The sequence below is a fragment of the Nonomuraea sp. NPDC050404 genome, from assembly GCF_040655495.1.
Classification (GTDB): Bacteria; Actinomycetota; Actinomycetes; order Streptosporangiales; family Streptosporangiaceae; genus Nonomuraea.
Window position 1 is genome coordinate 1 of sequence record NZ_JBFAKB010000048.1, and the last position, 57,050, is coordinate 57,050.

Annotated in this window: 50 protein-coding genes and 1 riboswitch (1 of these 51 running past the window's edge); of the genes, 26 read left to right on the forward strand and 24 right to left on the reverse strand. The window is 69.6% G+C overall.

The window, feature by feature from the left end; translation table 11 throughout:
* Nucleotides 1–331: 331 nt before the first annotated feature.
* Complete coding sequence (locus AB0I81_RS60405; RefSeq protein WP_360678828.1) at nt 332–766, forward strand: class I SAM-dependent methyltransferase; 435 nt, start codon at nt 332–334, stop codon at nt 764–766.
* Nucleotides 767–1,118: 352 nt separating this feature from the next.
* On the forward strand, nt 1,119–2,060 hold the full coding sequence (locus AB0I81_RS60410) for an NAD-dependent epimerase/dehydratase family protein (protein WP_360678830.1): 942 nt from the start codon (nt 1,119–1,121) through the stop codon (nt 2,058–2,060).
* Nucleotides 2,061–2,402: 342 nt separating this feature from the next.
* Here AB0I81_RS60410 and AB0I81_RS60415 read toward each other — a convergent pair whose 3' ends face one another.
* Nucleotides 2,403–2,690: a PhzF family phenazine biosynthesis protein gene (locus AB0I81_RS60415; protein ID WP_360678986.1), complete on the reverse strand. Its 288-nt coding sequence runs from the start codon at nt 2,688–2,690 to the stop codon at nt 2,403–2,405.
* A gap of 195 nt (nt 2,691–2,885) precedes the next feature.
* Between AB0I81_RS60415 and sepF the strand changes: the two genes are divergently transcribed.
* A complete protein-coding gene (gene sepF, locus AB0I81_RS60420; protein WP_360678833.1) occupies nt 2,886–3,269 on the forward strand; it encodes a cell division protein SepF in 384 nt (127 codons plus the stop codon).
* A gap of 202 nt (nt 3,270–3,471) precedes the next feature.
* On the opposite strand, the gene AB0I81_RS60425 is transcribed toward sepF, so the two are convergent.
* The 5 genes from AB0I81_RS60425 to AB0I81_RS60445 all read right to left on the reverse strand — a co-directional run bounded on the left by AB0I81_RS60425 (nt 3,472) and on the right by AB0I81_RS60445 (nt 11,028).
* The gene (locus tag AB0I81_RS60425) at nt 3,472–4,764 is read right to left on the reverse strand and encodes a hypothetical protein (RefSeq protein WP_360678836.1); all 1,293 of its coding nucleotides are present in this window, start codon (nt 4,762–4,764) and stop codon (nt 3,472–3,474) included.
* A gap of 162 nt (nt 4,765–4,926) precedes the next feature.
* Nucleotides 4,927–6,654 (reverse strand): arginine--tRNA ligase, encoded by a 1,728-nt coding sequence (gene argS / locus AB0I81_RS60430; RefSeq protein ID WP_360678839.1) that lies wholly within the window; start codon nt 6,652–6,654, stop codon nt 4,927–4,929.
* Complete coding sequence (locus AB0I81_RS60435) at nt 6,651–9,062, reverse strand: HAD-IC family P-type ATPase (protein WP_360678842.1); 2,412 nt, start codon at nt 9,060–9,062, stop codon at nt 6,651–6,653. Before AB0I81_RS60435 ends, argS begins: the two co-directional genes overlap by 4 nt.
* Before the next feature lie 94 nt (nt 9,063–9,156).
* Complete coding sequence (gene plsX / locus AB0I81_RS60440; protein WP_360678845.1) at nt 9,157–10,176, reverse strand: phosphate acyltransferase PlsX; 1,020 nt, start codon at nt 10,174–10,176, stop codon at nt 9,157–9,159.
* A 285-nt stretch (nt 10,177–10,461) separates the two neighbouring features.
* A complete protein-coding gene (locus AB0I81_RS60445) occupies nt 10,462–11,028 on the reverse strand; it encodes a DUF1707 domain-containing protein (RefSeq protein WP_360678847.1) in 567 nt (188 codons plus the stop codon).
* 177 nt (nt 11,029–11,205) lie between these two features.
* Here AB0I81_RS60445 and AB0I81_RS60450 point away from each other — a divergent pair, with 177 nt between their 5' ends.
* A complete protein-coding gene (locus AB0I81_RS60450) occupies nt 11,206–12,522 on the forward strand; it encodes a lysine 2,3-aminomutase (protein ID WP_360678850.1) in 1,317 nt (438 codons plus the stop codon).
* Between the two features lie 402 nt (nt 12,523–12,924).
* Nucleotides 12,925–13,974: a hypothetical protein gene (locus tag AB0I81_RS60455; protein WP_360678852.1), complete on the forward strand. Its 1,050-nt coding sequence runs from the start codon at nt 12,925–12,927 to the stop codon at nt 13,972–13,974.
* A gap of 779 nt (nt 13,975–14,753) precedes the next feature.
* Here AB0I81_RS60455 and AB0I81_RS60460 read toward each other — a convergent pair.
* From AB0I81_RS60460 to AB0I81_RS60470, 3 genes are all read right to left on the reverse strand, one after another.
* Nucleotides 14,754–14,909: a hypothetical protein gene (locus tag AB0I81_RS60460; RefSeq protein WP_360678855.1), complete on the reverse strand. Its 156-nt coding sequence runs from the start codon at nt 14,907–14,909 to the stop codon at nt 14,754–14,756.
* Nucleotides 14,910–15,236: 327 nt separating this feature from the next.
* The gene (locus AB0I81_RS60465; protein WP_360678857.1) at nt 15,237–16,103 is read right to left on the reverse strand and encodes an ABC transporter ATP-binding protein; all 867 of its coding nucleotides are present in this window, start codon (nt 16,101–16,103) and stop codon (nt 15,237–15,239) included.
* Complete coding sequence (locus AB0I81_RS60470) at nt 16,096–17,031, reverse strand: ABC transporter permease (protein WP_360678860.1); 936 nt, start codon at nt 17,029–17,031, stop codon at nt 16,096–16,098. Before AB0I81_RS60470 ends, AB0I81_RS60465 begins: the two co-directional genes overlap by 8 nt.
* Before the next feature lie 471 nt (nt 17,032–17,502).
* Here AB0I81_RS60470 and AB0I81_RS60475 point away from each other — a divergent pair, with 471 nt between their 5' ends.
* The 5 genes from AB0I81_RS60475 (at nt 17,503) to AB0I81_RS60495 (ending at nt 23,229) form a co-directional block, all read left to right on the forward strand.
* Nucleotides 17,503–19,140, forward strand: coding sequence for an ABC transporter substrate-binding protein (locus AB0I81_RS60475; protein WP_360678862.1), 1,638 nt, complete (start codon nt 17,503–17,505; stop codon nt 19,138–19,140).
* 126 nt (nt 19,141–19,266) lie between these two features.
* Nucleotides 19,267–20,211 (forward strand): ABC transporter permease, encoded by a 945-nt coding sequence (locus AB0I81_RS60480; protein ID WP_360678865.1) that lies wholly within the window; start codon nt 19,267–19,269, stop codon nt 20,209–20,211.
* Entirely contained in the window at nt 20,204–21,178 is a 975-nt protein-coding gene (locus AB0I81_RS60485) for an ABC transporter permease (RefSeq protein ID WP_360678867.1), read from the forward strand. Before AB0I81_RS60480 ends, AB0I81_RS60485 begins: the two co-directional genes overlap by 8 nt.
* A 13-nt stretch (nt 21,179–21,191) precedes the next feature.
* Nucleotides 21,192–22,229 carry an ABC transporter ATP-binding protein gene (locus AB0I81_RS60490; protein WP_360678870.1) on the forward strand — a complete coding sequence of 346 codons (1,038 nt, stop codon included), beginning with the start codon at nt 21,192–21,194 and terminating at the stop codon, nt 22,227–22,229.
* Entirely contained in the window at nt 22,213–23,229 is a 1,017-nt protein-coding gene (locus tag AB0I81_RS60495; RefSeq protein WP_360678873.1) for a dipeptide ABC transporter ATP-binding protein, read from the forward strand. The genes AB0I81_RS60490 and AB0I81_RS60495 overlap by 17 nt, the downstream gene beginning before the upstream one ends.
* 120 nt (nt 23,230–23,349) lie before the next feature.
* Here the strand turns inward: AB0I81_RS60495 and AB0I81_RS60500 are convergent, their stop codons facing one another.
* The 5 genes from AB0I81_RS60500 to AB0I81_RS60520 form a co-directional block, all read right to left on the reverse strand.
* Nucleotides 23,350–24,570 carry a lipid-transfer protein gene (locus AB0I81_RS60500; protein WP_360678876.1) on the reverse strand — a complete coding sequence of 407 codons (1,221 nt, stop codon included), beginning with the start codon at nt 24,568–24,570 and terminating at the stop codon, nt 23,350–23,352.
* A 95-nt stretch (nt 24,571–24,665) separates the two neighbouring features.
* On the reverse strand, nt 24,666–25,070 hold the full coding sequence (locus tag AB0I81_RS60505; RefSeq protein WP_360678879.1) for an OB-fold domain-containing protein: 405 nt from the start codon (nt 25,068–25,070) through the stop codon (nt 24,666–24,668).
* Between the two features lie 25 nt (nt 25,071–25,095).
* Nucleotides 25,096–26,235: a S8 family serine peptidase gene (locus tag AB0I81_RS60510; protein ID WP_360678882.1), complete on the reverse strand. Its 1,140-nt coding sequence runs from the start codon at nt 26,233–26,235 to the stop codon at nt 25,096–25,098.
* A gap of 158 nt (nt 26,236–26,393) precedes the next feature.
* Entirely contained in the window at nt 26,394–26,933 is a 540-nt protein-coding gene (locus AB0I81_RS60515) for a hypothetical protein (RefSeq protein WP_360678884.1), read from the reverse strand.
* A gap of 155 nt (nt 26,934–27,088) precedes the next feature.
* Complete coding sequence (locus tag AB0I81_RS60520; protein WP_360678887.1) at nt 27,089–27,895, reverse strand: SAM-dependent chlorinase/fluorinase; 807 nt, start codon at nt 27,893–27,895, stop codon at nt 27,089–27,091.
* A gap of 117 nt (nt 27,896–28,012) precedes the next feature.
* On the opposite strand from AB0I81_RS60520, the gene AB0I81_RS60525 reads away from it, so the two are divergent.
* The 3 genes from AB0I81_RS60525 to AB0I81_RS60535 all read left to right on the forward strand — a co-directional run bounded on the left by AB0I81_RS60525 (nt 28,013) and on the right by AB0I81_RS60535 (nt 29,888).
* Nucleotides 28,013–28,312 (forward strand): DUF3263 domain-containing protein, encoded by a 300-nt coding sequence (locus tag AB0I81_RS60525; RefSeq protein WP_360678890.1) that lies wholly within the window; start codon nt 28,013–28,015, stop codon nt 28,310–28,312.
* Nucleotides 28,313–28,352: 40 nt separating this feature from the next.
* Nucleotides 28,353–29,123, forward strand: a complete 771-nt coding sequence (gene otsB / locus AB0I81_RS60530) for a trehalose-phosphatase (protein WP_360678892.1) — start codon at nt 28,353–28,355, stop codon at nt 29,121–29,123.
* A 150-nt stretch (nt 29,124–29,273) separates the two neighbouring features.
* Entirely contained in the window at nt 29,274–29,888 is a 615-nt protein-coding gene (locus tag AB0I81_RS60535; protein WP_360678895.1) for a hypothetical protein, read from the forward strand.
* Nucleotides 29,889–29,903: 15 nt separating this feature from the next.
* Here the strand turns inward: AB0I81_RS60535 and AB0I81_RS60540 are convergent, their stop codons facing one another.
* Nucleotides 29,904–31,328, reverse strand: a complete 1,425-nt coding sequence (locus AB0I81_RS60540) for a trehalose-6-phosphate synthase (RefSeq protein ID WP_360678898.1) — start codon at nt 31,326–31,328, stop codon at nt 29,904–29,906.
* Nucleotides 31,329–31,359: 31 nt separating this feature from the next.
* Between AB0I81_RS60540 and AB0I81_RS60545 the strand changes: the two genes are divergently transcribed.
* From AB0I81_RS60545 to AB0I81_RS60570, 6 genes are all read left to right on the forward strand, one after another.
* Nucleotides 31,360–31,914, forward strand: a complete 555-nt coding sequence (locus AB0I81_RS60545) for an RNA polymerase sigma factor (protein WP_360678901.1) — start codon at nt 31,360–31,362, stop codon at nt 31,912–31,914.
* 79 nt (nt 31,915–31,993) lie between these two features.
* A riboswitch (SAM riboswitch) is annotated at nt 31,994–32,136 on the forward strand.
* A gap of 13 nt (nt 32,137–32,149) precedes the next feature.
* Nucleotides 32,150–33,385, forward strand: coding sequence for a threonine synthase (gene thrC, locus AB0I81_RS60550; RefSeq protein ID WP_360678903.1), 1,236 nt, complete (start codon nt 32,150–32,152; stop codon nt 33,383–33,385).
* A 24-nt stretch (nt 33,386–33,409) separates the two neighbouring features.
* Nucleotides 33,410–33,685, forward strand: coding sequence for a MoaD/ThiS family protein (locus AB0I81_RS60555; RefSeq protein ID WP_360678906.1), 276 nt, complete (start codon nt 33,410–33,412; stop codon nt 33,683–33,685).
* A 243-nt stretch (nt 33,686–33,928) separates the two neighbouring features.
* Nucleotides 33,929–34,129 (forward strand): cold-shock protein, encoded by a 201-nt coding sequence (locus AB0I81_RS60560; RefSeq protein ID WP_068927743.1) that lies wholly within the window; start codon nt 33,929–33,931, stop codon nt 34,127–34,129.
* A gap of 370 nt (nt 34,130–34,499) precedes the next feature.
* Complete coding sequence (gene groL, locus AB0I81_RS60565) at nt 34,500–36,131, forward strand: chaperonin GroEL (protein ID WP_360678908.1); 1,632 nt, start codon at nt 34,500–34,502, stop codon at nt 36,129–36,131.
* A 147-nt stretch (nt 36,132–36,278) separates the two neighbouring features.
* Nucleotides 36,279–36,506: a hypothetical protein gene (locus AB0I81_RS60570; RefSeq protein WP_360678911.1), complete on the forward strand. Its 228-nt coding sequence runs from the start codon at nt 36,279–36,281 to the stop codon at nt 36,504–36,506.
* Between the two features lie 69 nt (nt 36,507–36,575).
* Here the strand turns inward: AB0I81_RS60570 and AB0I81_RS60575 are convergent, their stop codons facing one another.
* Both AB0I81_RS60575 and AB0I81_RS60580 read right to left on the reverse strand, forming a co-directional pair.
* Nucleotides 36,576–37,106, reverse strand: a complete 531-nt coding sequence (locus tag AB0I81_RS60575) for a YbhB/YbcL family Raf kinase inhibitor-like protein (RefSeq protein WP_360678913.1) — start codon at nt 37,104–37,106, stop codon at nt 36,576–36,578.
* Between the two features lie 184 nt (nt 37,107–37,290).
* Nucleotides 37,291–39,291 (reverse strand): AAA family ATPase, encoded by a 2,001-nt coding sequence (locus tag AB0I81_RS60580; RefSeq protein ID WP_360678916.1) that lies wholly within the window; start codon nt 39,289–39,291, stop codon nt 37,291–37,293.
* Nucleotides 39,292–39,411: 120 nt separating this feature from the next.
* Between AB0I81_RS60580 and AB0I81_RS60585 the strand changes: the two genes are divergently transcribed.
* On the forward strand, nt 39,412–39,747 hold the full coding sequence (locus tag AB0I81_RS60585) for a hypothetical protein (RefSeq protein WP_360678919.1): 336 nt from the start codon (nt 39,412–39,414) through the stop codon (nt 39,745–39,747).
* A 252-nt stretch (nt 39,748–39,999) separates the two neighbouring features.
* Here the strand turns inward: AB0I81_RS60585 and AB0I81_RS60590 are convergent, their stop codons facing one another.
* The 3 genes from AB0I81_RS60590 to AB0I81_RS60600 all read right to left on the reverse strand — a co-directional run bounded on the left by AB0I81_RS60590 (nt 40,000) and on the right by AB0I81_RS60600 (nt 43,798).
* Nucleotides 40,000–41,652 carry a DNA repair helicase XPB gene (locus AB0I81_RS60590; RefSeq protein ID WP_360678922.1) on the reverse strand — a complete coding sequence of 551 codons (1,653 nt, stop codon included), beginning with the start codon at nt 41,650–41,652 and terminating at the stop codon, nt 40,000–40,002.
* Nucleotides 41,653–41,880: 228 nt separating this feature from the next.
* Nucleotides 41,881–42,234, reverse strand: coding sequence for a hypothetical protein (locus tag AB0I81_RS60595; RefSeq protein ID WP_360678924.1), 354 nt, complete (start codon nt 42,232–42,234; stop codon nt 41,881–41,883).
* An 85-nt stretch (nt 42,235–42,319) separates the two neighbouring features.
* Nucleotides 42,320–43,798, reverse strand: coding sequence for an AMP-binding protein (locus tag AB0I81_RS60600; RefSeq protein ID WP_360678927.1), 1,479 nt, complete (start codon nt 43,796–43,798; stop codon nt 42,320–42,322).
* Nucleotides 43,799–44,149: 351 nt separating this feature from the next.
* On the opposite strand from AB0I81_RS60600, the gene AB0I81_RS60605 reads away from it, so the two are divergent.
* Nucleotides 44,150–45,505 (forward strand): hypothetical protein, encoded by a 1,356-nt coding sequence (locus AB0I81_RS60605; RefSeq protein WP_360678930.1) that lies wholly within the window; start codon nt 44,150–44,152, stop codon nt 45,503–45,505.
* A 91-nt stretch (nt 45,506–45,596) separates the two neighbouring features.
* Here the strand turns inward: AB0I81_RS60605 and AB0I81_RS60610 are convergent, their stop codons facing one another.
* On the reverse strand, nt 45,597–47,996 hold the full coding sequence (locus AB0I81_RS60610) for a helicase C-terminal domain-containing protein (protein WP_360678933.1): 2,400 nt from the start codon (nt 47,994–47,996) through the stop codon (nt 45,597–45,599).
* A gap of 45 nt (nt 47,997–48,041) precedes the next feature.
* On the opposite strand from AB0I81_RS60610, the gene AB0I81_RS60615 reads away from it, so the two are divergent.
* Nucleotides 48,042–49,049, forward strand: a complete 1,008-nt coding sequence (locus tag AB0I81_RS60615) for a hypothetical protein (protein WP_360678936.1) — start codon at nt 48,042–48,044, stop codon at nt 49,047–49,049.
* A 95-nt stretch (nt 49,050–49,144) separates the two neighbouring features.
* Here AB0I81_RS60615 and AB0I81_RS60620 read toward each other — a convergent pair whose 3' ends face one another.
* Together AB0I81_RS60620 and AB0I81_RS60625 are read right to left on the reverse strand one after the other, a co-directional pair.
* Nucleotides 49,145–49,762, reverse strand: coding sequence for a helix-turn-helix domain-containing protein (locus AB0I81_RS60620; RefSeq protein WP_360678938.1), 618 nt, complete (start codon nt 49,760–49,762; stop codon nt 49,145–49,147).
* Between the two features lie 34 nt (nt 49,763–49,796).
* Complete coding sequence (locus AB0I81_RS60625; RefSeq protein ID WP_360678941.1) at nt 49,797–50,192, reverse strand: hypothetical protein; 396 nt, start codon at nt 50,190–50,192, stop codon at nt 49,797–49,799.
* A gap of 103 nt (nt 50,193–50,295) precedes the next feature.
* On the opposite strand from AB0I81_RS60625, the gene AB0I81_RS60630 reads away from it, so the two are divergent.
* Both AB0I81_RS60630 and AB0I81_RS60635 read left to right on the forward strand, forming a co-directional pair.
* Nucleotides 50,296–50,913 carry an HAD family hydrolase gene (locus AB0I81_RS60630; protein ID WP_360678989.1) on the forward strand — a complete coding sequence of 206 codons (618 nt, stop codon included), beginning with the start codon at nt 50,296–50,298 and terminating at the stop codon, nt 50,911–50,913.
* A 92-nt stretch (nt 50,914–51,005) separates the two neighbouring features.
* Nucleotides 51,006–51,404, forward strand: a complete 399-nt coding sequence (locus AB0I81_RS60635; RefSeq protein WP_360678944.1) for a cold-shock protein — start codon at nt 51,006–51,008, stop codon at nt 51,402–51,404.
* A gap of 136 nt (nt 51,405–51,540) precedes the next feature.
* On the opposite strand, the gene AB0I81_RS60640 is transcribed toward AB0I81_RS60635, so the two are convergent.
* Nucleotides 51,541–53,256: an MFS transporter gene (locus AB0I81_RS60640; RefSeq protein WP_360678946.1), complete on the reverse strand. Its 1,716-nt coding sequence runs from the start codon at nt 53,254–53,256 to the stop codon at nt 51,541–51,543.
* Nucleotides 53,257–53,381: 125 nt separating this feature from the next.
* Between AB0I81_RS60640 and AB0I81_RS60645 the strand changes: the two genes are divergently transcribed.
* Together AB0I81_RS60645 and AB0I81_RS60650 are read left to right on the forward strand one after the other, a co-directional pair.
* A complete protein-coding gene (locus AB0I81_RS60645) occupies nt 53,382–54,182 on the forward strand; it encodes a DUF3027 domain-containing protein (protein WP_360678949.1) in 801 nt (266 codons plus the stop codon).
* A gap of 178 nt (nt 54,183–54,360) precedes the next feature.
* Nucleotides 54,361–57,050: the 5' portion of a hypothetical protein gene (locus tag AB0I81_RS60650; protein ID WP_360678952.1), read on the forward strand. Its footprint extends 346 nt past the window's final position; only the first 2,690 of its 3,036 coding nucleotides appear in the window; it begins with the start codon at nt 54,361–54,363; its stop codon lies beyond the right edge, outside the window.

Below are 57,050 nucleotides of genomic sequence, written 5' to 3' on the forward strand. Positions count from 1 at the left end.
GCCCCCAGACGGTGGCCCCCAGCTCCGGGCCCCGCTAGAGGCCCCGCCAACCGGCCGGAACCCTCAACCACCCACAGCTTGCCAGACCTTAAGCCGCACCCAGCCGACCAGAGCCTTCGCCCACCGCCAGGCAGGCAGCAGGATCCTCAGCCCACCGCCGGCCGGCTGAACCCTAAGCCTGGCCAGGCCGCCCACGATCTGGGCTGCGGTGGGAGCGGCCCCCGCCCGCCCAGGGTGCATGGGTCCGGACCCCGTTTATGACACATGACGTGTGTCGTCGGAGTTGCGGTAGGGGTGTGCGCGGGCTTGTTGTCGGCTTAGCCTGGCGGGCATGTCGACACGTCTGTCGCCCCGCCTCGCCGCGATTGTGGACGCGCTTCCTCTTCACGCGCACTCGCGGGTTCTGGAAATCGGGTGTGGGCCCGGGGCGGCTGCACGAGCCGTCGCGAGTCGGCTCACCGCCGGCCATATCCTGGCCATCGACAGATCGGCCGCCGCCATAGCGCAGGCTGAAGCCACCGCGATGGACGAAATCGCGTCCGGTCGCATGAGCGTCCGCCAGGTCGCGGCTGAAGACTTTGTCCTTTCGACTCATGAAGAGCCGTATGACGTTGTGTTCGCGGTTCGTGTTGGGGCCATGGACGGGCGGCATCCCGAAGCTGGGGAGCGGGTGCTCCAGCGCATCGCCGCGGCGACCACGGCAGAAGCCCGGCTCTTTATCGACGGCGGCGATCCGCTTCGGGAAGTGCGCATCCCGCGAGCATGAGCCGACTCGGTCGCCGCCTGGTCCACGAACGCGGTTCCGGGTTTGCCGTTCCAGCAACGGGAGTTGTGGCTTTAGTGGGTGCCGACGAGGCTGAATGTCGGTCGTCACGGCGGGCGGCGATGTCGCTGAACGTCGGTCGTTGCTGTGGGCGGTTTCGGTGTGAGCGTCGGCTGTCACCGTAGGCGGCGACGGCGTGAGCGTCGGTCGTTAGGGCGGGCTGTTTCGGGGTGAGCATCGGTTGTCACCGTAGGCGATGGCGTGGACGTTGGTCGGCACAGCGGCTGAGTCGGTATCCGGGGTTGGCTGGTTGGTCAAGGGTCGGCTTGAGTCGGGGCAGGGAAGTAGGGCTTTGATGCGAGTATTCGTTACCGGAGTGGGTGGCTACATCGGGGGCGCTGTGGCCGTCCGTCTACTTCAGGAAGGTCACACCGTGGTTGGCCTGACCCGGGATGGGGCCAAGGTGGGTGCCCTTGCTCGCTTGGGTATCCAGCCGGTGGTGGGCACCCTGGACGACGCGGACGTGCTCACCGTGCAGGCCCGGGGTGCGGATGCAGTCGTCAATGCGGCTGACAGTGACCACCTCAGGGCCGTGCGGACGCTTGTTGCGGCGCTGGCGGGGTCTGGGAAGCCACTGATTCACACCAGCGGCTCCAGCATCGTGGGGGTCGGGACCGACGGGGAGGTCTCGTCCGCGATCTTTCACGAGGACGTCCTCGACTCCGACTCTGGCTGGGAGCCCGAACACCCCATACGCAAGGCACGCGTCGCCATCGACCGTCTGGTACTGGCGGCTGCGGAGCAGGGTGTACGTACGGCGGTCCTGTGTCACAGCCTCATCTATGGGCCCGCACAGGGGTTGCCCGGTGAGAGCGTTCTGATCGCCGCGCTCGTGCGGCAGGCGCGGGCCGCCGGGGTGGTGCGGCAGGTTGGCGGCGGGGGCAACATCTGGTCCAACGTGCACCTCGGCGATGTTGCCGAGCTGTATCTCCTGGCCCTGGAGAAGTCGTCCCCAGGCACGTTCTACTTTGTGGAGAGTGGCGAGGAGTCCATTGGTGCGATGGCGGCGGCCATCGCTCGTTGCCTTGGTCTGCCGGGGCCGGTGCCTTGGCACCCCGACGCCGATGCCGATGCTGCCGACAGTGTCTGGGACCCGCAGTTCGCCATGCACGCGCTTGGCTCCAACAGCCGGGTCCGTGGTTCCCGCGCCCGTGACCTGCTCGGCTGGCGTCCCCGGCATCACTCGATCATCGACTGGTTGTCCAGTACGAGCTTCGGAGAGACGGTAGAGCGCTGACGGGAGGGTCCGCATTGGCTCGGCGTGGAGTGGGGTGCGTTCCCGCTGGTTGGCTTGATGGCTGCCGAGGCACGGATGCGGGCGTCGTTGACCGGTGCGTCGGGATGGCCGAGCCGCACTAGTTCCGGTCGGGGTGGTGGCTGCTCGGGGCTGGATTTGGATCTGGTGCCGGTCGGTGGCGTGGTACGGGGTGGGCGGGGTGGGTCGCTTGCTCTGACTCCAGCTTCACCAGCAGGTCAAGGGCGTCTTTTCCGGTGCGCACCGCAGTGGCGCCGAGTGTATTTTCCAAGCCGTCGGGAGCGGGTCCGGGGACGACCTCGTTGGGTTGGAAATCCATTGTGATCATGTTGTCGGAGGGTGCGACTCACAGTAAGCGTGCCGTCGGTCGTACTGAATTGGAGCCGCCCCTGTAGTCGCTCCGGGAGAAATGAGAGTGCGCTCGGTCGTGAGGGTGACATGACCACAGAGCGTAATTTCTAATGGGGAGGTAAAGCGGGGCAGTGGAGGTCCGAGCAGGAAGGGGGTCTTGGAGAGATGAGGCTTGGCGGCTACGCTCTGCATCCAGTGGGCAGTAAGCGGAGAGTCCAGCAGGCGGCTCGCTGCGGGTTTACCCTTGAAAGCTGTGCCCAGTGAAGGTCTCGACGGTGAACAGGGGCGTCACCGATCGTATACGGGGGGGCGGATATCCAGCTGCAAGCAGGCTGCAAGTCGTACAAAATGGAATTAGGGCTGGGCGTGTCGCGTGGCGAATGCGGAATCGTCGGTTACCGTCCAATGTGTAGGGACGTGCCGATTACGGTGAGTTCCTGAGGAAAGGACAAGCCGATGGGGGCAGTGCGCAAGGTGGTGAGCTACCTTGGCCTGAGCGGGGTCGATCACTACGACGAGGGCTACGACGACGACGAGCAGTACGAGGACGAATACGTCCCCGCGACCGAGCGGGCCGCCAAGCGGTGGCGCGCGAACGTCGACTCGTCGCGAATCGTGATGGTCCAGCCGCTCAAGTACAACGACGCACCGTTGATCGGCCAGCATTTCCGTGAGGGTCAGACGGTGATCATGGACGTCACAGGCATGTCGATGGCCGAGGCGACGAGGATGGTTGACTTCGCCGCCGGGTTGGCTTTCGGGTGCGAAGGGCGGATCGAGCGGATCGCCGAGCGCGTCTTCCTGCTCGCGCCGGCCCACGTTGAGATCGAGACCACCTGACCCGGCCCATGGGAGAGCCGCTGGGGAGCGGTTCTGATGATGTTGTGTCCAGGGGGCCCGCGCGAAGCGGTTCCCGTCGCGAGAGCTCGGGAGGGCCGCTGCCAAGTGGTCCTTGTCGCTGGAGTTCAGAGAGCCGCTGGGGAGCGGTTCCTGTCGGATGAGCCCCGGAGAACCGCTGGGGAGCGGTTCTCCGTGACGTGAGTCAGTGAGCGGCGCGCGGGCCGCGACGGATCAGCCGGATCAGCTCGGTTGCGTCCTCAGCGGCCTGCGTCGCGCGGGTAGCCGATTCGCGGGCATAGGCGTGCAGCGCCCAGACCGCCCCTTCTGCCAGCTCCTTCAGCTCGCTGACCTGGCCGGCCACGTAACGGGCGTCCGCCTCGGCCAGCTTGCGGCGCTGCCAGAGCTGCCAGCCGGCCAGGCCGATCATGGCCACTGCCGCGGCCGCGAGCACGCGGGTGGCGAACGCCGCGCCGATCAGGCAGGCGACGCCCGCGACGATCAGCACCACGGCGGCCCACGGACGGCCGCGCGGCACCACGCCCTCGGTGACGATCAGCTCCTCGGCCGCGGCCAGTGAAGCCTCGTCGGCGCCTTCCGGACGCAGCACGATCGGGTGGCCGAGCAGCGGGACCGTCAGCGTGTCTGGTGCCTCCAGGCGGCTGTCGGCCTCCAGTTCCTCGGCCATGCCACGCAGTATCGGCGCGGCCACGTGCAGCGCTATGGCGGCGAGGTGCGGGTCGGCGCCGGGACGCAGGTCGTCCAGCAGGTACGAGCTGAGCGAGGCCATCGGCCCGGCAGGCCCGCCCTGGCCGATCAGCGAGCGCAGCACGGCGAGCGGCTCGTTCTCGGCCCAGGTGGCGGCGGGGCTGCCCGAGCTGTTGTCGAGCGGGGCGGAGGAGTCGTGCTCGGCCTGCCGCGCGGAGGTGATCTCCGCGACCCGGCCGCGCAGCCTGGCCAGGCGGGCGGCGGCCACGGCGGGCTTGGCCAGCTCGGGGATTTCGGCCATCTCCGGGAAGTCGACCAGCGACGGCGGAACGACGACCGCGGGCTCGCCGGGCACCAGCGCCTGGACCCACTTCTCGGGGTCGGCGTGCTCCTGGACGGCCAGCGCGTCGAGTTTGCGCAGCACAAAGATCTTGCCGGCGGGCCCGTACGCCCCCCGGGCGGCGGCCAGCCAGAGCGAGCGCTGGCCGTGGGAGACGGGATGGTCGAGCGACAGCTCACCGAAGGCCGTGCCGAGCCAGGAGGCGTGAATGCGGCTGCCCTGCCCGGACACCGCCAGGGCCAGGCAGAGGAACAGGGCGGTCTGCTGCTGGTCGCGCCCGGCGGCCCGGCTCAGCGGTTCGAGCGGGTCGTCGCCGGCGAGGAGGGCGACCAGCGCTTCGACGGCCGGCGGCAACCAGTAGCCGGGTACGTCGCTGAAGCTCGGTGCGGCCGGAGGCGCGGTGGCCTTGGCGGCGAGGTGCGCCAGCAGCGCTTCGGCGTAACGATGCAATTCGGTCGCTGCTGGGGGGCTCGCAGTCAGGTCCGTGCTCAAGGCAGAAAACTCCCCCATTTCGGCCTCAGTTCATGACCGCGTAAAGCCTAGCCGTTGGGGCGCGCCAACGAGGTGGAGGCGCGCCCACGGCGGATCGTGAGTCTTTGAGTCAACTGCCTGTTACATGCGCTCGGGGACAGGGACGCCCAGAAGGTCGAGCCCTGTCTCCAGCACCCGCAACGTCAGCGCGCACAGGGCCAGCCGCTGGTCCCTGGTCTCGGGGTCGACGCCCTCCTTGACCACCGGGCACTCCTCGTAGAACGTGCTCAGCAGGCTCGCCGTCTGGAAGAGGAACGCACACAGCCGGTGTGGCTCGGAGTCGGCGGTGACCTGCGAGACGAGCTCGCCGAAGCCCAGCAGGTGCAGGCCCAGCGCGCGCTCGGCCGGGGCCTTGAGCACGATCGGAGCCGTCGCCTCGGCCGGCGTGATGCCCGCCCTGCGGAAGATCGAGCGGATCCTGGCCGTCGCATACTGCATGTAAGGGCCGGTGTTGCCGGTCGTGGCCACCATGCGGTCGAGGTCGAAGACGTACTCGCTGTCGTGGCTGACCGACAGGTCGGCGTACTTCACGGCGGCCATGCCGACGGAGTGGGCGATCTCCCGCTTGGTCGCCTCGTCGTAGCCCCGGTCCTCGATCAGCCGGCCGGCCCGGTCGATGGCCTCCTGGAGCAGGTCCATCAGCTTGACCGACTCGCCGGAGCGGGTCTTGAAGCGGCGGCCGTCCTTGCCCAGCATCATGCCGATGCGTACGTGCTCGGCCGAGGCCGTCTCAGGCAGCCAGCCCGCCAGCTGAGCCGCGGCGAACACCATCTGGAAGTGCAGCGCCTGCTCGTTGCCCACGACGTAGAGCATGCGGTCGGCCTTGAGGTCGTGCACCCGGTAGCGGATCGCCGCGAGGTCGGTGGTGGCGTATCCGTAGCCGCCGTCGCTCTTCCTGATGATGAGCGGCAGCGGCTTGTCGTCGGAACCGGTGAAACCGGGCGGGAACACGCAGAGCGCACCCTCGCTCATCACCGCGGTGCCCGACGCCTCCAGGTCGTCGCAGGTCTTCTGGAGCATCGGGTTGTACATGCTCTCGCCGGCGATGTCGGCGTCGGTCAGCGTGACGCCGAGCAGGTCGTAGACCTTGTTGAAGAAGCGCACGGTGGCGTCCATGAACACGTGCCAGAGCCGCAGCGTGTCGGCGTCGCCCGACTGCAGGGTGCCGACCCGCGTCCGAGCCCGGGTCTTGAAGTCCTCGTCGCCGTCGAACTTGGCCCGCGCCGCCTGGTAGAACTCGGTGCCCTGGCCGGCTTCGAGCTGCTCGACGGCGGCCCGCTCGCCGATGTCGAGCAGGTGCTCGATGAGCATGCCGAACGGCGTGCCCCAGTCGCCCAGGTGGTTCTGCCTGATGACGGTGTTGCCCAGGTGCTCGTGCAGCCTGGCCAGCGAGTCGCCCACGATCGTGGTACGCAGGTGGCCGACGTGCATCTCCTTGGCCGCGTTGGGCGCGGAGTAGTCGATCACCACGGTCAGGGACGGCGTGCTCGTGCCGACGCCGAGGCGCGGGTCGGCCAGCATCTGCCGGGCCTCGGACTCGATCCACGAGACGTCGAGGGTGATGTTGAGGAAGCCGGGGCCGCTGACCTCGACCGTACCGGGGAAGTCGGACAGCTCCGCCTTGATCGCCTCGGCGACCTCCCGCGGTGACCGTCGCAGGCGCTTGGCCAGGCTCATCGCGACGTTCGCCTGGAAGTCGGCGAACTGGGAGGGCCTGATCAGCGGATCTGCGTCGGCGTGCTCGGAGCCGAACGCGCGGGCCAGCGCCTGCTGGACGCGCTCGGTGAGCACTATCTGCGGGTCGGTCATGTTCTAAGGGTACCGGCGACCTTGACCGCGATGCTTATCAATATCGCCGCCAAGATCGAGATGCCGACGGCGATCAGGCCGCCCGTGACGCTGCCCGGTTCGAGGGCGAAGAACTCCCTGACGAAGGGCAGTGTCAGGCCGATGCCGAACAGCACCGCCATGGAGCCGACCAGCGCTGCCCGCCACCAGGTGAGCGGCCTGGCGATGAGCACGAGCACCCACCAGGTGACCAGGAAGAGCGTGATCACCGCGGCCGTCTGGTGCTCCAGGAGGGTGGAGGTGCCGGTGTGCGCGGCCCAGTACGACACCAGCACCGCCAGCGCGCAGAGCACGCCGGCCGGCACGGCGAAGCGCAGCACCCGGCGTACGAAACCGGGCTTGGAGCGCTCAAGCGTCGGGGCCAGCGCGAGGAAGAACGCGGGGATGCCGATGACCAGGGCGTTGGTCAGGGTCGAGTGCCGCGGCGCGAACGGGAAGGCCACCCCGGCCAGCCCGACGATCAGCGACAGGGCGATCGCGTAGAAGGTCTTGGTGAGGAACAGGTTGGAGACCCGTTCGATGTTGGCCAGCACCCGCCGGCCCTCGCCCACGACGTGCGGCAGCGTGGCGAACTTGTCGTCGAGCAGCACCACCTGCGCGACGGCCTTGGTGGCCGGGCTGCCCGCGCCCATCGCGATGCCCAGGTCGGCGTCCTTGAGCGCGAGCACGTCGTTGACGCCGTCGCCGGTCATGGCCACGGTGTGGCCGCGGGCCTGCAAAGCGGTGACGAACTCGCGCTTCTGCTGCGGGGTGACGCGGCCGAAGACGGTGTGAGTGTCGAGGAGTTCGCCGAGCTTGGCGGGGTCGTCCTGGGGCAGCGTCCTGGCGTCGAGCGAACGGTCGCCGCCGGGGATGCCGAGGCTGGTCGCGATCGCGGAGACGGCCAGCGGGTTGTCGCCGGAGATGATCTTTACCGTGACGCCCTGCTTGGCGAAGTACTCCAGGGTCTCGCGGGCGTCGGGCCGCAGGCGCTGCTTGAGCGTGACGAGCGCGACGGGCTCCAGCCTCGCCTCGCCGTGCTCGGTGCCGGACAGGCTGTCGGTACGGCACAACACCAGCACGCGCGTTCCGGTGACGGCCAGTTCGGCGGCCCTGTCGTAGCTGTCGCCGCCGCGGAGCAGCACGTCCGGCGCGCCCAGCACCCAGGCGCCGCGCTCGCCGAAGTCGGCCCCGGTCCACTTGCGGGCCGAGGAGAACGGCACGGACGCGCGGACCGTCCAGCCGTCGGGGGCGGCGGGGTAGCGGGCCCTGATGGCCTCGGCGGTGGCGTTCGGCCGGTCGTCGAGATGGGCCAGGGCCGCCAGAGCCGCGTCGATGGGCTCGTCGTTCGAGGCCGGGGGTTCGCCGGTGGGCAAGTTGTGCGTGGCCGGGCGTTCGCCGGCGGGTCCGTTATGTGAGGTCGGAGGTTCGTCGGCAGGTCCGTTGTACGAGGTCAGGTGTTCGGCGGTGGGCAGGATCTGGTCGAGGTCCATGCCGCCCGCCGTGAGGGTGCCCGTCTTGTCCAGGCAGAGCACGTCCACCCTGGCCAGCCCCTCGATCGCGGGCAGTTCCTGGACCAGGCACTGACGCCGGCCCAGGCGCACGACGCCGACCGCGAACGCGATGGAGGTCATCAGCACCAGGCCCTCGGGGATCATGGTGACGATGCCCGCCACCGCGCCGGTGACGGCGGTGCGCAGGTCGGCCGTGGCCTGGAACTGGCTGAAGGTCAGCAGGGCGCCGATCGGGATGACCAGCCAGGTGAGGTACTTGATGAAGCTCGCCACACCCGAGCGCAGCTCAGAGTGGGCCAGGTGGAACTTGCTGGCCTCCTCGGCCAGCTTGACCGCGTACGCGTCGGTGCCGACCCTCGTGGAGACGAACGCGCCCGTGCCCGCCACCGCGAAGCTGCCCGACAGGACCTGGTCGCCGGGCTGCTTGTGCACGGGGTCGGGCTCGCCGGTCAGCAGGGACTCATCCACCTCCAGCCCGTCGGAGCGCACGACCTCGCCGTCCACCAGCAGGCGGTCGCCGGGACCGAGCAGGATCAGGTCGCCGAGCACCACGTCGCGCGGACGGATCTCGCGTTCCGCGCCGTCGCGGCGCACGCGTACGGGAGCCTCGTTGATCACCGCGAGCCGGTCGAGCATGCGCTTGGCGCGCAGCTCCTGGATGATGCCGACCAGCATGTTGGCCACGATGACCAGCCCGAACGCGCTGTCCTGCCACTCCCCGATGGCCAGGATCAGCACCCAGAGCACACCGATGACCAGGTTGAACAGGGTGAACACGTTCGCTCTGAGAATCGCGCTCAGCGACCGGCTGGACCGGCGCGGCACGTGGTTCGCCTGCGCTTTCGCCACCTGCTCCGAGGTGAGCCCGTCCGTCACTGAGACAAGGCCGTCCACATAAGCCCCCGTTTCTGTGGATCGGTCTCACACCCTAAAGGTTCGTCCGGGTGCGTGGGAGAGACTTGGGTCTGCTTCACCACAGACGGTGGGAGCGGCCCGTGGCGGCCGTTCGTTCGCCGATCGCGGACACGACGCCGGCCGCCGACAGGTCCGCGGCGAGCTGGCAGGCCGCGCTGATGCCCTGGGCCTTCGAGGCGCCGTGGGCGATGACGACGGTGCCGTTCAGCCCGAGCAGCACGGCGCCGCCGTGCGCCTCGGCGTCGAGGCGGCGGCGCAGCTCGCGGATGCGCGTGCGCTGCATGGCGGCGCCGAGCCGGGCCAGCCTGCTGTCGCTGACCGCCTCCCTGAGCTCGGTGAAGGCGTAGCGGACGGCGCCCTCCATGGTCTTGAGCGCCACGTTGCCGGTGAAGCCGTCCGTGGTGATCACGTCCACCCGGCCGGTCAGCAGGTCGTGGCCTTCGACGTTGCCCTCGAAGATGAGGCCGGGGGTGGCCTGCAGCAGCTCGTGGGCGCGTTTGACGAGCTTGTTGCCCTTCTCGGCCTCGCTGCCGATCGTCAGCAGGCCGACCTTGGGATCCTGTACGCCGTGGGCGAGCTCGGCGTAGGTGGCCCCGAGGTGCGCGAACTGCACCAGCATCTCCGGTTTGACCTCGGCGTTGGCGCCCGCGTCCAGGAGCACGGTCGGGGTGGGGAGGGTGGGGAGATCGACCGCGATGGCCGGCCTGAGCACGCCCTGCAGGCCCTTGAGCCGGAGCCGGCCGGTGGCCACGATGCCGGCCGTCGATCCGGCGGACACGACCGCGGCGGCGTCGCCGCGGCGCACGAGGTGGCAGGCGATCGCGATGCTGGAGCGCGGGCGGCGCAGGCTGGCCAGCGCGCCCTCGTCCATCTCCAGGGCCTCTTCCGCCCGGATGATCGGCACCTCTTTGGTGGCGTCGTGGTCGGCGAGCGCCTCATAGAGCACGCGGGTCGAGCCGACGAGCACGACGGGCAGGCCGCGTTCGCGCACGGCGTGCACCGCCCCGGCCACGATTTCGTGCGGCGCGTGGTCGCCGCCCATGGCGTCGAGCGCGATGGGCCTGCTCTCGGACAATGGTCACCTCGTACGGCATCGAGCCCGCCGTCACGGCTTGCCGGAACGCGGGCTCGGTATGTCCGCATCGCAGGCACGGCAGGTGCCCAGGTTAACCGGCGGGTAGGACCGTCCAGTTCCCGCGTGGGGGCGTTCCAGTCCTGGCCGGTGCGTTCGCGTTCCGCTCCTGGCCGGTGCGTTCCACTCGTCCCGGGTGACCAGCGCGGGTTCCGGCCGAGACCAGCGCGGGTTCCGGCCGAGACCAGGGCGGGTTCCAGCGGTGACCGGTGCGGGTTCCGGCCGTGACTAGTGCAGGTTCCAGTCGTCCTTGCCGCGGGAGACGATGACCTTGGAGAACTTCGCGTAGCCCGTCAGCCTGATGAGCGGCCCGTCGCCCTCGGAGCCGGCCGTCACGTTGCGCTTGCCGAAGATCGCGGCGCCCTCGTCGATCACGCGGGCGTTGTCGGGGACGCGGACGATCAGCTTGCTGAACCAGGCGCTGGTCTCGACCGTGATCTCGCGGCCGGGCAGCACGGCGTCCGACAGGTCGATGATGAGCGCCCCGAAGGCGGCCGACAGCCGGGTGTGCCGGGAGGCCACCCAGCGCCCCTTGCGCACGACCTTGCTGAAGGTGGAGCCGATGACCTGCCGTTCCATGGCGGCGGGCAGGCCGGACGCGCCGGACGCGGACACCTCGGGCAGATCCCGGGTGAGGGGGACGAGTTCGCCGACCGTCTTGGCCGTGTAGACCAGGTCGAGGCGGTCGGCGTGCTCGACGCTGGTGAGTCTTCCGGTGGCGAGCGCCTCGCTCAGCACCGCGGCCACTCGGTCGCGGTCGGCGTCTGAGGCGCGCAGTTCCAGATCGTCGGTCACGATAAATCAGTCTATGCCTGTACGCGATATGTCGCGAGTGTCCGTGAACCTCAAGGAAAACTTGGAGCCCAGCGGAACCGGTGACGCGACCAAGCGCGTCCGGGTATTAAGAACGGTAGACGCGCGACAGGGTCGTGAGGTTTACATCATCGAACAAAAAAAGATGGGAACGGCCTAGTGATCTTGAACCAAGCAGGTACCCGACGCTTCAAGGCGTACACGTCCAAGCATCTCGACCAGCTCCTCCAGCGTACGGGGCTGGGCGACGACGAGCGGCTCAAAGTCCGCGCCGTCGCCACGGTGCTGCCCTTTCGGACGAACGCCTACGTCGTGGATGAACTCATAGATTGGTCGGCCGCACCCGACGACCCCATATACCGGCTCGTCTTCCCACAGGAGGACATGCTGCCCGCGGCGGACGTCGCGCGGCTGGCCGACCTGCTCAAGGCCGAGGCGCCGAACGCCGAGATCCAGGCGGAGGCGAATCGGGTTCGCGCGCAGCTCAACCCCCATCCCGCGGGCCAGAAGGAGCTCAACGTCCCGAAGGTCGGCGAGGAGCCGGTCCCGGGCATGCAGCACAAGTACGCAGAGACCGTGCTGATCTTCCCCAAGCAGGGGCAGACCTGTCACGCCTACTGCACCTACTGCTTCAGGTGGGCGCAGTTCGTCGGCGACGCGGACCTGAAGTTCGCCTCCGACGACATCGAGCAGATGGTCGGCTACATCCGCCAGCATCCCGAGGTCACCAGCGTGCTGATCACGGGCGGCGACGCCATGATCATGGGTGAGTCCGTGATCAAGCGATATATCGAGCCCCTGCTCGAACTCGACCAGCTCGAATCCATCAGGATCGGCACCAAGGCGCTGGCCTACTGGCCGCAGCGCTTCACCACCGACCCCGACGCCGACGACACGCTCCGCCTGTTCGAGCGGGTGGTGGAGTCGGGGAAGAACCTCGCGTTCATGGCCCACTTCTCACACCCGCGCGAGCTGGAGTCGCCGCTGGTCGAGTCGGCCGTCCAGCGCATACTCGGCAGCGGCGCCACGATCAGGACCCAGGCGCCGCTGATCCGGTCGATCAACGACGACCCGGACGTGTGGTCGGGCATGTGGCGCCGGCAGTTGCGGATGGGGATGATCCCCTACTACATGTTCGTGGAGCGTGACACCGGACCACAGGACTACTTCGCGGTGCCGCTGGCGCGGGCGTACGAGGTGTTCAGGGACGCCTACTCGACCGTCTCCGGGCTCTGCCGCACGGTGCGCGGGCCCTCGATGTCGGCCACACCCGGCAAGGTGTGCGTGGACGGCGTCATGGAGATCGCCGGGGAGCGGGTCTTCGTGCTCCATTTCATCCAGGCCCGCGACCCGTCACTGGTGGGACGGCCGTTCTTCGCGCGTTACGACCCGTCCGCCGTGTGGCTGACGGACCTGCGCCCGGCCCTGGCCGAGCGTTTTCCGTTCGAGCAGCCGGACCTCCTGCTGCCCGCCTGACCGGCCGCGCGCGTCCATCGCGACCGGCGAATTCCGGCCCCCGGCCCGTGAACATTTTGTTTTCGCGACCCTTTGTTCACGGACCACCGGGGGCCCTCCCATGCGCCCGCCCGGGGACTGTGCGAGTGCGCGCAATATCAGAAACAAGACCCTCCTATTTCCCGTTTTGTCTTCCCGCTCAACGCTCCCCCTTTACTCGGTAACCGGGCTGCAAACCCCTGCTACATGGGCATTCATGCGCCTGCGGCCGATCATCACGAGTGGTAGAACTGCTTTCGTAGCTCAGCCGTGGCGACACGCTTCGTGTGGTGCCCATAGCGTGCACGCAACGGCATACGGGGGTTATCGATTCGCATTTCCATCGCATTCGAGAGCGATCGATCACGAGCCGGGAAGGCAATCATGAATCGAGTAGTCAAGACGGCCATTGCCGTCACAGCATTCGGCTTGGCGGCGGCGGTCATGGCCGTGCCGGCCCAAGCCGAAGGCCAATACAACACCGCCAGGTACGCTCCCATCGACGGCCCGGGCGGAGGCACCGCCGCGACTGCCGGCAGCCCGCTCGGCGGCCTTCTGGGCGGCCTGGTCGGAGGCGGCCTGCTCGGGATGCTCGGCGGCAGCAAGGCCAAGTCCGCCGGCCACCCGGGCCACCCGGGACACCCCGGTCGCCCAATGACCGAGGCCGAGCGGGACGCCGCCAGCGAGAACCAGGCGGAGGGCGTGTCGGAGTCCGTCACCACGGCCAACGCGGCCGAGGACGCCACCCGCACGGGCGGCCCGATACCCGAGCTGTCGCCCATCGTCGGAAACATGGTCATCCCGCTGAGCGGGAACCCCCTCGGCGGGAACTCGCTGGGCGGCACCCCGCTGAGCGGGACCGGCCTGACCAAGAACCTGCCCCTCCTGTCCGGCGCGGCACGCATGGCGCAGCCGGGCACGACCTCGGTGAAGGCGAACAAGCAGGACAAGAGCGAGACCGCCGGCGCGAGCGCGGTCACGCAGGGCGCGGCGGGCGGCGCGCTGGCCTCGCCCGTCACCGGCCTGGTGGCCGAGGTGTCCGGCAGCGACCTGCTGCCGGCCATGGGCGCCGGCGCCGCGACCAAGACGATGAGCGGCACGAGCAAGGGCTACGGCGCCCTCTCGGCCGACGCCCTGCTGGCCGGCCTCGGCGAGGCCGCACGGCGCGCCCTGCCGAAGGCCGGGGGCAGCGAGCTGTCCCCGGTGCTCGGCCAGGTCGCGCCCACCGAGATGGCTCCGGTCGTCGAGGCGCTGCCCTCCACCTCCCAGACCGGCGCCATGGACGACCTCGCTCCGCTGGTCGAGACCGGCTCGTCCTTCGTCGAGGCCCGCGGAACCAGGGCCGCCACCTCCTACGGCGACCTCGTCACCGCCCTCGGCTGGACCACCGACGCCCTGACCAGCTCGGTGCGCGGCTCCTGGGCGCGCGACTGATCCCTGCCGCGGCCCCCGGTGAGCCGGGGGCGCCCGAGCACGGTATTCGGGCGCGCGGCCGGGCTGTGGTGCAGGGCTGCCGAGCGTGGCGGGCCGAAAGATCGGCAGGATGGTTTCGCGGGCGTCTTAGGTGCCGACGCCCGGGTACCGGTCCCGCCGGCGACCAGGTGGCCCGTCGGCGCGCTCCAGCAGCTCCCTGACGGCGTTTTCCCTTGACCGGGTCCTGTTGGCAACGGGATCGCCCGGCCGGGCCCCAGGCCGAAGATCTGGGCCGGGGCCCATCGAACGGAACGCCGCCGCACGGACGCGACAGGCCGCACAGGACTCCCTCAAGGTGCTGGGGGTCCGTGGCACTGACGCGAGTGGATTGCGAGGCGCCCGCTCAGGCGGGCGGCCTCATGTCGGGCCGGGGCGGACGCGCCCCCGCCCGGGGACGAACTCACCGCGCCGCTTGTGCAGGGCAGCGGCGCCCCGTGAGTTCCCCGCCGCCGACCCTCTTTGGGTCGGCGGCACTGACTTTTCTCCTTCATCCGTTAGCCAAGGTCACCGCCACCGCTTTTTTCTTCATCCGTTACGGCGGAGCCAAGGTCACCGCCACCGCTTTTTTCTTTATCCGTTACGGCGGAGCCAAGGTCACCGCCACCCGCCGCACAGGGCTGGTGGCCTCCAGGAATACGCCCTCTGACCGCCACATGGCCGGGCGCCGTTACGCGCGCCCACTGGACCGGCGACGTGGTCAAACCCGGAGACCGGCCTGGGGCCGCTGGGAGCTTCGGGGCTCAGGGGAGGCGGACGCCGGTGCGGCGGGCTATTTGGGCCTGGAGTCTGGCCATCTGCCAGTGCAAATCCAGGAGTTGCTCGGCGAGTTGCAGCTTCGGAATCTCGGACACGTCCTCGGTGGCCAGGTGGTCAATCGCGGCCGAAAGCTCTCCCATCGCGAGCCCCCACTCCATCACCGTTCCTCGGATCGAATTGACGTTCGAATGCTATAGGAACAGGCGGCTCCCTGTCAGTCTTTTGCCCCTCCAGCCGCCACGGTTTCGCACACAAGATCGAACCCCCGGGCAGGCGGGAGCCACGGAGCAGGGCAAGGTGGGCTCGCGTGACGGCGGGCCACCGGTGAAGGGTCAGAGGGCGTTTCCTGGAGGGCCCTCAGCCGGAGTGCGGTGGGTGGGAGGCCACGGCACCGCGTAATGGATGGATCGGTCCTTGGGGGTCAGAGAGCGGCGGGTGGGAGGCCACGGTGCCGCGTAACAGCTGGGTTAGCCCTTGTTGTAGGCGGCGATGACTTCCTTGGGATCGCCGTCCATTTTGATTTTGCCCTTGTGGAGCCAGATCACCCGGTTGCAGGTTTGTTCGATGACGCGCAGGTCGTGGGCCACGAGGAAGACCGTGCCGGCCGACTCGCGGATCTGGCGGATGCGTTCCTCGCTCTTCTTGCGGAACTCGCGGTCGCCGGTCGCCAGGGCCTCGTCGATGAGCAGGACGTCATGGGTCTTGGCGGAGGAGATGGCGAAGCGCAGGCGGGCGCCCATGCCGGAGGAGTACGTGGACATCGGCAGCTGGACGAACTCGTCGATGCCGGAGAAGTCGACGATCTCCTGGTACTTCTCCTTGACCTCGGCGGGCGTCATGCCCATGGCGTAGCAGCCGAGGACGATGTTGCGCTCGCCGGTCAGCTCGCGCATGAGGGCCGCGTTGACGCCGAGCAGCGAGGGCTGGCCGTCGGTGTAGACCGCGCCCTCGTGCGGGGGCAGCAGGCCCGCGATGGCGCGCAGCAGCGTGGACTTGCCCGAGCCGTTGCGCCCCACGATGCCGATGGCGTCCCCGTGATAGGCCACGAAGGTCACGCCCTTGACCGCGTGGACCTCTTTCATCTGCGGCCGCCCCTGGCGCTTCAGGATGCGCGTCAGGGCGTTGACCGCGTTGCCCTTCTCGGTGTCGGAGGCCGCGCCGTAGACGCGGTAGACGATGTGCAGGTCGTCGACGATGACGGTGGGGGTCCCCGTCGGGACGTCGAGGGGCGCCTTGCCCTGGGGCTCCGGGTTGGGATGCACGCGCACATCCTTGCCGGGGACGGCGGGCTTGTCGCCCTTCACCTGTGACAGCTCCTTGGTCAGTTCAGCCACGCCCGTACCTCTCCTCGGACCGCCAGAAGTACCAGAAGCCGAAGCCGAGAGCGAACACCGCCCAGAATACGCAAGACACCACGACCATCGTCGGCGGGTGGTGCCCATGCGTATCGTTGTAGGTGCCGATCAGGATCTCGCGCATCCACTCGATGTAGGAGGCCGCCGGGTTGAGATACATGAGGTCGGCGACCCACTGGGGCAACTGCGCCGACTCCACCACCTTGGCCTGGATGGAGAAGAACACACCCGAGGCGTAGAGCCAGGTGCGGGTGATGAAGGGCAGGAGCTGGTTGAGGTCGCGCATCTGGGCGCCGAGCCGGGCCACGATCAGGCCGGCCCCGACGTTGAACATCGTCTGCAGCAGCAGCACCACCGGGATCATGAGCCAGTACCAGGTGGGGTATTCGGCGGTGGCCACCACGATGACGAGGAGCACGCTCATGGAGATGGCGAGTTGCTGGAGCTCCTGGATCGTGTACGCGAGCGGCAGCGAGGCCCGTGGGAAGTGCAGGGCCCGGATCATCGACAGGTTGCTCGAGATCGACTTGGCGCCCGCGGTGACGGTCCGCTGCGTGTAGGTGAAGATGAACATCCCGACCAGCAGGAAGGCCGGATAGTTCTTGATGTCGTCCTTGCCGCCCAGGATGAGGCCGAACATCACGTAGTAGATGCCGGCGTTGAGCAGCGGGGTCAGGACCTGCCAGAGCTGGCCGAGCGCGGAGTTGGAGTGCTTCGTGACGTTGCGTGAGGTCGCGTACGTCAGGATGAAGTGCCGCCGCTGCCACAACTGGCGCAGGTAGACGGGAAACCTCGGCCGTGCGATGGCACGGCGAAGCCCATATCTCTTGGCGAGCTTGGCCAGCGGCTCCTGCCCGCTCCGGCCGCCCGCCTGGGCGTCCGCTACGGCGGATTCCGGCTGGCTCATGGCAAGGACTCTATTGGATCCCGGTCGATGGGGTGTCTGTCGTGGGTTCACAGCGATGAGTTGGACGGACTGTGCGGACGCCGGGTTCCAAGGCGTCGCCAAGACCTGCTCAACGGTAGCCCAGCAAGGCGGGGCGTGCGGGCAAGGGCGGGAGCACCGTCGTGTAGGGGGTATTTTTCATCGACTGTTCACGTCCAGGGTCAGCCCCTTGAAGGCCATTTGTACGATTTGTGCTTTCTTGGGCCGAATGTCTGTGACGCTGGATAGGCGCACGTGTGACCGAACTGCAACGCGCCAGAGACTCCCTGGTGGCAAGTAGTAAGGGATAGTCGCGATCGACTGGCAGGGCGTCGGCTGGTTTGACCATGTCAGCCAAATCCGGGGGGATACCAGGAACCCCCCGTCAGGCTGCTCACGATCACCGCAGCTCAGCGCTTGGCGCCCACCTGTAGAGGGAGGAATTCTTTCACCATGCGTGTTACTAAGGGCGCACAGACCGTCGCCGGTATCGCGCTGCTCGCCCTCGCGGTTGCCGCGTGTGGCGGCGGTGCCTCTGAAACCGGTGGCACTGCCGCGGGCGGCGGTGAGACGCCGGTCCGCATGGAAATCGGCGAGCCCCAGGAGCTCCTGCACCCGCAGAACACCACGGAGACCGAGGGCTCCGAGGTGCTCGCGGCGGTGTTCTCGCCGCTCGTGCGTTACGACGACCAGAAGCAGCCCGTCGAGGAGGCCGCCGAGAGCGTCTCCACGACGGACAGCAAGGTTTGGACGATCAAGCTCAAGTCCGGTTACACGTGGCACGACGGCACCCCGGTGACCGCCGCCGACTACGCGCGCGCGTGGAATTATGCCGCCCTCCAGGACAACGCCATGGGCTCGTCGTACTTCTTCGGCCGCGTCGACGGCTACAACGACCTGCACCCCGGTGAGGGCAAGACCCCGACCGGCAAGGAGATGAAGGGCCTGAAGGTCGTTGACGACCTCACGCTCGAAGTCACCCTGGCCGCGCCGTTCTCGCAGTTCAAGACCATGCTCGGGTACACCGCCTTCTACCCGCTGCCCGCCTCGGCGCTCGGCGAGGACGGCAAGCTGACCCAGGCCTACGGTGAGAAGCCGATCGGCCAGGGCCTGTTCAAGCTGGACAAGCCCTACAAGAAGGGCACCGACCCGACCATCGAGCTGTCGGTGTACGACAAGTTCCCCGGCAAGAAGCCGACGGGCTGGACGAAGCTGCAGTTCAAGCTCTACACCAGCTCCGAGACCTCGTGGAACGACCTGCAGGCCGAGAACCTCGACATCCACGACTCCCTGCCGCCCACCGCCATCGCCACGGCCAAGTCCGTGCTCGGCGACCGCTACTTCGACGAGCCCGACGCCTCCATCGGCTACGTCGGCGTCCCGCTGAAGTACAACAAGGACTTCGAGAACGTCGACGTGCGCAAGGCCATCTCGATGGCCATCGACCGCAAGACGATCAGTGACACGGTCTTCTCCGGCACCCGCGCGCCGGCCGACGACTTCATCAACCCGGCCATCTCCGGCTACCGCCAGGGTGCCTGCGAGGCGTGCACGTACAACCCGGCCGAGGCCAAGAAGCTGTACGAGTCCGCCGGTGGTCCCAAGACCATCGAGCTCGGCTACAACGCCGACGGTCCGCACAAGGAGTGGATCGAGGCCGTGGCCAACAACCTCCGTGCCAACCTGGGCATCGAGGTCACGCCGAAGCCGTTCGAGAAGTTCCAGGGCATCCTGGACGCCCTCGACGCCAAGGAGTACAAGGGCCTGTTCCGCATGGGCTGGGCCATCGACTACCCGTCGCCCGAGAACTACCTGACGCCGATCTTCCACACCGGCGCCATCGCGACCGGCTCGAACTACGGCGGCTTCTCCAACAAGGACTTCGACGAGCTGATGGCCAAGGGCGACCAGGCCACCGACCCCGCCGAGGGCCTGAAGTTCTACCAGCAGGCGGACGACATCCTGCTCAAGGAGCTTCCTTACATCCCGGTTTACTTCTACCGGAGCAATTTCGGCCACTCCACCAAGGTCAAGAACGTCAAGCTGAACCTGCTCAACCAGATCAACTGGGCTGACGTCGAGAAGGCCTGACGTCATTCGTCTGGTGGACGGCACTTGCCGTCCACCCGTCGGAGGGCTGAGCTTGGAGGCAGTCACTCGGGCCGGTAGATCACGGAATCCGAGGGGCTGCCTCCAAGTGCGTACCGGAGGGCTTGAATGGGCCGATATGTCATTAGGCGACTGATCCAGGCGATACCCGTCCTGCTCGGCGCCACGCTACTCATCTTCTGCATCGTCTTCGCGCTGCCCGGCGACCCCATCGCGGCGCTGTTCGGAGACAAACGTCCGGACCCGGCCATCGCCGAGGTCCTTCGAGAGCAGTACCACCTCAACGACCCGCTGCTGCTGCAGTACTGGTACTACATCAGCGGCGTGCTCTTCCGCGGCGACTTCGGCGTGAACTTCGCCGACATCCCGGTGTCCCAGGTCATGGCGGGCAAGTTCCAGATCACGCTGAACCTCGCCCTGACCGCCCTGGTCATCGAGGCCGTGCTCGGCGTCGGCCTGGGCCTGTGGGCGGCGCTGCGCCGCGGCAGGGCCACCGACACCATGATCCTGGCCTCGTCGCTGCTGCTGATCTCGGTCCCCACGCTGGTGACCGGCTTCGTGCTGCAGCTCGTCCTGGGCGTGAAGCTCAAACAGTGGACCGGGCTGGACATATTTCCCGTCGCGGGCACGTTCGCCGGCTATCGCAGCTACCTGCTGCCGGGGTTCGTGCTGGCCGGGGTGTCGGTCGCGTACCTCACGAGGCTCACCAGGACCAGCCTGGTGGAGACCCTGAGGTCCGACTACATCCGCACGGCCACGGCCAAGGGCCTGTCCAGACGGCGCGTCATCGGCAGGCACGGCTTGCGCAACGCGCTGATCCCGCTGGTCACCTATCTGGGCGCCGACCTCGGCAACCTGATGGGCGGCGCGGTGATCACAGAGACGATCTTCAATCTCCAGGGGATCGGCAACCAGCTATTCCAATCGGTCTACTTGCGAGAACAGCCGGTTGTGGTAGGTATCGTCACGGTACTGGTGCTGATCTACATCCTGGCCAACCTGGTCGTCGACCTGTTGTACGCCGTGCTCGACCCGAGGATCCGCTATGAGTAACCCAACCCCGCCGGTCGGGCCGGGACTCCCCGAGACGCAGACGCTGCTTCCCGACACGACCACCACTCCGGGGACGGAACACGAGACCCAGCAGGTCAAGGGCGGCAAGCCCGCGAGCCTGTGGACCGACGCCTGGTATGACCTGCGGCGCCGGCCGATGTTCATCCTCTCGGTGATCATCGTGCTGATCCTGCTGGTCATGTCGTTCTGGCCGTCGCTCTTCAGCGCGATCGACCCGTACAACGCCAGGACCTGTGATCTGTCCACGGCCAGGCAGGGGTCGAGCGCCGGTCACCTGTTCGGCCGCGACAACCTGGGCTGCGACGTCTACGCCAGGACGATCTACGGAGCCCGCAACTCCATCGTGATCGGCGTGCTGACCACGATCCTGACCACGTTCATCGGCGGTCTGCTCGGCATCATCGCGGGCTTCCGCGGCGGCTGGGTCGACTCGATCTCCTCGCGCTTCACGGAGATCTTCTTCGCCATCCCGTCGATCCTCGGCGCGCTGCTGATCGCGGCCACGTTCCGGGGCAAGGCCAACAGCATCATGCTGGTCATCGTGGCGCTCACGGTGCTCGGCTGGCCGATGACGTACCGCATCATGCGGGCGGCGGTGATCACGGCGAAGAGCCAGGACTTCGTGGTCGCGGCCAGGGCGCTGGGCGCGGGAGCGGGCCGGATCATGTTCCGCCACCTGCTGCCGAACTCGCTGGCCCCGGTCATCGTCGTGGCCACGATCAACCTGGGCACCTTCATCGCGGCCGAGGCCGCGCTGTCGTTCCTGGGCGTGGGCGTGCAGTCGCCGGACATCTCGTGGGGTCGCATGATCGCGGACGCGCGTGACAGGTTCCTGGAGGCGCCACTGCCGCTGGTGTTCCCCGCCGTGTTCCTGAGCATCACCGTGCTCGCGTTCATCATGATGGGCGACGCCGTACGCGACGCGCTCGACCCGAAGCTCAGGTAGTAAGGGGAACTTAGTGAAGAGAACGTCTGCCGACGTGTTGCCGGCCGAAGGAGCGGTGGGCGACGAGCCGCTGCTCGCGGTCGACAACCTACACGTGGAGTTCCGTACCAGAGCCGGGATCGTACGGGCGGTCAACGGCGTGAGCTACACGCTGGCGCCGGGTGAGACGCTCGCGGTGCTGGGCGAGTCGGGTTCGGGCAAGTCCGTGACGGCGCAGGCCATCATGGGCATCCTGGACATGCCACCCGCGGTCATCCCCGAGGGGGAGGTCCGCTTCAAGGGCACCGACCTGCTCAAGCTCTCGGAGGAGGCCCGCACCCAGGTGCGCGGCCAGCGCATCGCGATGATCTTCCAGGACGCGCTCTCCGCGCTCAACCCGGTGTTCACCGTGGGCTGGCAGATCAGCGAGATGTTCCGGGTGCACCGCGGCATGTCCAAGGGCGACGCCATGAAGAAGGCCGTCGAGCTGATGGACCGGGTCCGCATCCCGGCCGCCAAGCAGCGGGCGAACGACTACCCGCACCAGTTCTCCGGCGGCATGCGGCAGCGCATCATGATCGCGATGTCGATCGCGCTGGACCCCGAGGTGCTGATCGCGGACGAGCCGACCACGGCGCTGGACGTGACCGTCCAGGCTCAGATCATGGAACTGCTGGCCGAACTGCAGCGCGAGAGCCAGATGGGCCTGATCCTGATCACGCACGACCTCGGGGTCGTGGCCGACGTGGCCGACAAGATCGCGGTCATGTACGCGGGGCGCATCGTGGAGCGGGCCCCGGTGTACGACATCTACAAGTCGCCCGCGCATCCGTACACGAAGGGCCTGCTGGACTCGATCCCCAGGGTCGACCTCAAGGGCCAGGACCTGTACGCGATCAAGGGCCTGCCGCCCAACCTGCTCAGCCTGCCGACCGGGTGCTCGTTCAACCCGCGGTGCCCGTACCGGCAGGACAACTGCACGACGGACGTCCCCCCGCTCTACGAGATCAGCGGCACCCGCGGCAGCGCCTGCCACTACTGGAGGGAGGTCCTCGATGGCGAGCGGCAGTGAGCGCATCCTTGAGGTGCGCGACCTGGTCAAGCACTTCCCGCTGACCCAGGGCATCGTCTTCAAGAAGCAGGTCGGCGCGATCAAGGCCGTGGACGGCGTGTCGTTCGACCTGAACAGGGGCGAGACGCTGGGCATCGTGGGCGAGTCGGGCTGCGGCAAGTCCACGCTGGCCAAGGTGCTGATGGCGCTCGAACGGCCCACCTCGGGCTCGGTGACGATCAACGGCAAGGACATCGCCCGCGCCAGGGGCGGTGAGCTCAAGCGCATGCGCCGCAACATCCAGATGGTGATGCAGGACCCTTACACCTCGCTGAACCCCAGGATGACCGTCGGCGACATCATCGGCGAGCCGTACGAGATCCACACGGAGGTCGCCCCCAAGGGCGATCGGCGCACGAAGGTGCAGGAGCTGCTGGAGGTGGTGGGGCTCAACCCCGACCACATCAACCGCTACCCGCACCAGTTCTCCGGCGGTCAGCGGCAGCGCATCGGCATCGCCCGCGGGCTGGCGCTGCAGCCGGAGATCATCGTGTGCGACGAGCCGGTCTCCGCGCTGGACGTGTCGATTCAGGCGCAGGTCATCAACCTGCTCGAACGGCTGCAGAACGAGTTCGACCTGGCCTACATCTTCATCGCCCACGACCTGTCGGTGGTGCGCCACATCTCCGACCGGGTGGGCGTGATGTACCTGGGCAAGTTCGTGGAGCTGGGCAAGGACACGGAGATCTACGACCGTCCCGCGCATCCGTACACGCAGGCGCTGCTGTCGGCGGTGCCGGTGCCGGACCCGGACGGGCGGGAGCAGCGGGAGCGGATCATCCTGCAGGGTGACCCGCCGTCTCCGGCGAACCCGCCCAGCGGGTGCCGGTTCCGCACGCGGTGCTGGAAGGCGCAGGAGATCTGCGCCGAGGAGGAGCCCCTGCTCCAGATCCGCCCGGGCACGGCACATGAGAGCGCGTGTCACTTCGCTGAGACGCACGATGTGGTTCATGTGAGTTAAAAGCTCCATATATTACGGCGGCGCCTGGTGAACCCAGGCGCCGCACGTGCCTGAGGACCTTCCAGGGAGACGGCCGCTGAGCCCGTCAGTGGCTCGCCGCCGTTACGACGCACAGTGGGCCTAGACCGTGGCTACAAGCGCTGACCCGTGGCCGAACAGTCCCTGGTTGGCCGCCAGCCCCATCCGGGCGTCCGTCACCTGACGGGCGCCCGCCCGGCCCCTGAGCTGCGTTGTCAGCTCGCAGAGCTGGGCCAGGGCCTGGGCCGGGATGGCCTCACCGAAGGACGCGAGGCCGCCCGACGGGTTGACCGGGATCCGGCCTCCGAGTGCGGTGTGCCCGTCCCTGAGCAGTTTCTCCGCCTCTCCCGGTGGGCACAGGCCGAGGTCCTCCATCCAGTCCAGCTCCAGTGCCGTGGACAGGTCGTACACCTCCGCCAGTGAGAGATCCTCCGGCCCGGCCCCGGCCTCCTCGTAGGCCGCGTGGGCGATCGACGCCCTGAAGGACCTCTCGGGGACGGGCGCGGCGGCGCGGGAGCCGGTGGCTTGGGGGTCGGTGGCTCGGGAGCCGGTGGCTTGGGGGTCGGTGGCGAAGTCCGGCAGGTCCAGTGTTGTGTTCGGGAAGACCGGGGTGACCGTGGAGACGGCGGTCAGGCGGACGAAGCGGGTGGCGTGGCGGCGGGCGTACGCCTGCGAGGCCAGCACCACCGCCGCGCCCCCGTCGGAGGTGGCGCAGATGTCCATGAGACGCAGCGGGTCGGCCACCATGGGCGAGGCCAGCACCTCCTCGGCGGTGACCGGCCTGCGGTAGCGGGCCATCGGGTTGAGCGAGCCGGCCAGCGCGTTCTTGACCTTGACGGCGGCGAAGTCGGCGGGGGTCGAGCCGTGCAGGGCCATCCGGCGGCGGGCGTAGAGGGCGAAGTAGGCGGGGTTCGTGGCGCCCAGGAGGCGGAAGCGCAGCCAGTCGGGGTCGTCGGGGCGATCGCCGCCCACCGGCTTGAAGAAACCCTTCGGCGCCGTCTCCGCGCCGATCACGAGTGCCACGTCGCACAGGCCGGCCAGGATTCGGGTGCGCGCGATGTCCAGCGCCTGCGCTCCCGAGGCGCAGGCCGCGTAGCAGGAGGCCACGCTCGCGCCGGACCAGCCCAGCGCCCTGGCGTAGGAGGCGCCCGAGACGAATCCTGGATAGCCGTTCCTGATCGTGTCGGCGCCGGCGACGAACTGCACGTCCGTCCATTCGAGGCCGGCGTCGCGCAGGGCCTCGCGGGCGGCCGCCACGCCGTACTCCAGGAAGGGCCTGCCCCATTTGCCCCACGGATGCATGCCCGTCCCGAGCACCGCCACCGCGCTCGATGAACCCGCACTCGACGAACCCGCACTCGATGAACCCGCACTCGACGAACCCGCACTCGACGAACCCGCACGCACCGAGCCTGCGCTCATGAGGCTCGGCCCCACATCCACACCAGCGGCCCGTCGGCCAGCGGGCCCGAGGTCAGCTCCAGCTCCATGCCCACCGCGAGCTGGTCCACGGTCAGGTCCTTGACCTGGCCGAGCACCACGATCCCGACGTCGTCCAGCTCCACCGCGGCCAGCGTCACCGGCACGTACGGGTCGGCGGCCACGTAGGGCGCGGGCGGCGGGTAGCAGGCGTTCGTGTAGGACCAGATCCGCCCGCGCCGTGGCAGCGGCACCACCTCGGTGGTGCTGCCCGCGCAGCGCGGGTCGGGGCACGAGCCTGGCCGGGGCGGGAAGGCGACCGTGCCGCAGTCCGCGCACCTGGTGCCGAGCAGGCGGACGCCGTCCGGCTCGACGGCGAACCAGCCCTCGATCGCGTACGTCATAGCCGGAGTATCACACAAGCGCTTGTTAGGTTAAATCCCTCTCGCGGTTCCGCCGCCGCAACATCACCCGCGCCGACATCGCCATCACCAGCACCAGCATGCCCGCCACCACGGGCAGCCTGGAGACGGGTGCGGGCCCGTCGCCGAAGTACGGCCCCGGCCTGGGCGGCCCCGCCACCGGCACGTCCAGCCGGTCGGCCGCCCGCAGGGCCAGCAGCGCGTTGGCCACCCCGTGGCCGTAGGCGGGGCTGTAGCCGTTCTGCGGCTGCCAGTAGGTGCCGGTCTCGATGGCCGTCCGCACGTGGAACGGGGACATGCCGGGATGGGCCGACCTGATCAGGGCCGCGATGCCCGCGACCATGGCGGCGGCGGAACTGGTGCCGTCGCCGACCATGTACGAGGCGTCCCCGTCGGCCGTGACGACCTCCGTGCCGGGCGCGACCACGGAGACGTAGTCCTGTTTGTTGGAGAAGTCCGCGACCTTCATCTTCTTGTCCACCGCGCCCACCGCGATCACGCCCGGGTAGGCGGCGGGGAAGTTCTTCCTGTTGCCCGCGGTGCCGTCGTTGCCCGACGAGGCCACCAGCACGGCGCCCTTGGAGATCGCGTACTGGACGGCCTCCTCCTCCGAGGCCGAGCCCTCCCACGCGCCGCTGCCGCCGCCGAGCGACATGCTGATCACGTCGGCGCCCTGGTCGGCCGCGTACCTGATGCCCTTGGCCAGCGCGTCGCGCCAGCCGGAGCGCTGCTTGCCGCGGCGCGGGTCGCCGTTCTCCAGCGTGACCCGCACGGACAGCACCCTCGCCTCGGGCGCGACCCCGAGCACGCCGCCCTTGCGTCCTTCGCCGTGGCCGCGCCCGGCGATCAGGCTGGCCATCGCGGTCCCGTGTTGTCCCCATGGCCCGCTGTCCTGGCCGGTCAGGTCGGGGCCCTGGATGACGGCGCCCTCCAGGTCGGGGTGCAGCAGGTTCACGCCGGTGTCGAGCACCGCTACCACCACGCCCGAGCCCCTGCTCGACTGCCACGCCTCGGGCAGGCGCAACTCCCCGAGGTGCCACTGGCCCGCCCGCGCGGCCTCGCCCATGTCATCGGCCAGGGCCGCCTGCGGCGAGAACCCGGTGACCAGCCCCGCCACCAGGAAGACAGGCAGGATGAGCCGCCTCATCGGGACGGCCGGTCCTCGCCGGGCCGCCGCTTGTCGCCTCATCGGGACGGCCCGTCCCCGCCGGGCCGCCGCTTGTCGCCTCATAGGGATGGCCGGCCCTTGCCCGGCCGCCGCTTGGCGCCCCATCGGGATGGTCGGCCCGGCCACTGCTCGGCGCCTCATCGGGTCATCGCCCGGTTCAGGGCCGTCGCGAGTTGCCGCGCGGCGCTGCGCAGGCGCGGTTCGACGCGGTCGCCCGGCTGGTAGGCCCGTCCGTCGCTGTATCCGGCCGCCGTCGCCACCACGTAACGCTCCCGCGACCCGACGATCACCCCGGTGACGTACTGCCGGTCGCCGAACCGTCCGGCGGGCCCGCCGGGGAAGGCCGCCGGGCGTACGGTGGCGGGCCGTCCCGAGTCCTGGGAGTCGGCCCCCCGCCCGTCGAGCACGGCGATGCCCACGGTGACGACGTAGGTCTGGGTGCTGTCGGTGTAGGTGGCGCGTAACGCGGTACGGCAGCCGGGCCGTACCGCGGCAGGCTGGAAGGCGGCCGTGCAGGGCGCCTCGGGGGCGACCCCGGCCAGCACGTAGGTGACCCGCGCCCCCGAAGGGCTGAGGCCGGGCACGGCGCCGGGGAACACCTGGACGACCGGCCAGGCGTGCCAGCGCTCTGAGACGGGTGGCGCCGGGACGGGCCAGACCGTGGAAGCTAGGGACATCAGCACAACGGACAGGTGGTGGTACACGATGACCTCGAACGGAAGGGGAGGGACCTCCGATCTGCCCGTGCATTCTGACACGCGAGTGCCCGTGCATTCCGACGCTTCGGTAAACGGACCGATACGTGGAGTAGTTCCAAAATGTCGCTTTCTTACTAGGGAGATGGGGAAAGTCTGACATGTGCCCCCGGCGGGAGCCCAAGCCGCTGTGCCGCGTCGCCGGAGTTGACCGCGATCGCGATCAGCCCGGCCGAGTCCGCGAACACCACCAGCTCGCCCGGCGGCACCGCCGCGTAGGTCTCCCGGTAGGGCAGGGCGAGCTGCCGCCGCCCCATCCACACCCCCAGCGTGTCGCCCACCCGCACGCCCAGCGCCTGCAGGTCGCCCGCCGCGATCGACAGTTGCGTGTTGCCGTAGCGGTCGACCGAGACGACCTCGCCCTCCACCGAGCCCTCGCGCAGCAGCGAGGTAGGCTCGGGCAGCGAGACCAGCCTGGTCAGCGGCACCGCAGGTCCCAGGTCCGCCGGCCGCAGCCCGCCGAACAGCCGCCCGGCGACCGGTGAGAACACATCGCGCCCATGGAAGGTGGGCGAGACCGGGTGCAGGAAGTAGTCCTCGTTGGTGATCTCGTACGCCGCCTGCGCGCCGCCGCTGGCGTGCACCGCCCACGACAGCAGCCCGTTGTCCGGCCCGACGAACACCCGGCCGCCCGCCACCACGGCCACCGCCCGCCTGGCGCCGCCCGCCCCTGGATCGACCGCGCCGACATGGATGCCCCTGGGGAAATACGGGATGGTCTGGGCGAGAACCGCCGCGCCGCGCCGTACATCGCCCGCGGGAATCAGGTGGCACACGTCGATCACCCGGGCGTCTGGGACGATCCCGGCGATCACTCCATGACAAGCCGCCACATAGCCATCTTCGAGCCCATAGTCGGTGAGGAGGGTGATGACTGGGGTCACATTTCGTGACTGTACGTCTCCCAATCCGCCGTGAACAGCCGCACTCCGCACATTACGATGGCCACGGGCCGCGTGCGAGCGACGCGATCGTCGCCCGCCCCTTTCGAGGAGGACACCATGGGAGCACCGCTCAGCGGTGACAATGCAGCCCAGGAACCGTCTCGCCAACCGCTCTCAGAACGTGAACTCGAGCTCCTCGCCTTCGAGCGCCAGTGGTGGCGCTACGCGGGCGCGAAGGAGCAGGCCATCAAGGAGACCTTCGGGATCTCCGCCACCCGCTACTACCAGTTGCTCGGTGAGTTGATCGACAGGCCGGAGGCGCTCGAACAGGATCCGATGCTGGTCAAGAGGTTGCGCAGGTTACGGTCCGCGCGCCGGCGCGACCGTGCCGCCAGGAGGTTGGGCATGCGCCCCTGACCTGCTGGGTACGGGCAGGCGCGTGAAGAACATCCCTGGAATGGAAGCGATCCTGAGCGATCCGGCAGGCGCCGTGATCGGGCTCGACTTCGACGGAACCCTGTCGCCGATCGTCCCCGATCCCGCCACGGCCGTGATCCACCCCAAAGCGCCCAAAGTACTCGCCGACCTGGGCGCGCACGTCAGCGCGGTGGCCATCGTGACCGGAAGGCCCCCGGCCACCGCGCTGGAACTCGGACCCGGCCTGGCCGACGTGCCGGGGCTGGTCATTCTCGGGCACTACGGCTTCGAACGCTGGGAGGCCGGCCGGATCTCCGCGCCCCCGCCGCCGCCCGGCGTGCCGCGGGCCGAGGCCGAGCTGCAACTCCTGCTCGGCTCGCTCGGCCTGCAGGGCGTCGCCATCGAGGACAAGGGCAGGGCCGTGGCCGTGCACACCCGGCGCAGCCCCGACCCCGAGGGCGCGCTTGAGGTGCTGCGCGCGCCGCTGGCCGAGCTGGCGGCCAAGCACGACCTGGTGATCGAGCCGGGGCGGCTGGTGCTGGAGCTGCGGCCGCCCGGCATGGACAAGGGGCACGCGCTGAGCCTGTTCCTGGCGGAGCGGGCCGCCAGGTCGGTCATGTTCGTCGGGGACGACCTGGGGGACCTGGCCGCTTTCGAGGCCGTACACACCTCCGGGCTGCCGGGCGTGACCGTGTGCAGCGGCTCCACCGAGGTGACCGCGCTGGCCGAGCGGGCCGACATCGTGGTGGACGGCCCCGAGGGAGTGGTGGCCCTGCTCACCGAGCTGACCGCCGCCTTCACCCGCCCCTGAGCCGCCGGCGCGTCGAGCGGATGGCGACCCTCCACCCGCCCTGAGCCGCCGGCGTGTCAAGCGGATGGCGACCCTTCACCCGCCCTGAGCCGCCGGCGTGTCAAGCGGATGGAGACTGGGCGTCAAGCGGCGATCTTTAGGGTCGGACGCATGTCGAAGCGCTACCTCGCCGTCGCGGCCGTGGCCGCGGCCACCCTCCTGTGCGCCCCACTCCCCGCCGCCTCCTCCCCGCTGCCCGCCGCCTCCTCCCAGACGCTCAACGCCGCGTCCTTTCAGCCGCTCAAGCTCAGGGGCGGGCTGACCCTCCACCTGCCCGCCGCGTGGAAGGTCCACCGCGTCAACCCCGACTGGACCCGCGTGGTCACCGGCAAATGCGCCAGGCCCGGCGCCGCGTACGGAACCCCGGGGTGTGACAGCTTCTGGGTGCTCGGGCCCAAGGCCATCAGGCAGGGCCAGGAGATCTTCCGGCCCTACACCGGCGCCAGGCCGTTCTACCCCGCCACGGACGTGCAGAGATGCCCGCACGACGGCAAGCTGGGCCAGATACTCGGCGCGGCCGGGACCAAGGGCCTGCGCCAGGTCGGCCCCGGCCACAAGGCCGCCTACCGCGAGTGGCGGGCCACCTGCGTCACCTACTCGGGCGGCAAGGTGCGGTCCCGCTTCACCCAGCGCGAGTGGCACCTGCCGGCGACCAAAATCCTGATCGTGGACCACTGGAACACGCCGGGCCTGGCCGACGTGCTGAAGCGCGCCACCTGGAAATAGACCCGGAGACCAGGTTCAGCTGAGGGCTTCGAGCTGGGCCGCGAGCCACTTCTGCGGCGGCAGGGCGGTGGCCGCGGCGTGCAGCTTGTCGCGCCGCATCCGCCGCTCGTCCTCCGGCATGACCAGCGCGTCGTGCAGGGCGGCGGCGGTGCCGCTGATGTCGTACGGATTGACCAGCAGCGCATGCGGCCCCAGCTCGGCCGCCGCCCCCGCCTCCCGCGACAACACCAGCGCGCACCTGGGGGACAGGATCGGCCCCTCCTTGGCGACCAGGTTCATGCCGTCCCTGATGGGGTTGACCAGCAGCACGTCGGCCATCCGGTACGCCGCCAGCGAACGCGGATAGTCGTCGTTGACATTGAGTATCACCGGGTCCCAGTCCTCGGTGGCGTAGGTGTCCTCGATCTCCCTGGCGCAGCGCTGCACGGAGGCGGTGTATTCGCGATATTCGGGCAGGTCGTGCCGGCTGGGATAGGCGAAGGCCAGGTGCACGACCCGCCCGTGCCACTCGGGGTGCGCGGCCAGGAACTCGCGGTAGGCGATCAGCCCGCGCACGATGTTCTTCGACAACTCCGTACGGTCGATGCGGACGATCAGCCGGCGATCGCCCACCTGCTCCCGCAGCGCCGCCATGTGCGACTCGACGTCGGGCTCGCAGGCCCGCTCCCACAGCGCCTCGCCGTCCACGCCCAGGCTGTGCACGCCGATGCGGGTGCTCCTGCCCTCGTAGCTGACGGTGCGGCCCACCCGGTCGGCCTCCGCGCCCAGGAGACGTTCGCAGCAGTCCATGAACGCCTGCGCCCACCTGTCGGTGAGGAACCCGGCGTGATCGGCTCCCAGAATGCCTTCCAGGACCTCTCCGGCCACTTCGTCGGGCAGCAGGGAGAAGTATTCGGGCGGCGCCCACGGGGTGTGGCTGAAATGGGCGATGCGCAAGTCCGGCCGCTCGGCGCGGAGCATGGCCGGGGTGAGCGTCAGGTGGTAGTCCTGGACCAGCACGCGGGCGCCGTGCCCGGCCTCCTCGGCCAGCGCCAGCGCGAACGCGCCGTTGTAGTCGCGGTAGGACTCCCAGTCGCGCTCGAACCGGGTGCCGAAGGTCGGCGAGTTGGGGATGTCGTAGAGCAGATGGTTGACGAACCACAGGGTGGAGTTGGCCACGGCGTTGTAGGCGCGGTGGAACGTGGCGGGCGCGATGTCCAGCATCCGCAGCGGTCCCGTGCCGTAGCGCGTGTGGTCGATGCGGCCGCCGGGGGCCAGGCGCACGGCGCTGCGGTCGCCGTCGGACAGCGCGGCGCACACCCACAGCAGGCCGTCGTCCTTGACCACTCCCGACAACCCCGAGACCAGCCCGCCACCGCCGCGCCTCATGGTGAGTTCACCGTCGTCGGAGACGGTGAAAGAGACCGGCCCTCGGTTGGAGGCCAGCAGGACGCTGTTCATCAGGTCTCCCTTCGATCATAGGATCCCAGGTATGGCGCTTGATGAGCTAACCGAGGAACTCGCCCGCTCAGCCGCCGCTGGAGATCATCGCGCACTTGGCGAGCTCCTGGCGCGGATTGAGCCTGATGTGATGCGTCACTGCGCCCGGATCCTGCCTTATCACCAGGACGCGGAAGAGGCCTCGCAAGATACGTTGCTGGCCGTGGCGCGCAACATCGGGCGGTTCGAGGGGCGGGCCAGGTTCAGCACCTGGCTGCACATCGTGACGGCCAACTGCGCGCGCACCACGTACCGGTCGCTGAAGCGCAGGGCGGCCGAGCAGAGTTCGGACGAGTTGCCCATGCAGAAGCCCGACGTGCGGCGGGTCAGTGTGATCGCGGGCTCGCGGCTGGACCTGCTCGACGCGATGGAGGCGCTGGAGGCCGACAAACCCGACCTGGCGCAGGCGCTGGTGTTGCGCGATATCGTCCAGCTCGACTACAACGAGGTGGCCGACCAGCTGGGCATCCCGCTGGGCACCGCCAAGTCCCGCATTCACCAGGCACGCAAATACGTGCAGGGCGTGCTGGGTGAGGACTATCGATGAGACCGGGCGTCTCGCATGGTGAGACGCGTGGTAATTTCGGATACTTAAGAGGGTAGAGTCCCTTTCAACAACTACATATTGCTCATCCAGAGGGGTGGAGGGACCGGCCCTGCGAAACCCCGGCAACCCTCCCGGCTTTCGAACTCGCGACCTGGCGAGGCCGACCGGGACAAGGTGCCAATTCCGGTTCGCGGTCAAGGTGGCCGTGGGCGAAGATGAGGGAAGGCCTCGCTTCATGTCGCTTGACTTTGGTCCCGCCGTCGCTCTCTCCTGCCGCGAGTGCGGCACCCGCTACCCCCTGGGTCCGAGCTTCGCCTGTCAGGAGTGTTTCGGGCCGCTGGAGGCGGCCTACGACTTCGGTGACGTGACCCGCGCGCAGATCGAATCCGGCCCGGCGAACATCTGGCGTTACCGCTCGTTGCTGCCCGTCCCGGTGGACGTGGCCAATAAGCCCAATATGAACCCCGGCTGGACCAAATTGGTCAAGGCCGGAAACCTGGGGCGAGAGCTCGGAATCAAGTCCCTTTACGTGAAGGACGACTCGGGCAACCCCACCCACTCCTTCAAGGACCGGGTGGTCGCGATGGCCGTCGAGGCGGCGCGCAACTTCGGCTTCCACACCCTTTCCTGCTCCTCCACCGGAAACCTCGCGGGCGCGGTCACCGCCGCGGCGGCGCGGGCGGGGCTCGACGCGTGCGTGTTCATCCCGGCCAACCTGGAGAAGGCCAAGATCGCCATGGCCCGGGTGTTCGGCGGGCGGCTGATCGGCATCGACGGCACCTATGACGAGGTCAACCGGTTCTGTTCGGAGCTGATCGGCGACCCCATGGGCGACAAGTGGGGCTTCGTCAACGTCAACCTGCGGCCCTACTACGCCGAGGGCTCCAAGACGCTCGCGTACGAGATCGCCGAGCAGCTCGGCTGGCGGCTGCCCGAGCAGATCATCATTCCCATCGCCTCCGGCTCCCAGCTCACGAAGATCGACAAGGGCTTCAAGGAGCTGGTGAGGCTGGGGCTGGTGGAGGACACGCCCTACAAGGTCTTCGGCGCCCAGGCCGCCGGGTGCTCGCCGGTGTCCACGGCGTACAAGGCCGGCCACGACGTCGTGCAGCCGGTCAGGCCGGACACCATCGCCAAGTCGCTGGCCATCGGCAACCCCGCCGACGGGCCGTACGTGCTGGACATCGCCCGGCGCACCGGAGGTGGCGTCGAGGACGTCACGGACGCCGAGATCGTGGCCGCGATGAGGCTGCTGGCCTCGACCGAGGGCATCTTCGCCGAGACCGCCGGCGGCGTGACCGTCGGCGTGCTGAAGAAGCTCACCGAGAGCGGGCGGCTCGACCCCGAGGCCGAGACCGTCGTGCTCAACACCGGTGACGGGCTCAAGACGCTGGACGTGCTCGACGGCGAGTCCGTCGAGCCCACGGCCGTGATCAAGCCCTCTCTCGACGCGTTCCGCGCGACTGTCTGACAACCAGGAAAGGCGATTAGAACCATGAGCGTTTCTGTGCGGATTCCCACCATTCTGCGCACGTACACCGGGGGGAACGCGGAAGTCAGTGGCGAGGGCGCGACTCTTCGTGACGTGCTTGCCAAGCTCGACTCCGACTACCCGGGCATCGGCGCGAGAATTCTGGATGAATCGGGCAAGATTCGTCGTTTCGTCAACGTTTATGTTGGGGAAGAGGACGTCCGTTTCACCGAGGGACTCGACACTCCCGCCCCCGAGGGCACTCAGATCTCCATCATCCCGGCGGTCGCCGGCGGCTGACTCCCGTAGACCACACTGTTGAAGGCGCCCCCAGTGGGCGCCTTCTCCTTTTCCCGGGCCAATTCAACGTTGAACGACCTGCGATGCGAAGAAATAGGGAGTTTGCAGATTGACTCTGTTGCCAAACCCCTTGCCACAGGTATGGTCGAGGGCGATCGTCTGGCTGATTTCCCTAAAGTCACACGATTACAGGTCCCGCGGAGGAATGGGCGAGATCTGGGAGACCAGTAAGAGGAGTCGGAAGTGGCGCAGGGCACCGTCAAGTGGTTCAACGCGGACAAGGGCTACGGCTTCATCGCGGTAGACGGTGGTAAGGATGTATTCGTCCATTACTCAGCGATCATGATGGACGGGTACCGCTCTCTCGAACAGGGGCAGCGCGTCGAGTTCGAGATCACGCAGGGCCAGAAGGGACCGCAGGCGGAGTCCGTCCGCGCGGTCTGATTGACATCACTGGTATGCACCGGGCGGGATCCACGGCACCGCGATCCGTGCGAGCCGTCACCACCTATCTCGTCGACTCGTGTGCGGCGAGCTGCTCCGGGCGGCTCGCCGTACCGATCCACTGGTCTTGTGCGCACCTTCCCGGCGGCTCGCCGTACGGACTTACTGACCTGCGAGGAACCACCGGGCCGGTGGTCGTTCGCTTGCACTCGGCAGGGTAGAGTGCTAAACAGTCGTTGGCACTCTGTGCAGCAGAGTGCCAACCTCGGATCGAGACGATGGGGTCTGCCGAACGGAGATGCGGACCCATGCCGTCGCGGGCGTCGGCTCGGTCCACCCCAGCCACCCTGCATCTGGGAGGTCTAGCCTTATGGCAGCCAAGATGATCGCGTTTGACGAGGACGCCCGGCGCGGTCTCGAGCGCGGTATGAACCAGCTCGCCGACGCCGTCAAGGTGACCCTGGGCCCGAAGGGCCGCAACGTCGTACTGGAGAAGAAGTGGGGCGCCCCCACGATCACCAACGACGGTGTTTCCATCGCCAAGGAAATCGAGCTCGAGGACCCTTGGGAGAAGATCGGCGCCGAGCTGGTCAAGGAAGTCGCCAAGAAGACTGACGACGTCGCCGGCGACGGCACCACCACCGCCACCGTGCTCGCCCAGGCGCTCGTTCGTGAGGGTCTGCGCAACGTGGCCGCCGGCGCCAACCCGATGGCCCTGAAGAAGGGCATCGAGGCCGCCGTCGAGCGCGTCAGCGAGGAGCTCTCCAAGCTGGCCAAGGATGTGGAGACCAAGGAGCAGATCGCCTCCACCGCCTCCATCTCCGCCGCCGACCCCGAGATCGGCTCGCTCATCGCCGAGGCGATGGACAAGGTCGGCAAGGAAGGCGTCATCACCGTCGAGGAGAGCAACACCTTCGGCCTGGAGCTTGAGCTCACCGAGGGCATGCGCTTCGACAAGGGCATGACGTCGATGTACTTCGTCACCGACTCGGACCGCATGGAGGCCGTGCTCGAGGACCCGTACATCCTGATCGTCAACAGCAAGGTCTCGGCCAACAAGGACCTGCTGCCGCTGCTCGACAAGGTCGTGCAGTCCGGCAAGCCGCTGCTGATCATCGCCGAGGACGTCGACGGCGAGGCCCTGGCCACGCTGGTCGTCAACAAGATCCGTGGCCTGTTCCGCTCCGTCGCGGTCAAGGCGCCGGGCTTCGGTGACCGCCGCAAGGCCATGCTCAACGACATCGCGATCCTGACCGGTGGTCAGGTCATCGCCGAGGAGGTCGGCCTCAAGCTCGAGACCGCCACCCTCGACCTGCTGGGCCGCGCCCGCAAGGTGGTCGTGACCAAGGACGAGACCACGATCGTGGACGGCGCCGGTGACGCCGAGCAGATCGCGGGCCGGGTCGGCGAGATCCGCGCCGAGATCGAGCGCACCGACTCCGACTACGACCGTGAGAAGCTCCAGGAGCGCCTCGCGAAGCTGGCCGGCGGCGTCGCCGTCATCAAGGCCGGCGCCGCGACCGAGGTCGAGCTGAAGGAGCGCAAGCACCGCATCGAGGACGCCGTGCGTAACGCCAAGGCGGCCGTCGAGGAGGGCATCGTGCCCGGCGGTGGCGTGGCGCTGCTGCAGGCCGGCGCCAAGGCGTTCGACAAGCTGGAGCTGCCCGGCGACGAGGCGACCGGCGCGGCGATCGTCAAGAAGGCGCTGGAGGAGCCGCTCAAGCAGATCGCGGTCAACGCCGGCCTTGAGGGCGGCGTCGTGGTCGAGCGCGTGCGCAACCTCACCCCGGGTGAGGGCCTCAACGCGGCCACCGGCGAGTACGTCAACATGTTCGACGTCGGCATCCTCGACCCGGCCAAGGTGACGCGCTCCGCGCTGCAGAACGCCGCCTCCATCGCGGCGCTCTTCCTCACCACCGAGGCCGTCATCGCCGAGAAGCCCGAGAAGAACCCGGCCGCCCCCGCTGGTGGCATGCCGGGCGGCGGAGACATGGACTTCTAGGTCTTTTCTCGTCGTTCTTCCGAAGAGCGGTCCGGGTTTTTCCGGGCCGCTCTTGCTTTTGTTTATCTGCCATTACGTTTCACAATTGATCCACTACTTGGAGTGAGGAAAGGTGGTTGCCACACCGCCTCAACGAAGGAGTAGAGGATGCTTTCCCGCAGCAAGCGTATTTTCGGCGTCACCGCCCTGGCCCTGGCCGCCGCGACCATGACCGCGGCCCCGGCGCACGCGGACGACGATTTCCTGTCCGGCATCAGTTTCCTGGAGGAAGTGCAGGGGCCGCTGTGCGTGCCCGGCACCAGTCTCGGGATTCCGCTCATCGACGCGCTGATTCCGGAGCTCATGGCCTGTGCGCGGGCCCAGGTGGTCGGCTGACCGCTTCGGGACGAAGCGCCCCGCCGTCACGGGCAGGGCGCTTCCGCGCGTTTCGCCACCGGTTGGGGGTCAGACGCCGTAGTGGGCGACGATGTGGCCGCGGGCCAGGGTGTTGGCCGTGATGTTGAAGCCCACCACCGCCGGGCTGGTGTCGCTGTCGACGCCGAGCCGGTCCACGCCCAGCGCGTGCACCGTGAACACGTACCGGTGCGGGTCGCCGGGAGGCGGGGCCGCGCCGCCGTACGCCTTGGTGCCGTAGTCGCTGCGGGCGTGGGTCGCGCCCTCCGGCAGGCCCTTGAAGTCGGGGGCGGTGCCGGCGCCCGTGGGCAGTTCGCTCACCGAGGCCGGCAGGTCGAACAGCACCCAGTGCCAGAAGCCGCTGCCCGTGGGGGCGTCGGGGTCGAAGCAGGTGACGGCGTAGCCGCGGGTGCCTTCCGGGGCGCCCGACCAGCGCAGGGCGGGCGACTGGTTCTGGCCCGTCATGCCCCAGTCGTTGAAGACGTGGAGCTCGCTGAGCGTGGCGCCGTCCTGGAAATCGTCGCTCTCGACCACGAGCGCGGGGACCGACGGCAGGTGTTCATGGGGAAGGGGTGCGGGCACGGCATCCTCCTAGGGTTCGCGGCTGCTTGCCCAGCCATCCTAGAAGCGGCCGTGCCCGCCGCCGGTCAGGCCACGAGCCTGCCGGATCACGACCCGCGCGGGCCGCCGTATGAGCCCTCATGAGCCGCGCGGGCCGCCGTACGGGCCCTCACGAGCCCTTGCCGGGCGTCGCGGGGCCCGCCGTTCAGGCCGCGAGCTGCGCGGGCAGTTCCTTGTCGTGCAGGACGGTCAGGGAGGTGACCGCGCGGGTCAGCACGACGTACAGCCTGGCCAGGCCCCTCGGCTCGGCCGCCACGATGTCCGCGGGCTCGACCACGATGACGTGGTCGTACTCCAGGCCCTTGGCCAGGGTGGCGGGCACGATCAGGAGGCGGTGCTCCTGGCTGGAGTCGGGGTCGAGCACGGCGTGCGGAAGCCGCTCCAGCGACCGCGAGACCTCCGCGACCAGCGCGTCGGGGACGATGACGCCGATGGAGCCCTCCTTGGTCAGGGCCTCCTCGGCGGCGCCCGCCACCGACCCGCCCGGCTGGACCGTGAGCGAGCCGAGACCGGGACGGAGTGAGCGCGGCGCGGCCAGGTCGGGGGCGACGGAGGGGAGCAGGCGGGCGGCGAAGTCGAGCACCTCGCGCGGCACGCGGAAGCCCAGCGTCAGCTCCGTCACCTCGCCCTCGCGCTGGCCCAGGTGTTCGAGCACCGCCTCCCACGACGTGGTGGACCACGGTGTGGTGCCCTGGGCCAGGTCGCCGAGCACGGTGGCCGAGCCGTTGCGGCAGCGCCGCCCGAGCGCGCGCAACTGCATCTCGGACAGGTCCTGGGCCTCGTCCACCACGAGGTGGCCCAGCGAGGGCGTGCGTTCCATGAGGTCGCGCAGCTCGTCCAGGAGCGCGGCGTCCGCGGCCGACCACTTCGCGGACTTCCAGCCCCGGTACGGCTTGCGCCAGATCAGCATCTCCTGCTCCTCGGACGACAGGTCCGTCTTGGCGGCCTTGGCGAGGAACTCGGGGTCGGACAGGAGCCGGAAGAGGACCTGTTCGGCGGTCAGCTTGGGCCACACCGTGTCCACGAGCTGCTTGACCGGCTTCGACCTGGCCACCGCGTCCTGGACCCGGTCGTCCGGCGACTCGCCGCGCTGCTCCATCCTGACCAGCACCATGTGGGCCAGGCGCTGCGCCAGTGCCGCGCGGCCCGGGTTGTAGCGGGTGGTGCCGCGCAGGGAGGCGACGATCTCGCGTACCTCGTAGTCGGCCACCCGGTGGCGGTAGGCGCCCTTCGTGTACACCACGCCTTCCGTGGGCTTCACGATGTGCAGCCAGAGGGCGCGTTCGAGCACCGCGGCCATCCGCGCGTCGCCCTTGACCGCCGCGACGAGCGCGTCCTCCGGCGTGGCGTGCTCGCCGAGCAGGCCGGCCACCGTGGTCTGGTCGACCTTGATCTCGCCGAGCGCGGGCAGCACCGAGGAGATGTAGGACAGGAACGCCTTGTTGGGCCCGACGATCATGACGCCGGACCTGGCCAGCCGCTCGCGGTGGGTGAACAGCAGGTAGGCGGCCCGGTGCAGGCCGACGGCGGTCTTCCCGGTACCGGGCGCGCCCTGCACGCACACGGTCTGGGCCAGGGTGGAGCGGACGATCTCGTCCTGGTCGGGCTGGATGGTGGCCACGATGTCGCGCATGGGGCCGGTGCGCGGGCGCTCGATCTCCTCGGTGAGGATCTTCGACGGGCCGATCTCGACGCCCTCGCCCAGCGGTTCGTCCTCGAACGCGGTCAGCGCGCCGCCGTGGTAGCCGAAGCGGCGGCGGCGTACGACGCCCATCGGGTCGGCCGGGCTGGCCTGGTAGAACGCGCGGGACACCGGCGCGCGCCAGTCGATGACCAGCGGCTTGCTGTGGCCGTCGTGCACGTGACGGCGGCCGACGTAGATCGTGCCCGGCAGGTCGTCGCCGCCTGTGCGGTCGAGGCGGCCGAAGAACAGCGGCGTGTCCGGATGGTCGGCCAGTGCCGCCACCCGCTGGTCCAGCAGCGACTGGAGGATCTGCTGCGAGACCCAGTCGCCGGCCGCGTCCGCGGACAGGGACGCGGCGTGGGTGCGCATGGCCTTGAGCGCGGCCCGGGACTCGGCCAGGTGAGCCTGCTCGGAGGTGAGCACGTCGGAGGGTATGTCGGGGGCCAATTGGTGTGCGGGCACGCGGAAGCGCCTCCTCGGTCGATTACGGAGGTGGTCTAAGGCAGCGAATCGACCAGTTTAGTAGGCACTTCGGGGTGCTTCCAAAGCATTTACCGGCGAGAGGCTGGGTAGGGATAGGAGGTGGCGCGGGTACAGGTGCGTTTCTCGCCGATCATCCCCACGATCGCGAGCTTCCTGCTGGCGGCGTTGTGGGGGTTGTCGGTGTTCGCGGGGTGGGGGTTGGAGGCGTTCTGCGCCGGGGGCGAGGCCACGTCGGCGTGCTCCCAGCGGCTGGGCACGGTCTCCACCGTGTCGGGGCTGTTCGCCGCGCTGGCCGCCTGCTGCACCGCGGCCGCGTGGCTGCTTCCCTGGTCCAGGCAGGACCTGCGGGTGTTCGCGCGGCTGATGGGCGCGGGGGTGGTGTTCTGGATCGCGGCAGAAGGGGTGCTGTTCGTCGGGGGGATGCTCGTACGTTGAACCGCGAGGCTCGTACGTCGGATCGTGCGCGACGGGCCCGGCGGAACCGGATTTCTGCCATCATCCTGGGAATACCGAAAAAATCGGGCATATCAGGTGGGTTTGCCGGATCATGAGGGTATGTCGCAGGCGGCGTGATAGTACGCAGGTGAGGGGGGTGGTTCGAATGTCGTCGGCCCGCGGAGTCTCGTGGACGTGACACCACGCTGAATGCCTGGCCGCTCGGCGGAGCGGCCGGGCATATCACAACCGTCACACCCCGCCCAGCACGTCGTCGGCGTCGATGATCTGGTAGGCGTACCCCTGCTCGGCCAGGAACCGCTGCCGGTGCGCCGCGAACTCCTGATCCACCGTGTCCCTGCTGACCACCGTGTAGAACCGCGCGCCCCCGCCGTCGGCCTTGGGCCGCAACACGCGCCCGAGCCGCTGGGCCTCCTCCTGACGCGAGCCGAACGTCCCCGACACCTGGATCGCGATGGCCGCCTCCGGCAGGTCGATGGAGAAGTTGGCCACCTTCGACACCACCAGCACCTGGATCTCCTTGTCGCGGAAGGCCTGGTAGAGCCGCTCGCGCTCCTTGACCCTGGTCTCGCCCTTGATGACGGGCGCGTTGAGGTGCTCGCCGAGCTCGTCGAGCTGATCGATGTACTGGCCGATGACCAGCACCTGCTCGCCCAGATGACGCCGCACCAGGGCCTCGGTCACCAGCGTCTTGGACGGCGTGGTGGCGCAGAAGCGGTAACGCTCCTCCGACTCGGCCATCGCGTACGCCAGCCGCTCCTGGTCCGTCAGCGTCACGCGTACCTCGACGCAGTCGGCCGGCGCGATCCAGCCCTGGTTCTCCATTTCCTTCCAGGGCGCGTCGTAACGCTTGGGACCGATCAGCGAGAACACGTCACCCTCGCGCCCGTCCTCGCGCACCAGCGTCGCGGTCAGCCCGACGCGCCTGCGGGCCTGCAGGTCGGCGGTCATCCGGAAGATCGGCGCGGGCAGCAGGTGCACCTCGTCATAGACGATCAGGCCCCAGTCGCGGGCGTCGAACAGCTCAAGATGGCTGTAGACGCCTTTGCGCCTGGTGGTCATCACCTGGTACGTGGCGATGGTGACCGGGCGGATCTCCTTCTTGTTGCCGGAGTACTCGCCGATCTCGTCCTCGGTCAGCGACGTGCGCTTGAGCAGTTCGGTCTTCCACTGGTGGGCCGAGACCGTGTTGGTGACCATGATGAGCGTGGTGGCCTGGGCGTGCGCCATGGCGGCGGCGCCGACGATGGTCTTGCCCGCGCCACAGGGCAGCACGACCACGCCGGAGCCGCCGTGCCAGAACGCGTCGGCCGCCTCGCTCTGGTACGGCCGCAGCGACCAGCCCTCCTGCCGCAACTTGATCGGGTGGGCCTCGCCGTCCACGTAGCCGGCCAGGTCCTCCGCCGGCCAGCCCAGCTTGAGCAGGGCCTGCTTGACGTTGCCCCGGTCGCTCGGGTGCACGACCACCGAGTCCTCGCCGAGCCGCTCGCCCAGCATCGGCTGGATCTTCTTCGAGCGCAGCACCTCTTCGAGCACGGCCCGGTCGGTGGAGGTCAGGATCAGGCCCTGGACCGGGTCTTTCTCCAGCCGCAGCCGCCCGTAGCGGGCCATGGTCTCGGCGATGTCCACGAGCAGCGCGTGCGGCACCGGGTAGCGGCTGTGGCCGATGAGCGCGTCGATGACCTGCTCGGCGTCGTGGCCGGCGGCGCGGGCGTTCCACAGCGCCAGCGGGGTGACGCGGTAGGTGTGCACGTGTTCCGGAGCGCGTTCGAGCTCGGCGAACGGCGCGATCGCCTTGCGGCAGGCGTCGGCCCGCTCGTGGTCGACCTCGAGCAGCAGCGTCTTGTCCGACTGGACGATCAGCGGTCCATCGCTCACAGGCATATCTCCGTGTTTGTGGCGGGGCTTGGCGCGGCGGGGCCATCGTCTTTGGCCCCGGCTCTCCCGTTCCGAGTCTCCAACAACGGGCGGCCCGGGATTAGTCCTGCCGCGCGAAGGCCGGCCGGCGATCCGGGCCGTCGGGGAAGACTCTACGAAGCGGATGGCCGTTCGCGGTGCGGGACGGGTGAAGTCCTGGCCGAAACAGGCGATCCGGATGACGTCAGCGGTAGGTCACTCGTCGAAGGCGCCGGCGATCCCCAGGGCGACGAAGCCGCCGATGGCGAGCACGAAACCCGCTCCGAACAGCACCCAGCTCCAGATGACCATGGTGCGGGCGGTCTGCGGCTGCGTGGCACTCCTGCTGAGGGCCAGGCCGGCCAGGATCGCGCCCGGGATGCCCAGGACGTTGCAGCAGGAGACGACCGCGAAGAGGTTGAGGACCAGTGAGACGATGGCGTTGGTGTTGGGACCGGTCTGCTGCGGAGGCGGAGGACCGTAGCCATAGCCGTATTGCGGGGGCCCCTGCTCGCCGTAAGGGGCGCCATAAGGCTGGTACGGATATCCCGACGGGTCACCTTGACTCACGTTCACCTCCAGACACGTCAACACTTATCACGGAATTGACATGCCCCTGACCGTGATCCCGAGATCCGTCAGCCCTCTGAGCGGCTCAGCCGAGCCTGCCGCGCAGCGCCTTGCGGTCGAGCTTGAGCACGCTCGTCAGCGGCACCGACTCCACGAAGCGTACTTCGCGCGGGTACTTCACCCGGCCCACCCGCTCGCGCGCCCACTCGATCAGCTCCTCGGCCGTCACCGTCGCGCCCGTCCTGAGCTGCACGAACGCCACGACCTCCTCGCCGAGCCCGGGTTCGGGGCGGCCCACGACGCCCGAGACCAGGACGTCGGGGTGCCGGTCGAGCGCGTCCTCGACGTCGCGCGGGAAGACGTTGAAGCCGCCACGGATGATCAGGTCCTTCTTCCTGTCCACGATGTACAGGTAGCCGTCGTCGTCCACACATCCGATGTCGCCGGTGCGCAACTCCTTGCCCACCAGCGCCGTGCCCTCGGGGTCGGGCTCGTGCTCGCCCCAGTAGCCGAGCATCAGCGAGTCCCCCGAGACGCAGATCTCGCCGACGTCCCCGATCTCCACCGCCTCGCCGTCGTTGTCGCGGATGGTGATCGAGTAGCCGGCCAGCGGCAGGCCGACGCTGCCGACCCGGCGCCTGCCCGGCGGGTTGAAGGTGGTGACCGCGCTGGTCTCGGTCAGGCCGTAGCCCTCCAGGATCTGCACGCCGGGCATTCTGCGCTCGAACTCCGTCAGCGTCTCTCTGCCGAGCGGGGCCGCGCCGCAGGTGAGGTAGGCCAGGTCGGGCAGCGGGTGCGATTCGAGCGGCTCGGCGAGCAGGAGGTGCAACATGGACGGTACGACGGTGCCGTACTGGACGCGCTGCTCCGCGGCCAGCTCCAGGAACGCCCGCGCCTCGAACCAGCGCATCAGCACCGCCTGCTGGGGCTCGGTGGCGTGCATGACGGCGATGGTGGTGATCAGCCCGTAGGAGTGCGACAGCGGAACGGGCACCAGCGCGCGATTCTTGCCCTCCTGGTGTGACAGGTCGTAGGAGTCCTTGGCCACGTGCCACAGGCCGTGGTGGCTGAGCATGACGCCCTTGGCCTTGCCGGTGGTGCCGCCGGTGTACATGATGGCGGCGATGTCGTCGGGTGCCCTGTTCACGGGGCCGCGTTCGGCTGCCCGTTCGAGCTCCGCCGTGTCCAGATATATGGGGATGTCGACGTTGGCGGCCCGTACATGGTCGGCCAGTTCCGGTGACGTCACGATCGCGACGGCGCCGCAGTCGAGCAGGATGTGGCGCAACTCCTCCGCGCCCACCAGGGAGACCACCGGCGTCACCACCGCGCCCGCCGCCCACAGCGCCTGGTAGGTGAGCGGCACCTCGGGTGAGTTCGCCATCATCACGGCCACCCGGTCGCCCGGCCGGACGCCGGACTCGGTGAATCCGCCGCACATCCGGCGGGCCCGCTGTGCCAGCGCGTGACTGCGGTGCCAGACGCCTTCGTAGTACATCGAGTCGTGGTCGTCGAAGCGGTTCCAGGACTCTTCGGCCAACCTGCCCAGCGTTTGCTCGGTCACATGCCCAACCTGATGCGAGGCGGCGCGCTCAGTCAAGTCCGGGCTCTCTTGACTAGTCATGGTGGAGGATGGTCCTGGGGCCCGTAAATAGGCATATATCTTCTTCTAGGGTCATTCGTGTTTTCATAGTGGCCTAGATCGTGTAATGGTTAGAGATCTACGGGCCGTGGGGTCTGCCGGGAGCAATGGAGAGCGTGAACGGCATGACCGCGCCAACGGCTCCGAGTCATCATCTTTGCAGGTCAGGTGCGAGATGGTCACGCAGCGCAACCAGCTCGGCAGAAAAGAAGAATCTTGTTGGCCGGGGATACTTTCTGTAGATAACTTTCCAGTCAAACCCGAGGTGACTTCGTGACCGAAACGCCTGAAGCGGGCGAGATCGACCTCGACAACATAACGCTCACCGGGAGCCTCATAGCAGTGACCGAGCATCTGCGGACCGTGGCCGGTCCCGCAGTGAGAGACCTGACCAGACGGGAGGCCGACGGGCTCCTGCGCTCGTACCTGGAGCCGCCCTGCTTCCCCGAGGCGGTGCGCCGGCTGACCACCCGCCACCTGCTCGTCCTGGTGGGCGAGCACGACACGGGCCGGCGACTGGGCGGCACCGCCCTGCTGTCGCGGATGTCGCTGGCCGAGGGCACGATCACCGTGTTGTCCCCGGCCGCCGACGCGCACGAACTCCTGTCCGCGATCGAGTACGAGCCGGGCCGCGCCTACCTGCTGCACGACTGGATCGCGGCCAGCACCGATCGGACCGAGCTGGTCAACCTGGCCCGCAAGCTCGCCGAGCTGGGCTCGTACCTGGTGATCACCAGGAACGGCGGCCCTTCGCACGCGGTCGAGGTGGAGCACGTGTGGGCCGCGCCCGAGCCGGGAGAGCTGTTCGACCTGTGCCTGAGCACCTACGACCGGCGCGCCGGGGTGTGCGCGGGAGAGTTGGGTCAGGCCAGGGACCTGGCGCTGAGCCTGCCGACGCCCGCCGAGGTCGTACGCCTGGCCACCCGCCTGACGCGGGACGGCGAGCAGGGCGGCGAGGAGGTGGCGGCCTGGTTCGACACCAAGCCGCCCATGCGCGAGGTGCTGGCCGTGGCGGCGCTGGCCTTCACGCACCACCTCACCGGGCCCGCCTTCGAGGAGCAGCGCGCCAGGCTCGAACGGCTCTGCAACGAGCCGAACGGCCGCCGCTTCACCGGCCCGCTGATCTCCGCCACGGAGGGGCTCGTCGGGTTCCGCGCGCCGCACCAGCACACGCAGGTGCTGGGTGAGCTGGTGCGCCGGTACGGCTTCTGGTTGTGGCAGCCCCTGCGCGAATGGGTCAGGTCGCTGCCGGGGCAGGGGCCCGCCATTCAGGTACGTGCCGCGCGTGGTGTGGCGCTGCTGGCCGGGCACTCGATGAAGGAGGCCGAGCTGGAGTTCCTTGAGGTCTGGGCGCGAGGGAGCGCGGCGGAGCGGGTGGCGGCGGCCAACACGTTGTCGTACATGTGCGCCGACGACGCCCTGGCCCCCGAGGCGCTCAGGATCGCGCTGACCTGGGCGGCGGACCCGCGCCACGTCAGCGCCACCGCGGCCGCCGCGGCGCTGGGCGGCGGGTTGTCCGTGCGCTATCCGGACGACTGCGTCAAGTGGTTGCGGCGGCTGGAGAGCGCGGGCGGACCCGCGGCGCCGGTCGCGGGGCAGTCGCTCGCACTGCTGAGCAGGGGCAGGTGACTTCCCCTCAGAGGTCCGGGGCTTCCGCTCGGAGCCTGTTCAGAGGTCCGGGGCTTCCGCTTTGGAGCCTGTTCAGAGGCGGGGCTTCTGCTCAGAGACCTGCCACGCCGGTGATGCGGTGCAGGGCGAAGCGGTGGACGGCGGCCCTGGTCTCGTCGTACGCCGTCAGGTAGCCGCCCTCCATCCTGGCCGGCTCCAGGATGCGTGAGGTCGCGTTGCCCTGCGAGTCGAGGTAGCCGATCCACACCCGCACCCCCTGCTTGATCGCGTCCTGCAGGGCGGAGATCGTGGCCGTCGCGGGCCCGCGCGGCACCTGCCCGCCGGGGGCGTCCACGGGTTCGCGGCGGGCCAGGTGTGCGGCGTCGCCGGCCCGCAGCGCGCGCACGGCCGCCGCCGCCACCTCGGGGTCGAGGCCGTTGGAGGAGGTCACGGCGCGGGCCGGCGCCAGGCCCTCGGTGCGGCGGCTCTCCAGCTGGGAGATGATCACGTCGCCGTCCAGCGACTCGGCGACGGGCGCGTACCCCATGGCCCGTAGCGAGTCGACCAGCGCCGCCCTGGAGGAGCGGGAGGCGAGGACGGTCGGCGCGAGCCTGCGCAGCCGCAGCGCGGCGGCGCGGCGGTCGGCGGTGATCTGGTCGAGCAGCGCGGGATCGTCACAGCGGACGTAGGCACTGGCCGTGCCCACCCGGATGCGCCCGTGCCGCCTGGCCACGTCGGTCACCAGGTACGACAGCGCCTGCGGCACCGGCGTGGCCGAGTGGCGGCCCAGCATCGAGACCAACTCCTCGCCGCCGTGCCCCGCGTCCAGCGCGCGCCTGATCGAGGTCTCGCTGAACCGGTAGACCGTGGCGCCGCCCTTCGACTCGACGTCGGCGGTGAGCGTCATCCAGCGGTTGAGCTCGCTGGTCAGCGGCCCGGGGGCGACGGCGGTGAGGTCGGCCTGGAGCAGCACGTGGTCCACGGGCTCGGGCAGCAGCGGCGCCAGCACCTCGGCCGGCTCGCCGCCCTCGATCAGCGCCCGCCCGTGCCCGGACAGCGCGCCCAGCCCCGTCACGCCGACCTGCTCGGCCTCCCGCAGGGTGAAGTCGGTGAGCTGCTCGCGTAGCGGGCCACGGCGGCGTGGTTGCTCCCACGTCAGCCGTTCGAGCACGCAGTCGCGGCCCGGCGCCAGGCCGGGAGCCCCGGCCAGCACGCCCAGCGTGGCCGCCCTGACCCCCGGCGCGGCGGAGCGCCGCAGATCGGTGTGCAGGGCGTTGAGCGGTCTGTCGCGTTCGTCCCGGTCGCCGACCAGGCCCGGCACCCGGTCCATCTGCAGCCACGTGCCCGCCAGCGTCGTCCAGCGGTCGGCGGTGGACCTGACCCGCCACAGGTCGTAGCCGGAGGTGGGCAGCCACTCACCGTCCACGCCGCCGCCGGACGCGATCAGCCCGGCCGCGTGCGCGACCTCCACCACCAGCGCCGCCACCCACTCGGGCACGTCCAGCTCGCCCGCCACCCGCTTCAGGTCACGCACGCCCAGCCCGCCGGTACGCAGCACGCCGGGCGGATCGACGCTCCACCGCTCACACAGCTCCTCCACCGACCTGACGAACGAGAACGCCTGACCCGCCGCCGTACGGTCGGCCAGCGCCGAATCCCGCGCGGCCCCTTCCAGCGGCGGCGGCACGGCCAGCAGGTCGCGGTGCACCCGGCCGCCGCGCAGGTACAGGCCCACCTCGCGGGGCAGCGTCACGCTCTCCTCGCCGATGGCCGCCAGCAGGCCGCGCGCGAGCAACTCCTCGATGGGGGAACGCGCGGAGGCCACGCTCACCTCGCGCCTGGCGTTGGGCACCCGGCCGGTGGGCGGGCCCCAGACGAGCTGGTCTAGCGCGCCCCTGGCCTCGGGCGACACGGACTCCACGAGCGCGCCCGGCTCGGCCAGCGCCGCCGCCAGCCGCTCCTTGCCCGATCCCGTGGTGCCGGGGGCGACGTCGTCGGCCATCTCCTCCAGCTGTTCCGGCGCGTGGTGGCGGAAGGCGTCCATGGCCTTCGGGCCCAGGCCGGCGGGGTCGTCGAGCACCTTGCACACGCCGGGGCCCAGTTCGAGCGCGTCGTCGGGGCCGTAGACCAGCGCCAGGTCACGCAGCCTGCCGAGCGCCGCCGACAGCGCGGGCTCGGCGGCCGTCTTCTTGCCCGATCCGCCGTTCCGCCCGTTGCCGCCCCGTCCGTTGCCCGGTGCGCTCGCGGGGGTTGACTGTGTCAGGGCCGCGCCGACGAGGGCGCGCAGCGTGTCCTTCGAGACCGGCCCGTCCCGCACCGCCAGCGTCTCCACGACGGCCAGCGTGAACCGGTCGAGCCGGTCCAGCACCCTGCCGATCGCCGAAGGACTGGCGGCCCGCGAGGCGAGGCCCTCCAGATGCGCGGGCACCGGAGTGATCAACTCGGGACGCGCAGAGACGAGCGCCCGCAGTTGTTCGTCGGTGCGCCCCCTGATCCACTCCGTGAACTCCATCGATGCCATGGTATGTCCCACCTGATTGAGGCAGCATTGCTAGACGTGATAGAGCGCGCCGACCAACTCGTGCTGAACTACGTCTCCAAGGCGGCCGACGCCGCGCACGGCGTGCTCCGGTCCGACCAGCGGCTCGACTTCGCCAAGCGGCTGCGGGCCAGGATCGAGGTCGAGCGGGGCGGCAGCCAGAACGCCCGCGAGGTGGCCAAGGTGCTGGCGCGCTTCGGCGATCCGGCCGTCCTGGTCGAGCGCGAGGCCCGCAGGCTGGCGGAGGCGAACCGCGATCCTGCTACCCAGGGGACCGCGTCCGGATCGGCGACTTCCGGGGCAAAAGCATCCGGGACGGCGAGGTCCGGGGCAGCTTCGGGAACGGCGGCTCCTGGGAGCGCTTCTGGAGCGGCGGCGTCTGAGGCGGCGGCTTCTGGGAGGGCTTCTGGGGCGGCGGCTTCCAGGAGGGCCGCTTCTGGGGCGGCAGGGCTGTCGCAGGATCGCGGAGTGGGTGACACACGGCGGTTTCCCGCCGTAAGGGACGACGGCGATGAGCCGCCCGGCGTGCGGAGGTACCGCAGGCTCGCCCAGGAGCGGCTCGACCGGCAGCCGCAGGGGCTCGGGCTGCCGTTCGCGGGGCTGCGCAGGGCGGCCATGTCCAGCGCCAATCCGATGGCCACCGGCGGCAGGGACGCCAGGACCGTCGTCAAGGAACATCCGCGTGACGTCTCGGCCATGGTGATCCTCGTGGTGGCGGCCCTGCTGGTGCCGTTCGACCTGCCGCCGCTGGCGATCTTCGAGGTGCCGCTGGTGGTGTGGGCGGTGGGCGCGACGATGGTGCTGTTCAGCGACACCTGGAACATCCGCGACAAGGTCGTCGGCGTCGGCGCGCCGCTGCTGGGCTACTCGGTGGGCGGGGTGCTGATCGGCGGCCTGCGGGTGGGGATCGAGGCGGGGTTCCAGGCGTTCGTCCAGCAGTTCTTCGACGTCAGCGGCACGATGTTCATGATCGGTACGGGCGTGGGCGTCGTGTGGCTGGCCTACCGCCTGCTCGATCGCGACTGACCGGTCCGCCAAGGCCGGCGCGCCTCAACCGACCGGTCCGCCGGTTAGGGCCCCTCAACCGACCGGCCCGACGGCTGCTCGACGGCTGCTCGGCCTCAGCTGACCGGTGCGGGGCTGGGCAGCAGACCGACCGCCAGGCGTACCCAGGCGGAGACGAACTGGTCCTTCTCCGCGTGTCCGGGCAGTTCGCCCACGGTCTCCTGGAACAGCCTGTAATGCACCACGGAGCCGCCGAGCACGGTCGCGATGCCCGACCAGTCGATCTTGACGTCGCGGTACTCCGGCTGGGCCTGGAACCAGATCACGATGGCGTCGAACATGGGCTGCAGCAGTCCCTCGCGGACGACCTCCACCAGTTCGGGGAACTGGCTCAGGTCCCTGAAGAAGACCCGGGTCAGCTCGGACTCCTCGCGCACCTTCGCCAGCCCCGCCCGGCACACCAGCGACAGGCGCTCCTCCAGGTCCACAGAGGACTCCATGGCGCTCAACTCGGCCAGGCTGCCGGCCACCTGGCTCCTGGTACGGCTGGCGTGCTCGTTGATGGCCGCCGCCAGCACCTCGTACTTGGACTTGAAATGCCTGTAGAGCCCTCCGGCGCCGGGAGACAGCCCTGAGGCGGCCTCGATCTCGGCGACGGACGTGGCGGAGTAGCCCCGCTCGGCGAACAGCCGCAGGGACTCATCGATGATCCGCTCACGGGTCGATCTGCTCATATCTATGCTGATACCTCCGCAAGGAGCGTAGTCGTTATGGAGCGGCGCGCCGGATCAGGCTCGCCACCGCGGACCCGATGATCAGCCACACGACGGCGGCGAGCCCGTAGTTGACCAGCGCCGTCAGGCGGGGGTCGGCGAACTGGAAGAGGTTGGCCAGGCCCAGCGAGAGCCACGAGGCGAGCGTCTCGACGAACTGGTACCAGACGTTGGCCGGGTTGGCCCGCAGCGCCGTGAAGACCGCGTACAGCACGAGGGCCAGCGCCGCGACCCGGGTGGCCAGTCTCACCAGGTAGGACAGGGATCCCACGACGCGCTGCCACGTCGTCACGACGGGGCCGCCGGGACGGGCCGGCCGGTGCGGGCGGGGCGGGGCCGAGGAGGCGACGAGCCGGTCTCCGGCCTGTGGCGGTTCGTGGGCGTCGGTCACGACCGCTCCTCTCCGATAAGTAATTCCTTTCTTCCCATTCCCATGCTCGCAGAACAAGGGCCGTTACGCCGGGTAGGGGAGCGTTTGGCATCCTGCACATGTGATGACTGCGGTGGGATTCGACCTTGACATGACTTTGGCGGACACGCGGGCCGGGATCGCGGCCGTTTACGACGAGCTGGCCGTGCGTTTGGGCGTGCCTTTTGACAGTGCGGCGATCGTGCGGCGACTGGGGCCGCCGCTGGAGACTGAGCTGGCCAACTGGCTGCCCCCGGAGGAGGTCGCCGCGGCCGCCACCCTCTATCGGGAGATATATCCGCAAATGGGGGTTCCGGTACACACGGCCATGGCCGGCGCGTACGAGGCGATCGACGCCATACGCCGGGTCGGCGGACGGATCATCGTGGTCACGGGAAAGAACGTCCGCGACGCGAGAGGCACGGTCGAGGTGCTGGGGTTGGACGTGGACGAGGTCGTCGGATCGCTTTTCGGACCTGACAAGGGATCGGCACTCGCGCGCTTCGGCGCGGCGGCTTATGTTGGTGACCATGTCGCCGACATCGAGGCGGCACGTGCAGGCGGCGCCGTGAGCGTGACAGTTGCGACCGGCCCTTACACGGTGGGAGAGCTGCGTGATCACGGAGCAGATGTGGCACTGGGCGACCTGACCGAATTCACCGCCTGGTTCGCCGGTTGGCGTGAGCGCGATGAACGTCAGTAAATACCGGCATTTACCCGGTCGCCTTGGCGCTTCCCGGGGCATAACCTACTTCCATCCATCCTTCTTTTCGACTGTTTGAACGAGGTCCTCCTGTGCCGAGTGGCAAGGTCAAGTGGTACGACGCCGACAAGGGTTTCGGCTTCCTCACCCGCGACGACGGCGGTGAGGTCTTCGTGCATTCCTCCGCGCTGCCCTCAGGCGCAGGCCCGCTCAAGCCCGGCCAGAAGGTCGAGTTCGGTGTGGCCGAGGGCCGGCGGGGTCAGCAGGCGCTCTCCGTCAGGCTCCTGGAGCAGCCGCCGACGCTGGCCAAGACCAAGCCGAAGGGCAAACGGAAGACGCCGGATGAGATGGTGGTCATCGTCGAGGACCTGATCAAGCTGCTCGACGGGGTCTCGACCTCGTACCAGCGCGGCAAGCACCCGGACGGCCCGCATTCCAAGAAGATCGCCCAGGTGCTCAGAGCTGTTGCTGACGATCTTGATGCCGTTTGAATCCGTTACGGCACAGCCAACGTCACCCACCCACCGCACGTGGCTGAGGGCCCTCCAGGGAGACGCTGCCTGAGCCCGTCACCGGCGGGCCGCCGCCACGACGCCCTGTGGGCCGTGTCCGTGGCCAAACGGCACCTCAGCCGTGGGGGTTGGTGAGGGGCTTGGTGTCCGGCACGCGCCGGTCGGCGTGATCGGGACGGCCAGCGCGGTCGGCATGGTCGGCGTGATCGGGACGGCCGGCGCGGTCGACGCGGTCGGCATGGTCAGGAGGGCCCGTGTGGTCGGCATGGCCGGTATGGCCCCCGCCGGGGCCGGCCTGACCCGCGTCGTCGGCCCCGCCCGCGGGCTCGTCGGCTGCCTGGCCCTTGCCCGCATACTCGTCGGTCTGTTCGTCGGCGGCCGCCTCGGCGCGGCGGCGGCGTAGTTCGGCCTTCATCGCGCGTACCCGCTTCCGCCTGGTGACCAGCAGCCAGCCGAGTGCGGCGGTCAGGGCGACCGCCAGCGTGACCAGCCCCGCCACGCTGCTCTCGGCGAGTGACAACACCAGCCCCACCAGCCCGCCGAACACCCACGCGAGCTGCAACACCGCCTCGACCACGCCGAACGTGGACGAGCGCACCTCCTCGCCGATCTCCCGCTGCACGATCGCGTCCAGCGCCAGCTTGCCCAGCTCCTGCGCGAAGGCCGCGACCAGGGAGATGGCCAGCGCCGTCCACACGCCGAAGATGATCGCGGCGGTGATGGTGGTCGCCGCGGTCACGGCCAGGGTGAGGAGCACGATGAGCCCCGGCGCGCTGTTGCGGGTCCAGTTGGCCACCACCGCGCCCGCCAGGCCGCCCAGCCCGGCCGCGCCCGCCAGCAGGGCGATCGTCTTGGGGATGTCGAAGAACGGGTCCTGGGCCCACGGCTCCGAGGCCGCCAGCCACGGCACCGCCTTGTCCTGCACCAGGAACAGCAGGAAGAACAGCAGGAACCCGGAGAAGACGCGGATGGCCACGTTCGCCCAGACCGCCTCGGCCACCGCGGGGCCCACCTTGAGCAGGGTGCGCCAGCGCGGGGCCGCGCCCTCCTCCTCGGTGTCGGGGGAGTCGACGTGCCGCGGCAGGCGTACCGCGACGACGCCGAGCAGCAGGAAGCCCACCATCGCCACGCGCAGGATCACCGCGCTGCCCAGCCACGCGGTCAGGCCCGCGCCGACCGGCACCGCCACGCCGGCCGAGACCAGCGTGAACAGCGCCACCCGCGCGTTCGCCGACACCAGCGTGATGTCGGCGGGCAACACGCTCGGCATGATCGCCGCCCGCGACACGTTGTACGCCTTCGACAACACCAGCACGCCCAGCGCCCCGATGAACAACGTCGGCAGGTCGCCGGCCCCCACGGCCGCGGCCATCGCGAAGCACAGCAGGCCGCGCCCGAACAACGTGCCCGCCATCACGTAGCGGCGGCCCGACCTGAACCGGTCGAGTATCGGCCCCACGAACGGCGCCAGCAGCGCGAACGGCAACATCGTGATGACCAGGTAGAGCGCGACCGAGCCGCGCGCCTCGCCGACAGGTACGCCGAAGAAGACCGTGCTGGCCAGCGCCACCGTGACGAACGCGTCGCAGGCGCTGTTGCCCGCGGACAACTCGATCAGCCGGCCGAGCCCGGTACGGCCCGCGCCGCCCGCGTACGTCAGCCGCCTGGTGGCCTTGCCGACCTTCCGCGCACCCGTGGCGGTGGCCTTGCCCGCCCGCGCGGTGCCGCTCGCGGTGGCTTTGCCGGCACGCATGGTGGCGCGTCCCGCGTCGGCGGCGCCGTGCGCCATCCGCCGCGAGATCTCGCGTGCGCGCTCCCAGCCTCCCTCCACGCCTACCAGTCTTACCTGATTCGTGCTACATCTCAGCGGCGGATCCACGGTTGTGGGTCCCGCAGGTCCCGTCATGGGTGAGAATGAAGTGTGAGCGAACAGCACCTTTCGGCGGAGGCGGCCCGATGAGCCGTACCAGGGCCCGCGTCTCCGCTCCCGACGAGGCCTGTGTCGCCGCGGTCGATCTGGCGCGTGCCGCGGCCGAGGACCTCGCGCGGCCGGGCGAGCCCGGCGAGCATCTCGGCTACGAGAGCGAGGGCGACCGGATCGTCACCCACTATTTTGCCTGTCTTGACCGGGCCTATCGCGGCTGGCGCTGGGCGGTCACCGTCACGCGCGCCTCGCGCGCGAAGAAGGTCACGGTCAGCGAGGCCGTTCTGCTGCCCGGCACCGGGGCGTTGCTGGCGCCCGAGTGGCTGCCGTGGAGCGAACGCCTTCGCCCCGGCGACCTGGGTGTGGGCGATCTACTGCCGACCGCGGACGATGACGACAGGCTCACGCCGGGCTTCACCGAGACCGACGACGAGGCCGAACATCAGGCGGTTTTCGAGTACGGCCTGGGCCGGGTCCGTGTGCTCTCGGCCATTGGCAAGGACCGGGCTGCCAGACGGTGGCACTCGGGCGAGCACGGGCCGCATACACCGATCGCACACGCCGCTCCCGCGCAATGTTCCACCTGCGGCTTTTACTGGCTACTGGCGGGTGGCTTGCGGCAGACCTTCGGGGTCTGCGCTAACGAGTACGCGCCCGACGACGGCAAGGTCGTGGCCGCGGACCACGGCTGCGGCGCCCATTCCGAGGCCGCCGTGCTGCCGCCGTCCCCGGAGCAGGCCATCCCGATCCTCGACGACATGGACTACGACCTGTCGGAGGAGGAGGCCGGCTCGGTCGACGAATCGGCGTCGGAGGAGCTCGGCCACTCCTGAGCGTGTGTGCCTCCACCGGTTCTCCGGGTGAAGGCCACTCCTGGGCGTGTGTGCCTTCACCGGTCCGGCCGGTGAAGGGCGCTCGTGAGTCGTGAGTGTCGGCACCGGCCGGCCCCGATCTGTCGGTGAAGGCCGCTACCCTACGGTGGCCCCCTACCCTCAATCAGGATCGTGATCGATGAGCGACACCTACGGCACCGACCGGATGCGAGCCGCCGTCCTCGCCGCGTGGACGGCCTCACCCGCCCGGTTCCGCGAAGACGCCAACGCGGAAGAGGACTTCGCGCTCGGCGGCTACCGCGATCGGCTGATCGTCGAGCTGGCCCAGAACGCCGCCGACGCGGCGCTGCGGGCGGGCGTGCCAGGGGTGCTGCGGCTGTCGCTGCGCGGCGACGTGCTGACGGCCGCCAACACCGGCGCCCCGCTCGACGCGACCGGCGTGGAGAGCCTGTCCACGCTGCGTGCCTCGGGCAAGCGCGACGAGGCGGGCGCGGCGGGCAGGTTCGGCGTCGGGTTCGCGGCGGTGGTGTCGGTCTGCGACGCACCCTCGATCGGCTCGCGCGGGGCCGGGGCGGTCCGCTGGTCCCGTACGGAGACCGCGGCCCTCGTCGCTGAGACCCCCGCGCTGGCCGGCGAGCTGGCCGAGCGCGGCGGCCACGTACCGCTGCTGCGCCTGCCCTTCGACGAGCCGCCCCTGATCGACATCCCCGACGGGTTCGACACGCTGGTCCGGCTGCCGCTGCGCGACCAGGCCAGTGTCGAGGCGGTGCGCCGCATGCTGGCCGAGACCGGCCCCGCGCTGCTGCTCGGCCTGCCCGTGCTGGAGAGCATCGAGATCGACCTCGACGGCTCCGTGCGCACGGTCGTCGCCGACGGCTGGCACGTGGTGTCGGAGTCGGGCGAGTTCACCCCGGAGCAGGTCGGCACGCTGTTCGCCGACCGGCCCACCGAGGAGCGCGCCCGCCCCTACTGGTCGCTGCGCTGGGCGGTGCCCGTCACCGGCACCGGCGAGCCCGGCCCGCTGCCCGCGAGCGTCCCGTCCGTGGTGCACGCGCCGACGCCCAGCGACGAGCCCATCGACCTGCCCGCGCTGCTGATCGCGTCGTTCCCGATGGCCACCGACCGGCGTCACGTGGCCAAGGGGCCGCTGGCCGACTTCCTGGTGGAGCGGGTCGCCGAGGCGTACGTGCGGCTGCTGCGCGAGTTGCCCCGCACCTCCAAGCTGCTCGACCTCGTGCCCTCCCTCATGGGCAAGGGCGAGCTGGACGCGCGCGTGCGCAGGGCCGTGCTCGACCGCCTGCCGGACACGCCGCTGCTGCCCGCCCTTTCGGCGCCCGCGCCGGTCGTGCGCACGCCGTCGTTCGCCGACGAGCGGGTCTACGAGCCCGACGCCGCGTGGCAGGTCGAGCAGCCCGCGCCCGAGCCCGAGGGCGACGGCTGGGTGGTGAAGGGGCGCGAGGCGGCCGTCGTGGCCTCGGCCTCCGCCGAACTGCTCACCACCGTCTCCGGCTTCGTGCCGGGGCTGCTGCCCGCAGGCTGGCCGGCCAGGCACCCCGCGATGGTCTCGCTCGGGGTGCGCAGGGTGGAGCTGTCCGACATCGTCGACCTGCTGTCGGGGGAGGCGGCGGAGGCGCGCGAGCCTTCGTGGTGGCGTGCGCTGTATGAGGTGCTGCCCGTTGACGACCCCGAGTCGCTGGGCGCCCTGCCGGTGCCGCTGGCCGACGGCCGCCTGGTACGCGGGCCGCGCGGCACGCTCATCCTGACCGACGGGGGCGCCGAGCTGGACCTGACGCCGCTCGGGCTGCGCATCGTGCACCCGGAGGCGGCGCATCCCACGCTGCTGCGCCTTGGCTCCGCCGAGGCCACGCCCAGGACCGTGCTGGAGGACCCGCTGACCAGGGAGGCCGTCGCACGGTCGCTCGACAGCGACGACCCCGAGCCGGTGGCGCGGGCCGTGCTCTCCCTGGTGGAGGCGTCCGGGCTGGCGCCGGGCGAGGCGCCGTGGCTGGCCGAGCTGGCGCTGCGCGGCACCGACGGCGAGCTCTACCCGGCCGGTGAGCTCATGCTGGCCGGCGGGGCGCTGGCGGGCGTGCTGGAATCCGACACGCACCTCGGGCTGGCCGCGTCCGAGCTGCAGGAGACCTACGGGCCCCGCGTGCTGGCCGCTGCCGGGGTGCTCGACGGGTTCGCGGTGGTGCACGAGCCCGACGTGCTGCTCGACCCCGACGAGTGCGACCACGATCTCGACGGCGAGGCCGACTGGCTCGACCACGTGCTCGACCTGCTGCCCGAGCTGGACGTGCCGCCGCTGGTGCCGGAGTTCCTGGCGGTGCGCGACCTGGAGCTGGTGGCCGACTGGCCGGCCGCGCTGAGGCTGCTGACCACGCCGCCGCTGCGGGCCGCGCTCCATCCGCTGCGCGTCGAGGGCGTGGAGGTGCCCTCCTACACGGCGTGGTGGCTGGCCAACCATCCGGTGCTGGGCGGGCGCAAGCCGCTGGAGCTGCGGCTGCCCGGAGCCGACCCGCTGTTGCAGGGGCTCTACGCCGACGCTCCCGCCGGGCTCGACGAGGCCGCGCTGTCGATGCTCGGGGTCCGTACGACGCTGGCCGAGCTGCTGGCCTCCCACGGAGGGCCGGAGGAGTTGCTGGACCTGATGGCCGACTCCGCCATCGAGCTGGACCGGGCCCAGCTGCGTGCCCTGTGGATCGCGCTGGCCGCCGTCGATCCCTCGCGGGTCGCGCCGCCGTCGCGGGTGCGGGCCGTGCTCGGCGGGTCCATCGTGGTCGCCGCGGCGGAGGACGCCGTGGTGGTGGAGGCGCCCGACCTGCTGCAGCTGGTCACGGATCGGCCGTTGGTGCTGGCCTCGTA

What these genes read in the sequence shown, in the direction of transcription:
- AB0I81_RS60405 (WP_360678828.1), top strand. Translation starts at nt 332, where the DNA reads ATGTCGACACGTCTGTCGCCCCGCCTCGCCGCGATTGTGGACGCGCTT.
- AB0I81_RS60410 (WP_360678830.1), top strand. Translation starts at nt 1,119, where the DNA reads ATGCGAGTATTCGTTACCGGAGTGGGTGGCTACATCGGGGGCGCTGTG.
- sepF (WP_360678833.1), top strand. Translation starts at nt 2,886, where the DNA reads ATGGGGGCAGTGCGCAAGGTGGTGAGCTACCTTGGCCTGAGCGGGGTC.
- argS (WP_360678839.1), bottom strand. Translation starts at nt 6,654, where the DNA reads ATGACCGACCCGCAGATAGTGCTCACCGAGCGCGTCCAGCAGGCGCTG.
- AB0I81_RS60455 (WP_360678852.1), top strand. Translation starts at nt 12,925, where the DNA reads ATGAATCGAGTAGTCAAGACGGCCATTGCCGTCACAGCATTCGGCTTG.
- AB0I81_RS60460 (WP_360678855.1), bottom strand. Translation starts at nt 14,909, where the DNA reads ATGGGAGAGCTTTCGGCCGCGATTGACCACCTGGCCACCGAGGACGTG.
- AB0I81_RS60470 (WP_360678860.1), bottom strand. Translation starts at nt 17,031, where the DNA reads ATGAGCCAGCCGGAATCCGCCGTAGCGGACGCCCAGGCGGGCGGCCGG.
- AB0I81_RS60475 (WP_360678862.1), top strand. Translation starts at nt 17,503, where the DNA reads ATGCGTGTTACTAAGGGCGCACAGACCGTCGCCGGTATCGCGCTGCTC.
- AB0I81_RS60480 (WP_360678865.1), top strand. Translation starts at nt 19,267, where the DNA reads ATGGGCCGATATGTCATTAGGCGACTGATCCAGGCGATACCCGTCCTG.
- AB0I81_RS60485 (WP_360678867.1), top strand. Translation starts at nt 20,204, where the DNA reads ATGAGTAACCCAACCCCGCCGGTCGGGCCGGGACTCCCCGAGACGCAG.
- AB0I81_RS60495 (WP_360678873.1), top strand. Translation starts at nt 22,213, where the DNA reads ATGGCGAGCGGCAGTGAGCGCATCCTTGAGGTGCGCGACCTGGTCAAG.
- AB0I81_RS60505 (WP_360678879.1), bottom strand. Translation starts at nt 25,070, where the DNA reads ATGACGTACGCGATCGAGGGCTGGTTCGCCGTCGAGCCGGACGGCGTC.
- AB0I81_RS60510 (WP_360678882.1), bottom strand. Translation starts at nt 26,235, where the DNA reads ATGAGGCGGCTCATCCTGCCTGTCTTCCTGGTGGCGGGGCTGGTCACC.
- AB0I81_RS60515 (WP_360678884.1), bottom strand. Translation starts at nt 26,933, where the DNA reads ATGTCCCTAGCTTCCACGGTCTGGCCCGTCCCGGCGCCACCCGTCTCA.
- AB0I81_RS60525 (WP_360678890.1), top strand. Translation starts at nt 28,013, where the DNA reads ATGGGAGCACCGCTCAGCGGTGACAATGCAGCCCAGGAACCGTCTCGC.
- otsB (WP_360678892.1), top strand. Translation starts at nt 28,353, where the DNA reads ATGGAAGCGATCCTGAGCGATCCGGCAGGCGCCGTGATCGGGCTCGAC.
- AB0I81_RS60535 (WP_360678895.1), top strand. Translation starts at nt 29,274, where the DNA reads ATGTCGAAGCGCTACCTCGCCGTCGCGGCCGTGGCCGCGGCCACCCTC.
- AB0I81_RS60540 (WP_360678898.1), bottom strand. Translation starts at nt 31,328, where the DNA reads ATGAACAGCGTCCTGCTGGCCTCCAACCGAGGGCCGGTCTCTTTCACC.
- AB0I81_RS60545 (WP_360678901.1), top strand. Translation starts at nt 31,360, where the DNA reads ATGGCGCTTGATGAGCTAACCGAGGAACTCGCCCGCTCAGCCGCCGCT.
- thrC (WP_360678903.1), top strand. Translation starts at nt 32,150, where the DNA reads ATGTCGCTTGACTTTGGTCCCGCCGTCGCTCTCTCCTGCCGCGAGTGC.
- AB0I81_RS60555 (WP_360678906.1), top strand. Translation starts at nt 33,410, where the DNA reads ATGAGCGTTTCTGTGCGGATTCCCACCATTCTGCGCACGTACACCGGG.
- groL (WP_360678908.1), top strand. Translation starts at nt 34,500, where the DNA reads ATGGCAGCCAAGATGATCGCGTTTGACGAGGACGCCCGGCGCGGTCTC.
- AB0I81_RS60570 (WP_360678911.1), top strand. Translation starts at nt 36,279, where the DNA reads ATGCTTTCCCGCAGCAAGCGTATTTTCGGCGTCACCGCCCTGGCCCTG.
- AB0I81_RS60590 (WP_360678922.1), bottom strand. Translation starts at nt 41,652, where the DNA reads ATGCCTGTGAGCGATGGACCGCTGATCGTCCAGTCGGACAAGACGCTG.
- AB0I81_RS60610 (WP_360678933.1), bottom strand. Translation starts at nt 47,996, where the DNA reads ATGGAGTTCACGGAGTGGATCAGGGGGCGCACCGACGAACAACTGCGG.
- AB0I81_RS60620 (WP_360678938.1), bottom strand. Translation starts at nt 49,762, where the DNA reads ATGAGCAGATCGACCCGTGAGCGGATCATCGATGAGTCCCTGCGGCTG.
- AB0I81_RS60630 (WP_360678989.1), top strand. Translation starts at nt 50,296, where the DNA reads ATGACTGCGGTGGGATTCGACCTTGACATGACTTTGGCGGACACGCGG.
- AB0I81_RS60645 (WP_360678949.1), top strand. Translation starts at nt 53,382, where the DNA reads ATGAGCCGTACCAGGGCCCGCGTCTCCGCTCCCGACGAGGCCTGTGTC.